The sequence below is a fragment of the Pseudomonas sp. BIC9C genome, from assembly GCF_034541995.1.
Classification (GTDB): Bacteria; Pseudomonadota; Gammaproteobacteria; order Pseudomonadales; family Pseudomonadaceae; genus Aquipseudomonas; species Aquipseudomonas fluorescens_CC.
Genome location: NZ_JAWDGM010000007.1, coordinates 115,343 through 172,262 on the forward strand (window position 1 = coordinate 115,343; position 56,920 = coordinate 172,262).

General features: G+C 59.9%; 53 protein-coding genes and 2 pseudogenes (2 of these 55 cut by a window edge). 30 read left to right on the forward strand and 25 right to left on the reverse strand.

Annotated elements, in window-relative coordinates:
- Positions 1-109, reverse strand: a pseudogene (locus tag RS887_RS26385) (ATP-dependent DNA helicase RecQ) (it extends 1,825 nt beyond the left edge of the window).
- 268 nt (positions 110-377) lie between these two features.
- Here RS887_RS26385 and RS887_RS26390 point away from each other — a divergent pair.
- From RS887_RS26390 to RS887_RS26410, 5 genes are all read left to right on the forward strand, one after another.
- Positions 378-1,442 (forward strand): S8 family peptidase, encoded by a 1,065-nt coding sequence (locus tag RS887_RS26390; protein ID WP_322617873.1) that lies wholly within the window; start codon positions 378-380, stop codon positions 1,440-1,442.
- 250 nt (positions 1,443-1,692) lie between these two features.
- Positions 1,693-2,052, forward strand: coding sequence for a hypothetical protein (locus RS887_RS26395; RefSeq protein ID WP_322617686.1), 360 nt, complete (start codon positions 1,693-1,695; stop codon positions 2,050-2,052).
- A 339-nt stretch (positions 2,053-2,391) separates the two neighbouring features.
- Positions 2,392-2,688 carry a hypothetical protein gene (locus tag RS887_RS26400; protein WP_322617687.1) on the forward strand — a complete coding sequence of 99 codons (297 nt, stop codon included), beginning with the start codon at positions 2,392-2,394 and terminating at the stop codon, positions 2,686-2,688.
- Between the two features lie 158 nt (positions 2,689-2,846).
- Positions 2,847-3,290 (forward strand): hypothetical protein, encoded by a 444-nt coding sequence (locus RS887_RS26405; protein ID WP_322617688.1) that lies wholly within the window; start codon positions 2,847-2,849, stop codon positions 3,288-3,290.
- Positions 3,290-3,562 carry a type II toxin-antitoxin system RelE/ParE family toxin gene (locus tag RS887_RS26410; protein ID WP_322617689.1) on the forward strand — a complete coding sequence of 91 codons (273 nt, stop codon included), beginning with the start codon at positions 3,290-3,292 and terminating at the stop codon, positions 3,560-3,562. The genes RS887_RS26405 and RS887_RS26410 overlap by 1 nt, the downstream gene beginning before the upstream one ends.
- Before the next feature lie 110 nt (positions 3,563-3,672).
- On the opposite strand, the gene RS887_RS26415 is transcribed toward RS887_RS26410, so the two are convergent.
- From RS887_RS26415 to RS887_RS26425, 3 genes are all read right to left on the reverse strand, one after another.
- Positions 3,673-5,214: a phosphoenolpyruvate carboxykinase gene (locus RS887_RS26415; RefSeq protein ID WP_111286652.1), complete on the reverse strand. Its 1,542-nt coding sequence runs from the start codon at positions 5,212-5,214 to the stop codon at positions 3,673-3,675.
- Positions 5,215-5,394: 180 nt separating this feature from the next.
- Positions 5,395-6,297, reverse strand: coding sequence for an Hsp33 family molecular chaperone HslO (gene hslO / locus RS887_RS26420; protein ID WP_322617690.1), 903 nt, complete (start codon positions 6,295-6,297; stop codon positions 5,395-5,397).
- Positions 6,298-6,514: 217 nt separating this feature from the next.
- The gene (locus RS887_RS26425) at positions 6,515-6,919 is read right to left on the reverse strand and encodes an RNA-binding S4 domain-containing protein (protein ID WP_322617691.1); all 405 of its coding nucleotides are present in this window, start codon (positions 6,917-6,919) and stop codon (positions 6,515-6,517) included.
- Between the two features lie 233 nt (positions 6,920-7,152).
- On the opposite strand from RS887_RS26425, the gene RS887_RS26430 reads away from it, so the two are divergent.
- On the forward strand, positions 7,153-7,614 hold the full coding sequence (locus tag RS887_RS26430) for an ATP-dependent zinc protease (protein ID WP_322617874.1): 462 nt from the start codon (positions 7,153-7,155) through the stop codon (positions 7,612-7,614).
- The gene (gene rimK, locus RS887_RS26435; protein WP_007972871.1) at positions 7,611-8,516 is read left to right on the forward strand and encodes a 30S ribosomal protein S6--L-glutamate ligase; all 906 of its coding nucleotides are present in this window, start codon (positions 7,611-7,613) and stop codon (positions 8,514-8,516) included. Before RS887_RS26430 ends, rimK begins: the two co-directional genes overlap by 4 nt.
- Before the next feature lie 127 nt (positions 8,517-8,643).
- Here the strand turns inward: rimK and RS887_RS26440 are convergent, their stop codons facing one another.
- On the reverse strand, positions 8,644-9,957 hold the full coding sequence (locus RS887_RS26440; RefSeq protein WP_111286644.1) for an ATP-binding protein: 1,314 nt from the start codon (positions 9,955-9,957) through the stop codon (positions 8,644-8,646).
- Between the two features lie 115 nt (positions 9,958-10,072).
- Positions 10,073-10,813: a two-component system response regulator OmpR gene (gene ompR / locus RS887_RS26445; protein WP_007972873.1), complete on the reverse strand. Its 741-nt coding sequence runs from the start codon at positions 10,811-10,813 to the stop codon at positions 10,073-10,075.
- A 361-nt stretch (positions 10,814-11,174) separates the two neighbouring features.
- On the opposite strand from ompR, the gene RS887_RS26450 reads away from it, so the two are divergent.
- From RS887_RS26450 to tauD, 7 genes are all read left to right on the forward strand, one after another.
- A complete protein-coding gene (locus RS887_RS26450) occupies positions 11,175-13,499 on the forward strand; it encodes a Tex family protein (protein WP_322617692.1) in 2,325 nt (774 codons plus the stop codon).
- Positions 13,499-13,882, forward strand: coding sequence for a PaaI family thioesterase (locus RS887_RS26455; RefSeq protein WP_218495341.1), 384 nt, complete (start codon positions 13,499-13,501; stop codon positions 13,880-13,882). The genes RS887_RS26450 and RS887_RS26455 overlap by 1 nt, the downstream gene beginning before the upstream one ends.
- Positions 13,883-14,144: 262 nt before the next feature.
- Entirely contained in the window at positions 14,145-15,728 is a 1,584-nt protein-coding gene (gene gshA / locus RS887_RS26460) for a glutamate--cysteine ligase (protein ID WP_322617693.1), read from the forward strand.
- 241 nt (positions 15,729-15,969) lie between these two features.
- A complete protein-coding gene (gene tauA / locus RS887_RS26465; protein ID WP_322617694.1) occupies positions 15,970-16,947 on the forward strand; it encodes a taurine ABC transporter substrate-binding protein in 978 nt (325 codons plus the stop codon).
- A 16-nt stretch (positions 16,948-16,963) separates the two neighbouring features.
- Positions 16,964-17,758: a taurine ABC transporter ATP-binding subunit gene (gene tauB / locus RS887_RS26470; RefSeq protein WP_322617695.1), complete on the forward strand. Its 795-nt coding sequence runs from the start codon at positions 16,964-16,966 to the stop codon at positions 17,756-17,758.
- Entirely contained in the window at positions 17,755-18,588 is an 834-nt protein-coding gene (gene tauC, locus RS887_RS26475) for a taurine ABC transporter permease TauC (protein ID WP_322617696.1), read from the forward strand. Before tauB ends, tauC begins: the two co-directional genes overlap by 4 nt.
- A gap of 137 nt (positions 18,589-18,725) precedes the next feature.
- Positions 18,726-19,568 carry a taurine dioxygenase gene (gene tauD, locus RS887_RS26480; protein WP_322617697.1) on the forward strand — a complete coding sequence of 281 codons (843 nt, stop codon included), beginning with the start codon at positions 18,726-18,728 and terminating at the stop codon, positions 19,566-19,568.
- 136 nt (positions 19,569-19,704) lie between these two features.
- On the opposite strand, the gene mgrA is transcribed toward tauD, so the two are convergent.
- A complete protein-coding gene (gene mgrA / locus RS887_RS26485; RefSeq protein WP_322617698.1) occupies positions 19,705-20,742 on the reverse strand; it encodes an L-glyceraldehyde 3-phosphate reductase in 1,038 nt (345 codons plus the stop codon).
- A gap of 237 nt (positions 20,743-20,979) precedes the next feature.
- Between mgrA and RS887_RS26490 the strand changes: the two genes are divergently transcribed.
- Positions 20,980-21,240 carry a hypothetical protein gene (locus RS887_RS26490; protein WP_322617699.1) on the forward strand — a complete coding sequence of 87 codons (261 nt, stop codon included), beginning with the start codon at positions 20,980-20,982 and terminating at the stop codon, positions 21,238-21,240.
- A gap of 24 nt (positions 21,241-21,264) precedes the next feature.
- Here the strand turns inward: RS887_RS26490 and betT are convergent, their stop codons facing one another.
- Positions 21,265-23,226 (reverse strand): choline transporter BetT, encoded by a 1,962-nt coding sequence (betT, locus tag RS887_RS26495; protein ID WP_322617875.1) that lies wholly within the window; start codon positions 23,224-23,226, stop codon positions 21,265-21,267.
- 356 nt (positions 23,227-23,582) lie between these two features.
- Positions 23,583-24,509, reverse strand: a complete 927-nt coding sequence (gene epsC, locus RS887_RS26500) for a serine O-acetyltransferase EpsC (RefSeq protein WP_057399186.1) — start codon at positions 24,507-24,509, stop codon at positions 23,583-23,585.
- Between the two features lie 190 nt (positions 24,510-24,699).
- Between epsC and RS887_RS26505 the strand changes: the two are divergent.
- The 12 genes and pseudogenes from RS887_RS26505 (at position 24,700) to RS887_RS26560 (ending at position 37,022) form a co-directional block, all read left to right on the forward strand.
- Positions 24,700-25,691, forward strand: a pseudogene (locus RS887_RS26505) (D-cysteine desulfhydrase).
- Positions 25,692-25,988: 297 nt separating this feature from the next.
- Positions 25,989-26,789 (forward strand): cystine ABC transporter substrate-binding protein, encoded by an 801-nt coding sequence (gene tcyJ, locus RS887_RS26510; RefSeq protein ID WP_008019080.1) that lies wholly within the window; start codon positions 25,989-25,991, stop codon positions 26,787-26,789.
- Entirely contained in the window at positions 26,789-27,454 is a 666-nt protein-coding gene (tcyL, locus tag RS887_RS26515; RefSeq protein ID WP_007972897.1) for a cystine ABC transporter permease, read from the forward strand. The genes tcyJ and tcyL overlap by 1 nt, the downstream gene beginning before the upstream one ends.
- A 4-nt stretch (positions 27,455-27,458) precedes the next feature.
- A complete protein-coding gene (tcyN, locus tag RS887_RS26520) occupies positions 27,459-28,214 on the forward strand; it encodes an L-cystine ABC transporter ATP-binding protein TcyN (protein ID WP_322617700.1) in 756 nt (251 codons plus the stop codon).
- 482 nt (positions 28,215-28,696) lie between these two features.
- On the forward strand, positions 28,697-29,461 hold the full coding sequence (locus RS887_RS26525) for a hypothetical protein (RefSeq protein ID WP_322617701.1): 765 nt from the start codon (positions 28,697-28,699) through the stop codon (positions 29,459-29,461).
- A gap of 231 nt (positions 29,462-29,692) precedes the next feature.
- The gene (locus RS887_RS26530) at positions 29,693-30,925 is read left to right on the forward strand and encodes an SfnB family sulfur acquisition oxidoreductase (RefSeq protein WP_322617702.1); all 1,233 of its coding nucleotides are present in this window, start codon (positions 29,693-29,695) and stop codon (positions 30,923-30,925) included.
- 23 nt (positions 30,926-30,948) lie between these two features.
- Complete coding sequence (locus RS887_RS26535) at positions 30,949-32,142, forward strand: SfnB family sulfur acquisition oxidoreductase (protein WP_322617703.1); 1,194 nt, start codon at positions 30,949-30,951, stop codon at positions 32,140-32,142.
- Positions 32,143-33,495, forward strand: coding sequence for an LLM class flavin-dependent oxidoreductase (locus RS887_RS26540; RefSeq protein WP_322617704.1), 1,353 nt, complete (start codon positions 32,143-32,145; stop codon positions 33,493-33,495). It abuts the gene before it with no gap.
- Positions 33,496-33,614: 119 nt separating this feature from the next.
- The gene (locus RS887_RS26545; RefSeq protein ID WP_322617705.1) at positions 33,615-34,424 is read left to right on the forward strand and encodes a MetQ/NlpA family ABC transporter substrate-binding protein; all 810 of its coding nucleotides are present in this window, start codon (positions 33,615-33,617) and stop codon (positions 34,422-34,424) included.
- Positions 34,425-34,426: 2 nt separating this feature from the next.
- Positions 34,427-35,548, forward strand: a complete 1,122-nt coding sequence (locus tag RS887_RS26550) for a methionine ABC transporter ATP-binding protein (protein ID WP_322617706.1) — start codon at positions 34,427-34,429, stop codon at positions 35,546-35,548.
- Entirely contained in the window at positions 35,538-36,182 is a 645-nt protein-coding gene (locus RS887_RS26555; RefSeq protein WP_057712488.1) for a methionine ABC transporter permease, read from the forward strand. Before RS887_RS26550 ends, RS887_RS26555 begins: the two co-directional genes overlap by 11 nt.
- Before the next feature lie 210 nt (positions 36,183-36,392).
- Positions 36,393-37,022, forward strand: a complete 630-nt coding sequence (locus RS887_RS26560; protein ID WP_322617707.1) for a class I SAM-dependent methyltransferase — start codon at positions 36,393-36,395, stop codon at positions 37,020-37,022.
- Positions 37,023-37,136: 114 nt separating this feature from the next.
- Here RS887_RS26560 and RS887_RS26565 read toward each other — a convergent pair whose 3' ends face one another.
- From RS887_RS26565 to RS887_RS26575, 3 genes are read right to left on the reverse strand one after another with little or no spacing between them, the layout of a single operon-like run.
- Entirely contained in the window at positions 37,137-40,187 is a 3,051-nt protein-coding gene (locus RS887_RS26565; RefSeq protein WP_322617708.1) for an efflux RND transporter permease subunit, read from the reverse strand.
- Positions 40,184-41,248 (reverse strand): efflux RND transporter periplasmic adaptor subunit, encoded by a 1,065-nt coding sequence (locus RS887_RS26570; protein WP_322617709.1) that lies wholly within the window; start codon positions 41,246-41,248, stop codon positions 40,184-40,186. Before RS887_RS26570 ends, RS887_RS26565 begins: the two co-directional genes overlap by 4 nt.
- A complete protein-coding gene (locus tag RS887_RS26575; protein ID WP_322617710.1) occupies positions 41,245-42,348 on the reverse strand; it encodes an efflux RND transporter periplasmic adaptor subunit in 1,104 nt (367 codons plus the stop codon). The genes RS887_RS26570 and RS887_RS26575 overlap by 4 nt, the downstream gene beginning before the upstream one ends.
- A 175-nt stretch (positions 42,349-42,523) precedes the next feature.
- Between RS887_RS26575 and RS887_RS26580 the strand changes: the two genes are divergently transcribed.
- A complete protein-coding gene (locus RS887_RS26580; protein WP_322617711.1) occupies positions 42,524-43,720 on the forward strand; it encodes an AAA family ATPase in 1,197 nt (398 codons plus the stop codon).
- 173 nt (positions 43,721-43,893) lie between these two features.
- On the opposite strand, the gene RS887_RS26585 is transcribed toward RS887_RS26580, so the two are convergent.
- The 4 genes from RS887_RS26585 to RS887_RS26600 form a co-directional block, all read right to left on the reverse strand.
- The gene (locus RS887_RS26585; protein WP_007983099.1) at positions 43,894-44,676 is read right to left on the reverse strand and encodes a MetQ/NlpA family ABC transporter substrate-binding protein; all 783 of its coding nucleotides are present in this window, start codon (positions 44,674-44,676) and stop codon (positions 43,894-43,896) included.
- 273 nt (positions 44,677-44,949) lie between these two features.
- The gene (locus tag RS887_RS26590; protein WP_322617712.1) at positions 44,950-45,873 is read right to left on the reverse strand and encodes a sigma 54-interacting transcriptional regulator; all 924 of its coding nucleotides are present in this window, start codon (positions 45,871-45,873) and stop codon (positions 44,950-44,952) included.
- Positions 45,874-45,928: 55 nt separating this feature from the next.
- The gene (locus tag RS887_RS26595) at positions 45,929-46,510 is read right to left on the reverse strand and encodes an alpha/beta hydrolase (protein WP_322617713.1); all 582 of its coding nucleotides are present in this window, start codon (positions 46,508-46,510) and stop codon (positions 45,929-45,931) included.
- Positions 46,511-47,004: 494 nt separating this feature from the next.
- Positions 47,005-48,078 carry a fatty acid desaturase gene (locus tag RS887_RS26600; protein WP_322617714.1) on the reverse strand — a complete coding sequence of 358 codons (1,074 nt, stop codon included), beginning with the start codon at positions 48,076-48,078 and terminating at the stop codon, positions 47,005-47,007.
- A 100-nt stretch (positions 48,079-48,178) separates the two neighbouring features.
- Between RS887_RS26600 and RS887_RS26605 the strand changes: the two genes are divergently transcribed.
- The gene (locus RS887_RS26605) at positions 48,179-49,183 is read left to right on the forward strand and encodes an AraC family transcriptional regulator (protein WP_322617715.1); all 1,005 of its coding nucleotides are present in this window, start codon (positions 48,179-48,181) and stop codon (positions 49,181-49,183) included.
- Here the strand turns inward: RS887_RS26605 and RS887_RS26610 are convergent, their stop codons facing one another.
- The 3 genes from RS887_RS26610 to RS887_RS26620 all read right to left on the reverse strand — a co-directional run bounded on the left by RS887_RS26610 (position 49,184) and on the right by RS887_RS26620 (position 51,459).
- Positions 49,184-50,416, reverse strand: coding sequence for a type II toxin-antitoxin system HipA family toxin (locus tag RS887_RS26610; RefSeq protein ID WP_322617716.1), 1,233 nt, complete (start codon positions 50,414-50,416; stop codon positions 49,184-49,186).
- Positions 50,409-50,657 (reverse strand): helix-turn-helix transcriptional regulator, encoded by a 249-nt coding sequence (locus RS887_RS26615; RefSeq protein WP_322617717.1) that lies wholly within the window; start codon positions 50,655-50,657, stop codon positions 50,409-50,411. The genes RS887_RS26610 and RS887_RS26615 overlap by 8 nt, the downstream gene beginning before the upstream one ends.
- A 115-nt stretch (positions 50,658-50,772) precedes the next feature.
- On the reverse strand, positions 50,773-51,459 hold the full coding sequence (locus RS887_RS26620; RefSeq protein WP_322617718.1) for a Crp/Fnr family transcriptional regulator: 687 nt from the start codon (positions 51,457-51,459) through the stop codon (positions 50,773-50,775).
- An 83-nt stretch (positions 51,460-51,542) separates the two neighbouring features.
- On the opposite strand from RS887_RS26620, the gene RS887_RS26625 reads away from it, so the two are divergent.
- Positions 51,543-52,067 carry a DUF962 domain-containing protein gene (locus RS887_RS26625; protein ID WP_322617719.1) on the forward strand — a complete coding sequence of 175 codons (525 nt, stop codon included), beginning with the start codon at positions 51,543-51,545 and terminating at the stop codon, positions 52,065-52,067.
- A gap of 89 nt (positions 52,068-52,156) precedes the next feature.
- On the opposite strand, the gene RS887_RS26630 is transcribed toward RS887_RS26625, so the two are convergent.
- The 6 genes from RS887_RS26630 to dibA all read right to left on the reverse strand — a co-directional run.
- Positions 52,157-53,146 (reverse strand): sulfate/molybdate ABC transporter ATP-binding protein, encoded by a 990-nt coding sequence (locus RS887_RS26630; RefSeq protein WP_008019108.1) that lies wholly within the window; start codon positions 53,144-53,146, stop codon positions 52,157-52,159.
- 3 nt (positions 53,147-53,149) lie between these two features.
- The gene (gene cysW, locus RS887_RS26635; RefSeq protein WP_322617720.1) at positions 53,150-54,019 is read right to left on the reverse strand and encodes a sulfate ABC transporter permease subunit CysW; all 870 of its coding nucleotides are present in this window, start codon (positions 54,017-54,019) and stop codon (positions 53,150-53,152) included.
- Between the two features lie 12 nt (positions 54,020-54,031).
- Positions 54,032-54,850 carry a sulfate ABC transporter permease subunit CysT gene (cysT, locus tag RS887_RS26640; protein WP_008019110.1) on the reverse strand — a complete coding sequence of 273 codons (819 nt, stop codon included), beginning with the start codon at positions 54,848-54,850 and terminating at the stop codon, positions 54,032-54,034.
- A gap of 172 nt (positions 54,851-55,022) precedes the next feature.
- A complete protein-coding gene (locus RS887_RS26645) occupies positions 55,023-56,036 on the reverse strand; it encodes a sulfate ABC transporter substrate-binding protein (protein ID WP_322617721.1) in 1,014 nt (337 codons plus the stop codon).
- Between the two features lie 73 nt (positions 56,037-56,109).
- Positions 56,110-56,292, reverse strand: coding sequence for a sulfur starvation response protein OscA (gene oscA / locus RS887_RS26650; RefSeq protein ID WP_007975618.1), 183 nt, complete (start codon positions 56,290-56,292; stop codon positions 56,110-56,112).
- 281 nt (positions 56,293-56,573) lie between these two features.
- Positions 56,574-56,920, reverse strand: the final stretch of a protein-coding gene (gene dibA, locus RS887_RS26655) for a phosphodiesterase DibA (RefSeq protein ID WP_322617722.1). 1,573 nt of this gene lie beyond the right edge of the window; 347 of the gene's 1,920 nt are visible here — the last part of the coding sequence; its start codon lies off the right edge, out of view — the gene reads right to left on this strand; the stop codon is at positions 56,574-56,576.

The window sequence follows — 56,920 nt, forward strand, 5'->3', positions numbered from 1 at the left end:
TGGGAAAAATCGCCGCCGCCGAACGCCCGGCCAACACGGCACTGACCGCCACCTCCTGACCGGGTCGAAACTGTGGATAACCGAAAACCTGTTCCAGGGTGTTGTGCATAAGCTGTCACTCCGTTGACCGCCGCAGTGCTAAAAGCCTGGCCGGCGATCACAGCGAGTCAAGAAAAGGTCGGGGGCATAAACGATACGGGATGATACAGCCTCAACGCGCCCCGCTGACGCCACAGGTTGAAACACACAGAGCACTTTGCCATCTGACGCCCCGTCTCCCCCCGCAGGTATGGTTCACCCCCACACCCGTAACGCTGCGCGAAGTCTTCATGACAACAGGAGGCCCGATGTGCGCGGCCCCTGCCGAAGGATCGACAATGTTTCGACGAACTTTTTTTCCATTTGCTCTTTTGCTGCCAGTGCCGCTGCTGCTCAGTGGATGTCTGACCGTGCCCGAAAAGCCCGCAATCAAACCGGACACATTCGAAACAGCCGAGTATCACGCTCAAAAAGGGTTGGCGGTCATTCAGGCATCACGCCTGTACGCACGTGGCGGCACCGGCCAAGGCGTACCCGTCGCATTGATTGACTCAGGCCTGAACGCCGAACTGCCAGCGTTTCAAGGCAGGGTCCGCGACCCCGGTTTTGACTATGTCGAGAATCGTCCCGGCACCCATGACCGCGTTGGCCACGGCACTCAAATGGCCGGCATTCTGGCCGCCAACAAAGACGACCAGGGTATGCACGGCGTTGCGTTCAACGCTCAACTGATCCCCTTCCGTTTCGGTGACGACAACGAACCCTTCTTCTTCGACAGTGAAATTTCCCGCTCCTGGCAAGCCGGATTCGATCGTGGTGCGCGCATATTCAACAACTCGTGGGCCAATGCCATTCCAGCAACGGAAATCACCGAAGCGCGTTACAACCAGGTCATGCCCGAGTCGCTGGCGAGCGCTCGAAAACTGGTTCAGCAAGGCGCGGTATTTGTGTTTCCGACCGGTAATGAACTCAAACGAGAGCCTCTGGCAGAGCCGGGTTTACCCCTTGCCATCCCTGAGTTGGAAAAGGGCTGGATCGCCGTCGTTGCATTGAAAAACAATGGCAGTGCCATCAATGGCAAATCCAACTACTGTGGTGTCGCAGCGGCCTGGTGCATCGCCGTTCCCGGTGGGGACTCAGGCGCAGGCCAGGGATTGCTGACCACTGGCAAGGACGGCACATACGTCCAGACTGCCGGGACGTCCCCCGCCGCCGCATTGGTCAGTGGCGCATTGGCGGCAGTCCAGAGCCTGTATCCCGAAATGAGTGCACAGCAAGTGCGCGACCACTTGCTTGAAACCGCAAACCGAACCGGTCTCTATGCCAACAGTGAAGCCTACGGTCGAGGATTACTCGACCTTGATGCGGCGTCGCGACGTCCCCCCGCAGCTGCGGTCGATTGAATCCAGCCCACCAAGCACCCTACATATTTTTCTGCACAGCTTTGTAGGAATCATTTCCTGTAGAAGCATTCTTCGATGAAACCAGGGGGTGTGTAGGAGCATTCCCCCCCAAGGCAGTAAACGCCCTACAAAACCTGTCCATTGCGACTGTATTGCTCTGCTTCGCCACACTCTTCATAGTTTTGGCGCGGCTGAAAATACTGTGGCGGCCTGCCGGAGTGACCTCCGATCTCTTACAGGACCGACATCAATGCCCTCGCTAAAGACATCTACCGAACGCTATCAGCCGCTTAAATCCAGCTACAGCGAAACCCCGGTGCTGGTCATCGATACCGAAGCCGACCCCTACGAGATCCTCGACGCCGCCGGACAACGCATCCGCGCCGCCAGCGACCTGCTCGAAACCCTTTACTGCACATGTTTCAACCAGGCCGAAGCGAGCGACATCCCCAAGATCGTCAGCGCCCTGTACCTGCTGACCCAGGACGGCAACGACCTGCTCGACATCGCCCGGCAGCGCTTGCCGAAACTCACCGGTGGAAAAACACCACCATCCCTTGTGGGAGCGAGTCTGCTCGCGAAGAACGATAACGCGGTGCGGTGTGGATAAGCCCATCAGCAACGACCCGTCAAAGCTTCGGCAAGGCCCTACAAATCAAGACACCTTGTCGGCTATCGATGAACAGTCCCCCAGTCCTGTAGTCCGGACTGTCGCTGCCAAATCAGCGGCTCGGGCCTGGTCACCCGAATGTAATACGCATTACCCTCCGTTGCATGCTGCTGGCACCTCTAGTGTCTGCACGCTATATGGTGGCTGTGTTTGGGACACCTTCGAGCGTGCCGGGAATGCGTATGAATCCTCACCGGTTGACCAACCCGAACACAACCGCCTCCCATCGCTTGGTCACGATGGTGGCGGCATCAATTGATGCATTTGAGGATAAATACAATGAATTCATGGAATCCGCTTACTGATCGCTACCGCCCACTCCTCACCAACCTCACCGATTCCCCGCCCCTGATCATCGACACAGAAGCCAACCCGCAAGACATCCTCGAAGCCGCCCTGCAGCGCATACGGGCCTCCAGCGAACTCCTCAAAACCTTGCACTGCCAATGTTTCAAGCACGGCGACCTCGAAGACATCCCGCATATCACTCACGCCCTCTACCTGCTGACCCAGGACGGCTGCGACCTGCTCAAAGTCGCCCAGCAACGCATGCTCAACTGGAAAGCCCCGGTCTGAAACGCACTCACAGGCAGGCATCGCTCAGATCAAGGCTGCCTGCCTGATCAAAACCCATCAATGTTGTATTTTCGCCTTTCGGCAATAGGAGCTGAATCTTGCAAACTATTATTGATTGCGTAGCATGTGAGCCATTGTTCACTAATGGACTCGCTCTCATGACAGCCGAAACTATCGATCACAGCACCCTCACACGATTGGTTGAGAAAGGCTCGGTAAACAGCGCACATATCGTCGCGAATCCGGGAGGGTGGTCGATTCAAATCCCGTACGGGAACAAAGAATGCTCCCTGACTGCACAACGTAGCCGACAGGTACGTCTATTCAAACGACTTGAAACGTTGGTGACTTATCTGCAAGACGTAGGAATTACCACCTTCGATGTGGACTCATCGAACTATGATCCACTCCAGATCAAAACCTACACTCGCCCCGATCGTTCCGAGGCGATGAAACAGGCACACGAAGCCGCCGCATACGAGGAATGGTTCAAGGCGCAGGTGCAAATTGGTCTGGATGATTCAAGACCGACCGTGACCGACGAAGAGGCTCGCAAAATTTTCGCCGCAAAGCGTGATGCCATACGTCAGCGAGCGCGCTGATGAAGTTAGTCTGGCGTCAGACAGCGCTTGATGACAGAAGTAAAATCATGGACCACATCCTTCTAGACAATCCTGAAGCAGCTATTGCCCTCGACGAAATTTTCGAATTGAAGGCGGAGAATGCTCGATTACGTCCGACCCTATACAGAAAAGGCAAGGTCCCAGGGACGCGGGAAATCGTTGCAACCGCTAACTACGTCATGATCTATCTGATCGCACAGGAGGCGGTTGAAATGGTGAGAGTGATTCATGCCAGACAGAGATGGCCCTGACACTGATTTGGCAATCCCCATGAGCGAATTAACCTTTTTCAGGACGAGACAACGCGCACAAAAAAGCCGCCCCGAGGGGCGGCTTCTTCTTCGCTAGCTCAATCCAGCACTTACAACTTTGGACCGGCTGCCTTGATCGCGTCGCTCACTTCGAACTTCTTGAAGTTCTCGATGAACAGGCCGGCCAGTGCTTTGGCGGCTTCGTCGTAGGCGGCTTTGTCGGCCCAGGTGTTGCGTGGGTTCAGCAGGCCAGTCTCAACGCCCGGTACGGCCACTGGCACGTCGAGGTTGATGGTGTCCAGGTGCTCGGTCTCGGTACCGATCAGCGCGCCGCTCTGGATCGCTGCGATCACTGCACGGGTGGTCGGGATGTTGAAGCGTTTGCCGACACCGTAGCCACCGCCGGTCCAGCCGGTGTTGACCAGGTAAACCTTGGAGCCGAAGCCGCGGATGCGCTTGATCAGCAGCTCAGCGTATTCGCCGGCCGGACGCGGGAAGAACGGTGCGCCGAAGCAGGTGGAGAAGGTCGACTTGATGCCGCTGCCCGAACCCATTTCGGTCGAACCGACCAGAGCGGTGTAACCGGACAGGAAGTGATAAGCCGCTTGTTCTTCGTTGAGGATCGACACTGGCGGCAGAACGCCGGTCAGGTCGCAGGTCAGGAAGATCACAGCGTTCGGCTCGCCACCGAGGTTCTTCTCGGAACGCTTGGCAACGTGCTCCAGCGGGTACGCGGCGCGGCTGTTCTGGGTCAGGCTGACATCAGCGTAGTCGGCGTGCTTGGCGTCGTCGATAACGACGTTTTCCAGGACCGCGCCGTGCTTGATGGCTTTCCAGATAACCGGCTCGTTCTTCTCGGACAGGTCGATGCACTTGGCATAGCAACCGCCTTCGATGTTGAACACCACACCCTCGCCCCAGCCGTGTTCGTCGTCACCGATCAGGTAACGGCTTTCGTCGGCGGACAGGGTGGTCTTGCCAGTGCCGGACAGACCGAAGAACAGGGTCACGTCGCCTTCTTCGCCGATGTTGGCGGCGCAGTGCATTGGCAGCACGTCAGCGGCCGGCAGCAGGAAGTTCTGCACCGAGAACATGGCTTTCTTCATTTCACCGGCGTAACGCATGCCGGCGATCAGCACTTTCTTCTGTGCGAAGTTGATGATCACGCAACCGTCGGAGTTGGTGCCGTCACGCTCTGGAACGCATTCGAAGTTGGCAACGTTCAGGACCTGCCACTCTTCACGACCCGCCGGGTTGTACTGAGCCGGGTTGATGAAAAGGCAACGGCCGAACAGGTTCTGCCAGGCGGTCTGGGTGGTCATCTTCACGGCCAGGTAGTGCTCGGAAGCCGCACCTACATGCACGTGGGAAACGAAATGCTCTTGCGCGTTGTTGAATGCCTCAACGCGAGCCCACAGGGCGTCGAACTTGTCGGCCGGGAACTTGCGGTTGATCGGGCCCCAGGCGATAGCGGCCTGGGTGCTTGGCTCTTCAACGATGAAACGATCGACTGGCGAACGGCCGGTACGGTGACCGGTACGAACAACCAGTGCGCCGGTATCGGCAAGCTCGCCTTCACCGCGGTTGAGGGCTTCTTTAACCAGATCATCAACACTCAGATCGGTGTACACGGCGTTATTGGCTTGCGTCATGAGGTTCCCCGTCGGCCAGTGGCCGAGTGCTCCAAACGTTTTTGTAGTAGAAAGTCGTGCACTACTACCGCGAAAAAAGTGGCCCGGATTATGCCAGAAAAGCCCAAAAAGAGTAGGCCCCTCCTGTCGTAACGGCGTTAATCCGGCGGCAGCCAGTGAATTTACCTGCGCTGAACCGTTTTAGTGACGGGTATCTGACGGCGTCTCGACACCCGCGCCGGCGAACAATTGGGTGACATCGGCGGCATCGAACAGGTAGCGCTGGTTACAGAACTGGCAGTCGATCTCGATGTTGCCACCGTGTTCCACGACCAGTTTCTGCGCGTCGTCCTTACCCAGACTGACCAGTGCATTGGCCGAACGCTCACGCGAGCAGCTGCAGCGAAAGCGCAGTTTTTGCACATCGAACAGTCGCACCTGCTCTTCGTGATAGAGGCGATGAAGCACGGTTTCGTTGTCCAGGCCCAGCAGTTCATCAGCGGTCAAGGTAGTGGCCAGAGCGGTGAGGTGCTGCCAGCTGGCGGCGCGCTCTTCTTCGTCTTTCAGGCGGTCGGCAGGCAGTTGCTGCAGCAACAGGCCACGGGCGCGACGGCCATCGGCGCAGAGCTTGATGCGCGTACCGATCTGCTGCGACATGACGAAATAGTTGGTGAAACAGTCGGACAACGTTTCACCGTCAAGATCGACCACGCCCTGGTAACGCTGGCCCTGTCTCGGGTCGATGGTCAGCGTCAACGAGCCATCCGGCATCAAATCGGCCAGGGTTGCATCGGGAGCGATACGCTCCGCTTCGTAACGGGCCAGGCCACGGATGTCGCGCTCGCTGGAGCACTCGATCATCAGCAGCGGGATCGGGCCTTCGGAGCGGGCTTGCAGAATCAGCAAGCCATCGAACTTCAACGTGCCGACCAGCAGCGACGCGGCCGCCATCAGCTCGCCGAGCAGCTGCGCAACCGGCTCCGGATAGGCGTGCTTGGCCAGGACTTCAGCGTAACTGAGCTCCAGCGAAACCATCTCGCCACGGGTGTCGCTGTCATCGAAGATGAAGCGTTGGGTGAAGTCGTTATCCGGTAAGTCGGTCATAAGTCTGGTATCTGAAGTGGTGACAATAATGGTTACAGAATTCGACGCTACGCCTTGGCTATAGCGTATTGCTGCCTGGTTATGGCTTACAGGCCGGTGGCTGTGTGCGCTTTACGACAAATGGCACATGCACGATAGGCCAATTACCTCATATGGCTACGCGCAGGTGCAATTACAAGTCTTGTCCTGACTGATGTGATCGACGGCCCCAGGCCAATCATTCGTTGCTGTCACCACGAAACTTGAACAGATCCCGTCGCTGTTTCTTGCTCGGCTTGCCATCGGTGCTCACGCCCAGGGCACCCGCCTTTCTTTGCGCCGCGGCCTCTTCGCGCTTGGCGATGCTGGCCTGCGTCTCGGCATACAAGGTCTGCGCCTCCGGTGCGCCGCGGCGAACGATCGACAACGCCTGGACCACCACCGTGCGCTCATCGAAACCGGTGCGAATCAAAAACTCATCGCCGACCCGTGGCTCTTTACCCGGTTTGCAGCGCTCGCCCCGGCAATGCACCTTGCCGCTTTCAATCGCCGCCTTGGCCAAGGCGCGGGTTTTGTAGAAGCGAGCAGCCCACAACCATTTATCGAGGCGGACTTTGTCGTCCTCTTCGTTTTTTTGTGCCATGGAATTTCCTCATTCTGAAATATTGGTGAACTGTACTACCGTTTCTGTCGTACCAAGAATTACGTCGTCCCGGATTACAATGCTGACATTCCATAACCTCCCGGGGCGCTGGAAATCCGGGCCGTAGATATCTGTCGCCTTTTAACCATTATTCTGCGTGAATACCGCGAATCTGGCCGCCTGCGGCCACCGCGGTTTCTACCGGTTGAGCAATTTTGAAGACATTTGACCATTTGACCGTTGTCGGTCTGCGCGAGTGGGTGGCGCTCCCGGATTTGGGAGTCGCCGGCCTGCGGGCAAAAATCGACACCGGTGCCAGCACCTCCAGCCTGCACGCCACCGACATCGAGACGTTCGAACGCGATGGCGAGCCGTGGGTGCGCTTCACGGCGCACCTGGGCACCGTGGTGCAGTTGCGTCATCGCCGCTGCGAGGCACCGCTGGTGACGAGAAAAACCATTAAAAGCTCTAACGGTCACGCGCAGGTGCGATATGTGATCAGCACCACCCTGGCCCTCGGTGATCGGGTCTGGCGGGTCGAGTTCACCCTCGCCTGCCGCAAGTCCATGCGTTATCGCCTGCTACTCGGTTCCAAAGCCCTGATCGACGGCCAGTTGGTGGTCAATCCGGGCATTAAATATGTACAAGACAAGCCGGTGTTCCCGGTATCTACCTTCTCCACAGGTGTTGCATGAAGATCGCTGTGCTGTCGCGGAACCCGCGTCTGTATTCCACCCGCCGCCTGGTTGAAGCCGGTACTGAACGCGGCCATGAAATGGTGGTGGTCGATACCCTGCGCGCCTACATGAACATCGCCAGCCACAAGCCGCAGATCCACTACCGCGGCAAGCCGCTGGAGGGTTTCGATGCGGTGATCCCACGGATCGGTGCGTCCGTGACCTTTTATGGCTGCGCAGTGCTGCGCCAGTTCGAGATGATGGGGGTATTTCCGCTCAACGAATCGGTGGCCATTGCCCGTTCACGGGACAAGCTGCGTTCGCTGCAATTGCTGTCCCGTCGCGGGATCGGTTTGCCGGTGACCGGGTTTGCCCACTCCCCCGATGACATTCCCGACCTGATCGAAATGGTCAACGGCGCGCCGTTGGTGATCAAGGTACTGGAGGGTACCCAAGGCATCGGCGTGGTGCTGTGCGAAACCGCCACGGCCGCAGAATCGGTGATCGAGGCGTTCATGGGCCTCAAGCAGAACATCATGGTTCAGGAGTACATCAAGGAAGCCGGTGGTGCGGACATTCGCTGCTTCGTCGTCGGTGACAAGGTGATTGCAGCGATGAAACGCCAGGCCAAGCCCGGCGAGTTTCGCTCCAACCTGCATCGCGGCGGCAGCGCGAGCCTGATCAAGATCACACCCGAAGAGCGCATGACAGCATTGCGTGCGGCAAAGGTCATGGGGTTGGCGGTGGCCGGGGTGGATATCCTGCGCTCCAATCACGGGCCGCTGGTGATGGAAGTGAATTCCTCGCCGGGGCTTGAAGGGATTGAGACCACCACCGGGAAGAATGTCGCGGGGATCATCATTGAGCATTTGGAGAAAAATGGCGGGCCGAATATGACCCGGACCAAAGGCAAAGGTTAACCCGAATGATTGCAGCGGCAGGGATGCCGCCTTCGCGAGCAGGCTCGCTCCCACACAATGATGCAAAACCCTGTGGGAGCGAGCCTGCTCGCGAAGAGGTCATTGGCCGCACCGAAGATCTACAGCGCTAGACAGCATCTCGAGGCAGCATCAACCCCAACGGCAATCGCACCCGCGCTTCCAGCCCTCCGCCCGAGCGGTTACGCAGTTCAACGTTGCCGCCATGCATCGAAGCAATCCGCTTCACGATTGCCAATCCCAACCCGGTGCCTTTGCCACCCCGGGCGCGATCGCCGCGGGTGAACGGGTTGAAGATCGCCTCCAGTTCCGACGGATCGATACCGGCACCACGGTCCATGACACTCAGCACCACATACGGCGCGCTGGTGTCCCCGGATACATACGCCGCCACCTCCACACCGCTGCCGGCATGATGCAGCGCGTTGCCGATCAGGTTGTTCAGCAGTCGTTTCATCGACACACGACGCAACGGAAACGGCTGAATCGGCTCCAGGCGCAGCCGCACCTTCTCTTCATTCTGGTTGTAGGGCGCAGCGACTTCGCGGACCAGGTCGCTCAGGTCGACCTCTTCCACCGACTCGTCGCGTCCATCGCGAATGAACGCCAGGAACTGATCGAGAATCGCATCCATGTCTTCGATGTCACGCACCATGTCGTCGGTCAGATCGGTGCGATCACCCATCAACTCCAGGGACAGGCGCAAGCGGGTCAACGGCGTGCGCAAATCATGGGAGACACCGGCCAGCATCAGCTCACGCTCGCGACCGGCCTGTTCGACATCTTCGGCCATCTGGTTGAAGGCGCGGTAAACCTCGGTCATCTCACTCGGCGTATCGCTGATTGGCAGACGCACGCTGCGACCCTGGCCGAGTTGCCTTGCGGCATACACCAGACGCTTCAAAGGTTGATTGAGCTGGCTGACGAAGATCCAGGCCGAAGCGGTGGAAAGCAGACCGATAGCGAGGAACCAGCCCAGCACGTTCCAGATTTTCTGGCCGCGCAACGGATGAGGATAAAGCGGTACTTTCAGCCAGCCATCGCCCAGGCTTGGTGCCCGAACCCACAGCGCCGGCGGCGAATGCATACGCAGCCGGACTTCAGTGTCGGCCCCCAGCTCCGCCTGCATCTGCCGCTGGTAGATCTCGCTGTAAGGCCAGTGTTGTTCACCTTCCGGCACGCCGGCACCCACCACCCGGATCAGGGTCGCGGCCTCGGCGATCTTGCCGCGGTTTTCTTCATCGGCAGCCCAATAGGCGCGCAGCGTCAGGGCGACACCGTGGCTGTACTGGCGGTCCACCAGCACATCTTCGTTCATCAGCAGATAAACCAGGGTCAGCGCCTTGGAGAAGAGTACGACGATCAGCACCAGCCAAAGGGTGCGGGAGAAGAAGCTCTGGGGGAACCAAACGGGGGTTTTCATGGATAACCGTTACATACTTGCAGGAGCGAGCGATGCTCGCATATTGCAGATCACGAGTCTGCGGGCGTGATCAATTGATCCCTTGCCCGCTGGACCCGCTCCTGCAAATCGCCAATCACTTGGTGGCGGTACCATCCGGAACAAACACGTAACCCACACCCCAGACAGTCTGGATGTAACGCGGTTTGGAGGGATCGGGTTCGATCATCCGGCGCAGACGGGAAATCTGCACATCAATGGAGCGCTCCAGGGCATCCCACTCGCGGCCACGGGCCAGGTTCATCAACTTGTCGCGGGTCAGCGGTTGACGTGCGTTCATCACTAGGGCCTTGAGCACTGCGAATTCACCGGTGGTGAGCATGTGCACTTCTTCGCCGCGCTTGAGCTCGCGGGTGGCCAGGGACAATTCGTAGTCACCGAAGGTCACGCTTTCGTCTTCGCTGCCCGGGGCACCCGGCACCGGCGCCGACTGGCGACGCAATACCGCCTTGACGCGAGCCATCAGCTCATCCGGGTTGAACGGTTTGGCCAGGTAATCGTCGGCGCCCAGCTCCAGGCCCTTGATGCGGCTCAGCTCGTCGCCCTTGGCAGTGAGCATGATGATCGGAATCTGGTTGTTCGCGTTGCGCAGGCGGCGGCAAGCGGTCAGGCCGTCTTCGCCGGGCAACATCAGGTCAAGGACGACCAGGTTGAACACTTCGCGCGCCAGCAGGCGATCCATTTGCTCGGTGTTCGGTACGGCGCGGGCGCGATAGCCCTTGCTGACGAAAAAACGTTCCAGCAGGCTGCTCAGCCCCGGATCGTCGTCAACGATAAGAATTTTTTCGCCTTCAGCAGTTTGTGCAGTGCTGCTCATTGGATGCTCCTTTGATCTCGGCGCGCATTATGGCGTAGCTGCCGTTATACGCACCGTGTGCATTGTTAGCAGATTTTTCCTTCAGCGCCAGAAAACCGGCCATTGCACTGGCAACCCGCGATGCCCCCGAATGCCATAACGCTGGTTATAATGCGCGGCCTTTTGTGTCAGGCAACGTCAGACAGGTACTACAGACGGACGCGATTTATTTTCATCGCGTCAGCAGTAATTGTTCGATTTCACGGGTCAACGCAATGCCTGTTGACCCAGGCAGCGGCGCTGGCCAGGCCGCTCAACCAGACTCGCGAAGGCCCTGTTTAGGCGCCTGCGAGCCTGCTTTCACAATTTGTCAGGTGGTTTTATGGACAGCATCAACAGCCGCATCGCCGAGGAACTCGGTGTACGCCCACAACAGGTCGAAGCGGCCGTCGCGCTACTCGATGAAGGCTCTACCGTTCCCTTCATCGCCCGTTACCGGAAAGAAGTGACCGGCAGCCTCGACGATACGCAATTGCGTCATCTGGAAGAGCGCCTGCGCTACCTGCGAGAACTCGACGAACGGCGTATCAGCATCCTTGCCAGCATCGAAGAGCAAGGCAAGCTGACACCGCAACTGGAACGCGACATCAAGCTCGCCGACACCAAGACCCGTCTCGAAGACTTGTACCTGCCGTACAAGCAGAAACGCCGCACCAAGGGCCAGATCGCCCTGGAAGCCGGCCTCGGCGAACTGGCCGACGGCCTGTTCAACGACCCGTCCCTGAGCCCGGAAGCCGAAGCCGCACGTTTCATCGACGCGGAAAAAGGCGTGGCCGATGTGAAAGCTGCCCTCGAAGGCGCCAAATACATCCTCATGGAGCGCTTCGCCGAAGACGCAGGCCTCTTGGACAAGCTGCGCAACTACCTCAAGCAGGAAGCCACCCTCAGTGCCCGCGTGATTGCCGGCAAGGAAGAGGAAGGCGCCAAGTTCCGCGACTACTTCGAACACGACGAACCGCTCAAAAGCATGCCGTCGCACCGCGCGCTGGCGATTTTCCGTGGCCGCAACGAAGGCATCCTCAGCTCCGCGCTGAAAGTCGGCGATGAACTGCCGGGCACCATGCACCCGTGCGAAGGCATGATCGGCCAGCAATTCGGCATCCAGAACCAGAACCGCGCCGCCGACAAATGGCTGGGCGAAGTGGTGCGCTGGACCTGGAAGGTCAAGCTCTACACCCACCTGGAGACCGATCTGCTAGGCGAGCTGCGCGATGGCGCGGAAACCGAAGCGATCAACGTCTTCGCCCACAACCTGCACGACCTGCTGCTGTCGGCCCCGGCCGGCCCGCGCGCCACCCTGGGCCTCGACCCGGGCCTGCGCACCGGTTGCAAGGTGGCCGTGGTCGACTCCACCGGCAAGTTGCTGGATCACGCCACGGTTTACCCGCACGTGCCGCACAACAAGTGGGACCAGACCCTCGCGATTCTCGCCGCCCTGTGCGCCAAGCACTCGGTGGACCTGATCGCCATCGGCAACGGTACCGCCAGCCGTGAGACCGACAAGCTGGCCGCCGAGCTGATCAAAAAATATCCAGCGATGAAGATGACCAAGGTCATGGTTTCCGAGGCCGGCGCATCGGTTTATTCGGCATCGGAACTGGCTTCAAAGGAATTCCCGGACCTCGACGTGTCGATCCGTGGCGCGGTGTCGATTGCCCGTCGCCTGCAAGACCCGTTGGCCGAGCTGGTGAAGATCGATCCGAAATCCATCGGTGTCGGCCAGTACCAGCACGATGTGTCGCAGCTGAAACTGGCCCGTGGCCTGGATGCGGTGGTCGAGGATTGCGTGAACGCCGTTGGCGTCGATGTGAACACCGCTTCCGTGGCACTGCTGGCGCGGATCTCCGGCCTCAACGCAACCCTGGCGCAGAACATCGTCAGCCACCGCGATGAGCACGGTGCGTTCAAAACCCGTGCCGCGCTGAAGAAAGTCCCGCGCCTGGGCGAAAAAACCTTCGAGCAGGCGGCCGGATTCCTGCGCGTGATGAACGGCGACAATCCCCTGGACGCCTCCGCGGTGCACCCGGAAGCCTATCCGCTCGTGCAGCGTATCGCCGCCGAGACTGATCGCGATATTCGTTCGCTGATTGGCGACAGTGGTTTCCTCAAGCGTCTGGACCCGAAAAAATTTACCGACGAAACCTTCGGTTTGCCAACTGTCACCGACATCCTTCAGGAACTGGATAAGCCAGGCCGCGACCCGCGTCCCGAGTTCAAGACCGCCGAGTTCCAGGAAGGTGTCGAAGATCTCAAGGACCTTGAACTGGGCATGATCCTCGAAGGTGTGGTGACCAACGTGACCAACTTCGGTGCCTTCGTCGATATCGGCGTGCATCAGGACGGTTTGGTGCATATCTCCGCACTTTCGGAGAAGTTCATCAAGGATCCTCGCGAAGCGGTGAAGGCCGGCGACGTGGTGAAAGTGAAGGTCATGGAAGTCGATATCCCGCGCAAACGCGTAGGCCTGTCGATGCGCATGAGCGACACCCCGGGCGAGAAAGTCGACGGCGCTCGCGGCGCGCGTCCGGGGTCGGCGCCACGCCAATCCCAGAACACTGCACCGCGCAAGGAAACCACGGCAGCAGCACCGGGCAACAATGCCATGGCTTCACTGTTCGCCAATGCCAAGCAGTTGAAGAAACGCTGATGGACATTCCCGCCGGGCTGACCGAAAGCGCGTTTTTCAAGCTGCTGGGCTGCCGCTTGCACAGTCTGGAAACCGGGGTGGCGCAAGTCGCCCTAGGGCTGGAACCCGAGTTGCGCAATCGCGGCGGCAAGCTGCACGGCGGGGCCTTGTTCAGCCTGGTGGACATTGCCATGGGGCTGGCCTGTTCCAGCACCCACGGCTTTGACCAACAGAGCGCGACCATCGAGTGCAAGATCAACTACATCCGCGCCGTCTCAGACGGCGAGGTGATGTGCACGGCGCGGGTGATCCACCCGGGTCGCCGCACATTGGTGGTCGAAGCCGATGTGATGCAGGGCGACAAACTGGTCGCAAAAGCACAAGGCACGTTCGCTGTCCTGTAGCTAGTCGTCATCGATTTGAGTTAATTTCGACGCTGTAACCACAGCGTCGGAATTTCCTGTGGGAGCGAGCCTGCTCGCGAAGAGGGACTGTCAGCCGACCAGGTTGTCGTCTGACCTACCGCCTTCGCGAGCAGGCTCGCTCCTACAGAGGGATTACGCTGATCAGTCAAAAACCAGGCGAAAACGCCAGTTTTAACTTCACCCTTGTAGACCGTCTTGCCCACCCCCATATTGGGGCGACTGACGCGTGAAGGAATCCAACTTGAGCGAACTTCTCAACCGCCGCCTGGCCCTGCTCGGCGAGCGCGCTAACCTCTCTCTGCTCGAACAGTGCCTTCACGGCATCGAACGTGAATGCCTGCGCGTGACCGGCGAGGGTCGCCTGGCGCAAACGCCGCACCCGGAAGCATTGGGTTCCGCGCTGACCAATGAACAGATCACCACCGACTATTCCGAGTCGCTGCTGGAGTTCATCACTCCGGCCCTGCCCGACCCGGCGGACACGCTGGCGAGCCTGGACAGCATTCACCGTTTTGCCTACAGCAAGCTCGGCAACGAGTATCTGTGGAGCCCGTCGATGCCGTGCCCGTTGCCGGCCGAGGAAGACATCCCGATCGCCTACTACGGCGCGTCCAATATCGGGCAGCTCAAGTACGTGTACCGCAAGGGTCTGGCCCTGCGTTACGGCAAGACCATGCAATGCATTGCTGGTATCCACTACAACTTTTCCCTGCCGGAAAAGCTCTGGCCGCGGCTCAGGCAGGCCGAAGGCTTTGTCGGCACCGACCGCGATTTTCAGTCGTCGTCCTATATCGCGCTGATCCGTAACTTCCGCCGCTACAGCTGGCTGCTGATGTACCTGTTCGGCGCCTCGCCGGCACTGGACGCCGGCTTCCTGCGCGGTCGCTCGCATCAGTTGGAGCAACTGGATCCGAGCACCCTGTACTTGCCGTACGCCACCAGCCTGCGCATGAGTGACCTGGGTTACCAGAGCAACGCCCAGGCCGGCCTGACGCCGTGCTACAACGATCTGAACAGCTACACCGACAGCCTGCGCAAAGCGGTGGCCACGCCGTATGCACCATACGTCGAAGTCGGCACCCACCAGGATGGCGAGTGGGTACAGCTCAACACCAACATCCTGCAGATCGAAAACGAGTACTACTCCAACATCCGCCCGAAACGCGTGACCTACACCGGCGAGCGTCCTATCCAGGCGCTGATGGCCCGGGGTATCCAGTATGTTGAAGTGCGCTGCCTGGACATCAACCCGTTCCTGCCGATGGGCATCGACCTTACCGAGTCACGCTTCCTCGATGCGTTCCTGTTGTACTGCGCGCTCAACGACAGCCCGCTGCTGACCAGCACCAGTTGCAGCAACGCGACTTCGAACTTCCTCAGCGTGGTCAAGGAAGGTCGTCGTCCGGGCCTGCAACTGCAACGGGACGGCCATCCGGTTGACCTGAAGGAATGGGCCGGTGAGTTGCTGGAGAAAATCGCTCCATTGGCCGCGATACTCGACCAGAGCCATGGCGGCGATGCCCACAGCAAGGCACTGGATGCCCAGATGGCCAAGGTCCAGGACCCGTCCCTGACGCCGTCGGCACAGGTATTGGCGGCCATGGCCGAACACAAGGAGAGCTTTGCCCAGTTCTCCCTGCGCCAGAGCCAGGCCCATGCCGAGTTCTTCCGCAGCGAGCCGTTGGCGCCTGAGGAACAAGCACGGTTCGAAGAACTGGCACGTTCATCGCTGGTTCAACAGGTTGAGCTGGAGCAGAACGAAGTCGGTGATTTCGATGTGTTTGTCGGGGCGTATCAAGCAAGCATTCTGGCGATCAGCAACTGACCGTCAAACACAGGCCCCTGTGGGAGCGGGCTTGCTCGCGAATGCAGAGTGTCAGGCGACTTTACTGCGACTGACACACCGCTTTCGCGAGCAAGCCCGCTCCCACAGAAGCATGATCCGCTGACCTCCACAGATTGTTCCCCTCATAAGCTAATTCGAAAAAGTTATTTATTTTCGAATTTTTAGATCATTTAGTCTCTTTCTCACGCCGACACTCGGTCGCCTGACAAGGAGCTTTCTGATGAAACTGACTTTCCCTCTACGCTTGCTGGCGGCCGCTTCCCTGGCGACAGCGAGTTTGTTTGCCCATGCGGCCGACGTCACCGTCGCCTACCAGACCACCGTTGACCCGGCGAAAGTCGCCCAGGCCGATGGCGCCTACGAAAAGGCCACCAAGGCCGATATCAGCTGGCGCAAATTCGACAATGGTGCCGATATCATCGCCGCCATCGCCTCCGGTGACGTGCAGATCGGCTACCTCGGTTCCAGCCCTCTGACCGCCGCCATCACCCGCAAAGTCCCGGTGGAAACCTTCCTCATCGCCACCCAGATCGGCGCCGCCGAAGCCCTGGTGGCTCGCGACGGTTCCGGAATCAAGACCCCGCAAGACCTGATTGGCAAGAAGATCGCCGTGCCGTTCGTGTCCACCGGCCACTACAGCCTGCTCGCCGCGCTGAAACACTGGAATATCGATCCTTCGAAAGTCACCGTACTCAACCTGGCTCCGCCAGCGATCATTGCCGCCTGGAAACGCGGTGACATCGACGCCACCTATGTCTGGGATCCGGCCCTTGGCGTGGCCAAGGAAAACGGCAAGGTACTGATCACCTCTGGCGAGCTGGCCAAATTCGGCGCACCGACCTTCGATGCCTGGATCGTGCGCAAGGACTTCGCCGAGAAACACCCGGAAATCGTCACCGTGTTCGCCAAAGTGACCCTGGACGCCTACGCCGATTACCGCAAAGACCCGCAAGCCTGGCTCGCCAACCAGGGCAACATCGACAAGCTGGTAAAACTGTCTGGAGCCAAGGCCAGCGACATTCCGCTGCTGCTGCAAGGCAACGTCTACCCGCTGGCGGCTGACCAGGTGATCACCCTCGGCGCGCCGACCAGCAAAGCCATCACCGACACCGCCACGTTCCTCAAGGAACAAGGCAAGGTCGAGGCGGTACTGCCGGACTACGCGCCGTACGTCAGTGCCAAGTTCATCACCCACTGATCGGGAGTTCATTGCGATGGCTTTGCTACAGCTGGAGCGCATCAGCGCACAGTACCCCGGCAGCCTGGAACCGGTGCTGGCGGATATCTCCCTGAGCCTGGGGCCTCGGCAACTGCTGGTCGCCCTCGGCCCGTCCGGCAGTGGCAAGACTTCACTGTTGAACCTGATTGCCGGTTTCGTCGAACCCAGCGCCGGGCGCATCACCCTCGACGGCGTGCCCGTCAAAGGCCCAGGTGCCGAGCGCGGCGTGGTGTTCCAGGACGACGCGCTGCTGCCGTGGCAAGACGTGCTGGCCAACGTCGGGTTCGGCCTTGAGCTGGCTGGCCTCGCCCGGGACAAGCGCGAGGCCCGCGCCCGGGAAATGCTCGCCCTGGTCGATCTTTCCGGTTTTGAACAGCGCCGCATCTGGCAGCTTTCCGGCGGCCAGAAGCAGCGCGTCGGCCTGGCCCGCGCCCTCGCCGCCGACCCGCGCGTGCTGCTCATGGACGAGCCTTTCGGCGCCCTCGACGCGTTCACCCGCGAACAGATGCAGGAGCTGTTGCTGCAAGTCTGGCAACGCACCGCCAAACCGGTGTTCCTGATTACCCACGACATCGAAGAAGCCGTGTTCCTCGCCACCGACCTGATTCTGTTGGCGCCGAACCCGGGACAAATCGTTGAGCACCTGAGTCTCGACTTCGGCCAACGTTATGCCGCCGGTGAGTCGGCACGGGCGATCAAGTCCGACCCGCGCTTTATCGAAACCCGCGAACACGTACTCGCCAAAGTGTTCTCCCAACGCAGCGCCGCCCAGCGGCAGGAGCGCGCATGAGCAGTTACGAAATTCCCGTCGCAGCGATAAAGCCAGGCACTCCCGTGACTGCGGCACGACGCAGCTTGAGCACTCGCTGGATCAGTGTGCTGACACTGGTCGCTCTGATTGTTTTTTGGTGGGCCGTAACGGCAACCGGTTTGATCGAGCCGCTGTTCCTGCCGCCACCTTCCGCCGTATTGCAAAAAGGCTGGCTGCTGGCGACCTCGGGTTATATGGATTCAACCCTGTGGCAGCACCTCGGCGCGAGCCTGGGCCGCATCGGCCTGGGCCTCGGCTTTGCGATTCTCACCGCCGTACCGGTGGGCATCGCCATCGGCGCCAACCGTATCGCCCGAGGTGTACTCGATCCGCTGATCGAGTTCTATCGACCGATTCCACCGCTGGCCTACCTGCCACTGATCGTGATCTGGTGCGGCATCGGGGAGTTGTCGAAAGTGCTGCTGATCTACCTGGCAATCTTCGCCCCGATCGCCATTGCGACCGCGACCGGCGTGCGTACGGTCGACCCGGCAAAATTGCGCGCCGCGCAGTCCTTGGGCGCGACGCGGGCGCAGTTGATTCGCCACGTCATTTTGCCGAGTGCCTTGCCGGACATTCTGACCGGTGTGCGCATTGGCCTCGGCGTAGGCTGGTCGACGCTGGTCGCCGCCGAGCTGATCGCCGCCACCAGCGGTTTGGGCTTCATGGTGCAGTCGGCCGCACAGTTCCTGGTCACCGATGTGGTGGTACTGGGGATACTGGTAATCGCACTGATCGCCTTCGCCATGGAGATGGGCCTGCGTGCCCTGCAACGCAAACTGGTGCCATGGCATGGCCAGGCTCACTGATGACTGAACAACCCCCTGTAGGAGCGAGCTTGCTCGCGATAGCAATCGACAGGCAACACCTCTGTGATTGATTCACCACCATCGCGAGCAAGCTCGCTCCTACAAGAAAGCTCGACCCCGAATTTAAGAGAACCACCATGAGCCACCTGTCCATCGTCCCCCTCAGCTCCGCCCTCGGTGCGCAAATCAGCGGCATCGACATCAGTCAGCCGCTGAACGTTGAACAGCGCGATAGCATCGAGCAGGCACTGCTCAAGCATCAAGTGCTGTTCTTTCGCGACCAGCCGATCACGCCACAGCAACAGGCGCGATTCGCCGCGAATTTTGGCGATCTGCACATTCACCCGATCTACCCCAATGTGCCGGAACAACCGGAAGTATTGATCCTCGACACCGCCGTCACTGATGTTCGCGATAACGCGATCTGGCACACCGACGTGACCTTCCTGCCGACCCCGGCCCTGGGCGCGGTGCTCAGCGCCAAGCTGCTGCCGGAGTTTGGCGGCGACACGCTGTGGGCCAGCGGTATTGCGGCGTATGAAGCCCTGTCGGCGCCGATGAAAACCTTGCTCGAAGGGCTGACCGCCACCCACGACTTCACCCGTTCATTCCCGCTGGAGCGCTATGGCAACACGCCCGAGGCGCTGGCCCAATGGGAAGAAGCACGACGCAAGAATCCGCCGCTGTCACACCCGGTGATCCGCACGCACCCGGTCAGCGGGCGCCGCTCGCTGTTCGTCAATGAAGGCTTCACCTCGAAGATCAACGAACTGTCGGAAACCGAAAGCGAGGCGATTCTGAAGTTCCTGTTTGCCCACACCACGCGACCTGAATTCACCATTCGCTGGCGCTGGCAGCAGGATGACATTGCGTTCTGGGATAACCGCGTGACCCAGCATTACGCGGTGGATGATTACCGGCCGGCGCGGCGGGTGATGCAGCGGGCGACGGTGTTGGGGGATGTGCCTTTCTTTCGCTGACCCCTGAAATCTTTGCTGTCAGGACTGGCCTCTTCGCGAGCAAGCCCGCTCCCACATTTGGAATGCGTTCCAATGTGGGAGCGGGCTTGCTCGCGAAAGCAATCTGAAAGGCGCAAAAGAACCCAGCGCCTGACACTTACTCAGCTGTCGAAGGCTTCTCCCAAAGATTGATCCCGCCCTCCTGGGCAAACCGGTCAATCTCCGCCAGTTCCTGCGCACTGAAGCTCAGGTTCTTCAACGCCCCGACGTTCTCGATGATCTGCTCCGGCCGGCTCGCGCCGATCAATGCCGAAGTGACCCGCGGATCGCGCAGGGTCCAGGCCAGCGCCAGCTGCGCCAGACTCTGGCCACGACGCCGGGCGATTTCGTTGAGTGCCCGCACCTGGGCGATGTTGGCCTCGGACAAGTGCGACGCCTGCAACGATCCACCACCCGGACGATTGACCCGCGCATCCTTCGGCACGCCGTTGAGGTACTTGTCGGTCAGCAATCCCTGCGCCAGCGGCGTGAAGGCGATCACGCCCGTGCCGAGCTCGTCAGTGGTGTCCAGCAAGTCTTTTTCAACCCAGCGATTGAGCAGGTTGTAGGCCGGTTGGTGGATCAACAACGGGACTTTCCATTCCTTGAGCAACGCGGCCATTTCACGGGTTTTCACCCCGGAATAGGACGAGATGCCGATGTACAGCGCCTTGCCCTGTTGTACCGCTGTCGCGAGTGCGCTGGCGGTTTCTTCCAGCGGCGTGTCTGGATCGAAGCGGTGGGAATAAAAGATGTCGACGTAGTCCACGCCCAGGCGTTGCAGGCTCTGGTCAAGGCTGGCCAGCACGTACTTGCGCGAACCGCCGCCCTGACCGTAAGGCCCCGGCCACATGTCCCAACCGGCCTTGCTGGAGATGATCAGTTCGTCACGGTACTGCTTGAAGTCTTCGCGCAGTAAACGGCCGAAGTTGATCTCGGCGCTGCCATAGGGCGGGCCGTAGTTGTTGGCCAGGTCGAAATGGTTGATGCCCAGGTCGAATGCCGTGCGCAGCAACGCGCGCTGGGTATCGATCGGCGTGCTGTCGCCGAAGTTGTGCCACAGGCCCAGGGACAGCGCCGGCAGCACCAGCCCACTACGGCCCACGCGGCGGTAAGGGATGGAGTCGTAGCGATTTTCGGCAGCGGTGTAAGTCATCGAATCCTCTCTTGTCTGTCTTGAATCTGGTATCGACTGCTTCGCCAGTCGCCCAGCATACGCCCAGACAAACGCCAAAAAACCTGAGACTCGATGAATTGCTGAAACGTTTCATATATTTTTGATCGGCCCGGAAAAATCTGCTGATCAACAGCGCACTTGCGCAATCTGGCTCGGCAGGAACAAAGTCGTCAAAGCAACGAAGAGGCGATACCTATCGCAAGGATGGAGCAAGCCATGCACACCACGATCATCATCACCTTCGGTCTGGTCCTGCTCGCGATGATGCTGTTCATCGGCGAAAAACTCGGCTTCAGCCGTCAGACACTCACCTACAGCTTCGTGATCCTGTGGCTGGCGTTGACAGTGATCAACGGCGCCATCGGTGTGGTGCACGCCGGACAGTCGTTGAGTACGGAACTGGGGATCGGCACGATGGTGTTCAGCATTCCGGTGGCGGCACTGGTGTTGTTCATGGTGCTGAGCGCCGAGAACTGAAAAGCCCCGGCGCCCTGCCCGCGATCAACGCACCAGATGCAGGAACTGCATGTGCCGTTCGTACTGGTCGAGGATGTCGTTGATGATCTGTTCCTTGGTGTAACCCACCAGATCGTAGTCTTGGCTGCCCTCGCTCAAATGCACTTCGGCCCGGTAGTAACGGCGATTGTTGAGCTGCTTGGAACCCATGCCGCCGCGGGCAAACGACGGCGTGAAGTAGCCGCGCATCTGCACTTGATAAACGAACGGATGCTGATCGCCATGACCGATTTCCAGGCTGACGCTGTCATTGGCCGGACCCGGGTGCGTCGCTACGTGCAAACCCTTTTCGATGAACACGGCCGACACTTCTTCAATTGCCGGGCGCACCGTCGTATCGAGGAAGCGATAGACCTCATCCCGCGAAGGGAAATGCACGGCCTGGCTCAAACGCTGACGCCAGCCGCCCTTGCCGCGACGGGATCCCGAGACCGGTGCCAGCGAATGCATCTGGGCAATCCGCTTCTGCGATTCCAGATAAAACGCCTTGTGCAGCCCCCACATCATCAACAGCAAGATCAACGAGAACGGCAGCGAAGTCAGGACCACCGCCGACTTCAACGCATCGATGCTGCCCGAGAACAGTAGTGCACTCGTCACCAGCGCAGTCATTGCGCCCCAGAACACTCGCAGCCATTTCGGCCCGTCTTCGTCGGGATTGCCACCTTTGGCGGACAGCGTCGACAGCACCACGGTGCCGGAGTCGGCGGAGGTGACGAAGAACACGAAGCTGATGAACACCGTCACCGCGATGACGGTTTTGCTCCACGGGTAGGTTTCCAGCAGCAGGTAGAGCGTCATCGACGGGTTGTCGATGGCCGACATGCCAAGCGCGCTCATGCCGTGGTTGAGCACTTGGTCGATGGCGCTGTTACCGAAAATCGACATCCACGCCAGGGTGAAGCCGAGCGGAATCAGCAGCACACCGAAGACGAATTCGCGGATGGTCCGGCCACGGGAAATGCGCGCGATGAATAGGCCCACGAACGGTGACCAGGCAATCCACCAGGCCCAGTAGAACACGGTCCAGCCCCCCAGCCAGTCGCTGGGTTTGTCGTAGGCGTAAAGGTCGAAACTCTTCATCGGCAAGGCGCCGAGGTAATCGCCGAGGTTCTGGATCAGGGTGTTGAGCAAGTGCTGCGTGGGGCCGGCGAACAACACGAACAGCAACAGCGCACAGGCCAGCAGCATGTTGATGTCGGACATGACCCGCATGCCCTTGTCGACGCCGGATACGGCAACGATGATCGCCGCCCCCATCATCAAGGTGATCAGGCCGACCTGAATCCATTGGGTATGGGCGATGCCGAACAGGTAGTCCAGGCCCGAGTTGAGGTGCAACACGCCGAAGCCCATGTCGGCACCGAGGCCGAACACCGTGGCGATGATGCCGAAGCCATCCACTGCATAGCCGATGGGGCCATTGATGCGCTTGCCGATCAGCGGATACAGCGCCGAACGCAGGGCCAGTGGCAGGTTATGCCGGTAGGCAAAGTAGGCCAGCGCCATGCCGACAAAAGCGAACACGCCCCAGCCATGCAGGCCCCAGTGCAGAAACAGAATCTGCATCGCCTGGCGCGCCGCATCCGCCGTACCCGCCTCGCCTTGCGGCGGTTGCAGCATGTGGGTCAGGGGCTCGGACACACAGAAGAAAAACAGGGTGATGCTGATCCCCGCGGCGAACAGCATGCCGGCCCAGGACAGATAACTGAATTCGGGTTCGTCGTGGTCGGCACCGAGCTTGATCTTGCCGTAGCCGGACAAGGCGGTGACCACCACGAAGACCAGATACAGGGTCATCGCCAGCAGGTAATACCAGCCGACCGTGTTGGCCGCCCAGTTTTGCGCCGCCAGCAACCAGGCACCGGCCTGCTCGGGCATGGCGATGACAACGACACCAAACAACAGAATGAAACTTGCCGAGAACCAGAACACCGGCGGATTCATGCGGATCAGACCGCCTGGAGGGATGGACGATGCACTCATGTACGGTGCACCTCGAAGGGTAAAAACGTGGCTGTGGAAATCGGACTCAGCAAAGGCAAGCCTCCTGTTGTGAGCGGGCAGCGAACCGCCGGTTTAACTTGAATGAACGTTCAAGTTAAACATGGATAGGGGGCTAAGGACTAATCGCAGGGCTGGGCGGTACTGGTTGTACGCTAGCTCAAGGAGGAAATATGGGGGGATTTAAAAAGCTTCGCGAGCAGGCTCGCTCCCACATTGGATTTGTGACCGACGCACATACCCTGAGGGAGCGAGCCTGCTCGCGAAGAGGCCAGGCCAGTCAGAGGAGATTCAAAGGCCTACTTCTGCGCCCCATCATCATGCTGCAGATTCGCCTGGGTCAGGTTGCTGCCCGCCGGCACGCTGCGGGTCAGCCAGACATTGCCGCCGATGGTCGAGCCCTGACCGATGGTGATCCGCCCCAGAATCGTCGCCCCGGCATAAATCACCACGTCATCCTCGACAATCGGATGCCGCGGCTGGCCCTTCTGCAACTGACCGTCTTCGTCGGCCGGGAAGCGCTTGGCACCCAAAGTCACCGCCTGATAAATCCGCACGCGCTCGCCGATGATTGCGGTTTCGCCGATCACCACGCCAGTACCGTGGTCGATGAAGAAACTGCGGCCGATCTGCGCGCCGGGGTGAATGTCGATGCCGGTGGCCGAGTGGGCGATTTCCGCACTGATCCGCGCCAGCAACGGCAGCCCGGCACGGTACAAATGGTGGGCCAGGCGGTGGTGAATCACCGCCAGAATCCCCGGGTAGCACAACAGCACTTCATCGACACTGCGTGCCGCCGGGTCGCCGTGATAGGCCGCCAGTACGTCGGTGTCCAACAGGCTGCGCAAGCCCGGCAAGGCGAGGGCGAAGTCCTGAATGATCTGGATGGTCTTGGCTTCGACTTCGGTATCGGCCTGGGCACTGTGACGCGCGGCGTAGCGCAATTCGAGTCGCGCCTGGGCCAACAGCGCATTCAACGCCACATCCAGCGTGTGACCGACGTAGAAATCTTCGCTCTCTTCGCGCAGGTCAACCGGCCCCAGGCGCATCGGGAACAGCGCACCGCACAAGGCTTCGAGAATCTCTGCCATGGCCGCCCGGGAGGGCAGTTCGCGACCGCCCTGCTCGCCGCTGGCCCGGCCGTTTTGTGCACGCCACTGTTCACGCGCCGTGCGCAGCTGGCTGACGATGGTCTGCAATTGCCAATGGCTGGAACGCTCACTCACAGTAAAAACTCCTCACGGGCGACCGGACTGTCTGGCCGCACTGACGGCAATTACTTTACGGCAAGGGTCGCAAGGCAAATTAAGAACCAATAGTGCTGTGCTCAGTTCGATTGGCTATAAGCGATTGGCGGTTGCCCAGGCTTTGGGGCGTGCCTATAGTCCTGAGATCTTCAACGGCCAGTACGGACCCATGATCAAACAACAGCTCGCCCGCTTTAACCGCCTCGACCTGCTCGGTCAACCCACCGCCCTGGAAAAGCTCGAACGCCTGTCGACCTGGCTGGGTCGCGACGTGTACGTCAAGCGCGATGACCTGACGCCGCTGGCGATGGGCGGCAACAAGCTGCGCAAACTCGAATACCTGGCCGCCGATGCGCTGGCCCAGGGTGCCGACACCTTGATCACCGCCGGCGCGCTGCAATCGAACCACGTGCGCCAGACAGCCGCCATTGCCGCCAAGCTGGGTTTGGGCTGCGTAGCCCTTCTGGAAAACCCCCTCGGCACCGATGACAGCAATTACACCGGCAATGGCAACCGCCTGCTGCTCGATTTGTTCGATGCCAAGGTCGAACTGGTGGAAAACCTCGATAACGCCGACGAACAACTGCAAGCCCTGGCCGGCCGGCTGCGCAGCAACGGCAAGAAGCCGTACCTGGTGCCGATCGGTGGTTCCAATGCGCTGGGTGCTCTGGGTTACGTGCGTGCGGGGCTGGAACTGGCCGAACAAATCAAGGACACCGGCCTGACCTTCGCCGCCGTGGTCCTGGCCTCGGGTAGCGCCGGTACCCACAGCGGCCTGGCACTGGCCTTGAGTGAAGTGCTGCCGGATCTGCCAGTAATCGGCGTGACGGTCTCGCGCAGCGATGAAGATCAACGGCCCAAGGTTCAAGGCCTGGCCGAGCGCACCGCCGAGTTGCTGGGCGTGAACCTGCCGGAGGCCTTCAAGGTCGAGTGTGGGATGAGTATTTCGCCCCGCGTTACGGCGAGCCAAATGCCGGAACACTGGCGGCGGTGAAGCTGCTGGCGGGTCAGGAAGGCTTGCTGCTGGACCCGGTCTACACTGGCAAGGCCATGGCGGGCTTGCTGGACGGGATCGGGCGTCAGCGTTTCGATGAGGGCCCGATTATCTTCCTGCACACCGGTGGGGCACCGGCGTTGTTTGCGTACAAGGATTTTCTGTAAGCGTTCCAGAAGATCGAAAGATCGCAGCCTTCGGCAGCTCCTACATTGAGCGGCGTGCACCTGTAGGAGCTGCCGGAGGCTGCGATCTTTTCTCACAACCACCACATATTCATTTAGCGCATAACAAATAGAATATTTATTATTTTCCTATCTAACGACGTCATCTTATAGTCACGCCGCAGGCGAATTTGCAGCGAGACGCATAAGCTGCATTAGGGCAGGATATCGCAGTCGTCAAAATCCCGAATTTGCCAACTTTCCTTAAGCGTCTTCCATAAGAAAACACAGGGGCTTGTCATGAATTTTTCCGCACTACGTCGCAATCTGCTGGTGGGCTCGCTGGGCCTGGCACTGAGCGCCGGCCTGATTGGCCATGCCGTTGCCGGTGAGCAACTGCAAAAAATCAAAGACGCCGGCGTGATCAACGTTGGCCTGGAAGGCACTTACCCACCGTTCAGTTTCGTCGACGCCGACGGCAAACTGGCCGGCTTTGAAGTCGAGTTCTCCGAAGCCCTGGCCAAAGAGCTGGGCGTGAAGGTCAAGCTGCAGCCGACCAAATGGGATGGCATCCTCGCCGCCCTGGAGTCCAAGCGCCTGGATGCGGTAATCAACCAGGTGACCATCTCCGAAGAGCGCAAGAAAAAGTATGACTTCTCCGAGCCGTACACCGTTTCCGGGATTCAGGCGCTGGTGCTGACGAAGAAGGCCGCCGAGCTGAACATCAAGTCCGCCGCTGACCTGTCTGGCAAGAAAGTCGGCGTAGGCCTGGGCACCAACTACGAGCAGTGGGTGAAAGAAAATGTGCCTAAGGCTGACATCCGCACCTACGAAGATGATCCGACCAAGTTCCAGGACCTGCGTGTCGGCCGCATCGACGCCATTCTGATCGACCGCCTGGCCGCGCTGGAATACGCCAAGAAAGCCAAGGACACCACCGCCGCCGGTGATGCGTTCTCCCGTCAGGAAGCCGGTATTGCCCTGCGCAAAGGCGAGCCTGAGCTGCTGGCAGCTGTGAACAAAGCCATCGACAAGCTGCGCGCCGACGGTACGCTGAAAAAGCTTTCGGAAAAATACTTCAGCGCTGACGTCACTCAATAATGGAAGAAGCTTTTCAACTCGCACTGGACTCCGTGCCCTTTCTGCTCAAGGGCGCGTACTACACAGTGATCTTGAGCCTGGGCGGGATGTTTTTCGGCCTGGTGATGGGGTTCGGCCTGGCGCTGATGCGCCTGTCGCGCTTCAAACTGGTGAGCTGGATCGCCCGCATCTACGTGTCGTTCTTTCGCGGCACGCCCTTGCTGGTGCAACTGTTCGTGATCTATTACGGCTTGCCACAATTGGGTCTGGAACTTGATCCGCTGCCGGCGGCCCTGATCGGCTTCTCGCTGAACATGGCCGCCTATGCCTGTGAAATCCTGCGTGCCGCGATCAGCTCCATCGAGCGCGGCCAGTGGGAAGCCGCTGCCAGCATCGGCATGACCCGTGCGCAAACCCTGCGCCGGGCCATCCTGCCGCAGGCAATGCGCACCGCATTGCCGCCGCTGGGCAACAGCTTCATTTCGCTGGTCAAGGACACGGCGCTGGCCGCTACCATCCAGGTGCCGGAGCTGTTCCGCCAGGCGCAACTGATCACCGCCCGTACCTTCGAAATCTTCACCATGTATCTTGCCGCCGCACTGATCTACTGGGTCCTGGCCACGGTGCTGTCGCACCTGCAGAACCAGTTGGAAGCGCGGGTCAATCGGCACGACCAGGAGTCCTGACCCGATGATTGTCGTGGAAAAACTGACAAAGCAGTTCAAGGGTCAAGTCGTGCTCAACGGCATCGATCTTGAGGTCAAGGAAGGCGAGGTGGTGGCAATCATCGGCCCAAGCGGTTCGGGCAAGACCACCTTCCTGCGTTGCCTGAATTTTCTGGAAGAACCCACCAGCGGCCGGATCAAGGTCGGTGATATCGAGATCGATACCAGCCGTTCCCTGAACCAGCAGCAGAGCCTGGTGCGGCGCTTGCGCCAGCACGTAGGTTTCGTGTTCCAGAACTTCAACCTGTTCCCCCATCGCACCGCCCTGGAAAACGTCATCGAAGGCCCGATCGTGGTGAAAAAGACCCCGCGCGCCGACGCCGTTACCCTGGGTAAAAAGCTCCTGGCCAAGGTCGGTCTGGCGGGCAAGGAAGACGCCTACCCGCGTCGCCTCTCCGGTGGCCAGCAACAGCGCGTGGCGATTGCCAGGGCGCTGGCGATGGAGCCCGAAGTGATCCTGTTCGATGAGCCGACCTCGGCCCTCGACCCGGAGTTGGTGGGCGAGGTGTTGGCGACCATCCGCGGGCTGGCCGAAGAGAAACGCACCATGGTGATCGTCACCCACGAAATGGGTTTTGCCCGGGACGTGGCCAACCGGGTGGTGTTTTTCGACAAGGGCGTGATCGTCGAGCAAGGCGAAGCGAAGGCGTTGTTTGCCAACCCGAAAGAAGAGCGAACCAAACAGTTCCTGAGCAAGTTCCTGAATAACGCTCACAACTAACAACCCTGCGCAACAACGGTAAACTTCCATGGATGGAAGTGCCCCCTCGAAATACACCTCATTAATACCAAACTAAACCCTTCTATTCGACACACATATCCTGTACGCGCACGCGGTACATATATATGCATGACAACAATTAAACAGTGCTAATCCAATCAGGTTTTCCATAGCAGGGTTGTGCCAACGACCTGTACAAAACCGCCTATATCTCGCCACTTTCAGCAGATGAATTCGACACACCGACATGGTTTACTTACTTGAGAGCGTAGGAACTTTCTGAATAGCAGCACACACCATTCATAACTAACAAATCTTATTGACACCTGATCTTCCTGGCTCTTATCTAGTCTCCTGCCAGCAACACTCATCACGCTTGAATCATTATTTCAATTCGAAGTAATGAATGGCTTTCTCGCTTCGATTTTTAGTTTTTTGAAATTCCAGAAACGGACTTCGTTGCAAGACTTCAAGGAGACTTCATGAAAAGCACCTCGAACAAATCCGGGCTTGCGGCCCCGACCCTGGCGCAATCCAACAAGACCGGCATCAACGTCACTTGCGCGGCGCACCTGCTGATCAATGTGGCACCCTACCCCGCCATGGACGCAGGTGACCTGATCGAACTGTTCTGGGACAACTGCTACGTGGCCTCCCGCGTGCTGACCGCCAGCGATGTCGGCCAACCGGTGCAGTTAAGGGTGCCTGAAAGTTTTGTCGCCAACGGTACTTCGCGCATTCACTACCGGGTCATGCAAGTTGGCCGGGACCCGGCGATATCGGCCAGCCGCAACGTTCAGATCAAACTCGACTGCCCGGGCGGCCAACCCTCCGCGCTGTGCGGCGATGAAAACCAATGCCTGGCACCGGTGAACATTCCCGAGGCGATTCGCCGTCAAGGGGTCAATCCGAGTCAGGTCAAACGCGGTGTTCCCTTGACCATCGAGCCGTACCTGAACATGGCCGTCGACGACGAAATCACCCTGCGCTGGGGCGATGTGCGCATGGACCTGCCACGACTTAAGTCCGCCGATGTGGGCCAGCCAATCCAGGTCTGGATACCGCCGGCCATCATCCTCGAAGCCGGCGAAGATCTGCGGCTGGAAGTGACCTACTGCATTCTCGACAGGGTGGGCAACAACTCGCGCTGGGCACCGCCCCGCACGCTGAAGATCGGTTGCGCCAATCCCTATCTGAAAATCCCCCCGAAAAAAGTGCTCAAGGCCGCCGAATCCCGCAAGCAATGAATACAGGGGTCGCTCGCAGCAGCAGGTTCATCCTTCTATCTATATTCCTAAAAGTTAGTTCATAAAATATTTATACACGTTTAGGGTATATAAACCGGACCACCGGACATTCTTGTTTTCATGCGCTGCCACAAGCGGCGCCTCCATGAGATGTGAGGTAGGTATGGTCCGGAACACAATCACCCCAGTGCAGATCGCCAGGGCATTGCGTGCAGCCAAGGAGCGGCACTGATGTCCAGTCTGGCAGATGCAATCGTCCAGAGTGACCTGGACGTCCCCCCCCTGTTGTTGCCCGCACAAGTCTTGCGCAACGATGCCCAAGCCATCAAAGCAGCCCACGAACTGGCGCAACTCGCCCGCCTGCAAGCGGCCAAACGTGACCAGCAGCGCAAGCTCCCATGGTCTGAAATCGAACAGTTCACCCGCAGCGGCCTGGGCAGCATTTCCATCCCCCGCGAGTACGGTGGCCCGCAGGTTTCGTTCGTCACCCTGGCCGAGGTCTTCGCGATCATTTCCGCCGCCGACCCGGCGCTTGGGCAAATCCCGCAAAACCAGTTCGGCATTCTTAACCTGATCCTCGGCAGTGCCACCGAATCGCAGAAACAACAACTGTTCAAAAGCGTCCTTGATGGCTGGCGCATTGGCAATGCCGGGCCGGAACGCGGCACCAGAAACACCCTGGAACTGAAGGCACGCCTCACCGCCGACGGCGTCCTCAACGGCCAGAAGTTCTATTCCACCGGTGCCCTGTTCGCCCATTGGGTCGCGGTCAAGGCATTGAATGACGATGGCAAACAAGTGTTGGCGTTCGTCCGTCGGGGCACGCCGGGATTGCGCATCGTCGACGACTGGTCCGGCTTTGGTCAGCGCACCACCGCCAGCGGCACGATTTTGCTCAACAACGTGCGAGTCGACTCCGAACTGGTTGTGGATAACTGGAAGATCAACGACACGCCGAACATTCAGGGCGCCGTCTCCCAACTGATTCAAGCGGCCATCGATGCCGGTATCGCCCGAGGCGCCATCGACGACGCCATCGACTTCGTGAAAACCCGCGCCCGGCCATGGATCGACGCCAAGGTCGAGCGGGCCGGCGATGACCTGTACGTGATCGCCGATATCGGTAAGTTGAAAATCGAATTGCACGCCGCCGAAGCGCTGCTGCGTAAGGCCGGACAGGTACTTGATCAGGTCAGCGCCACGCCGCTCACCGCCGAGTCCGCCGCCCGCGCCTCGATTGCCGTGGCCGAAGCCAAGGTGCTGACCACCGAAATTTCGTTGCTGGCCAGTGAAAAGCTGTTCGAACTGGCCGGCAGCCGCGCGACCCTCGCCGAATTCAACCTCGACCGCCACTGGCGCAATGCCCGGGTGCACACCCTGCACGATCCGGTGCGCTGGAAGTATCACGCCATCGGCGCCTATCGCCTCAACGGCACGCTGCCTAATCGGCATTCCTGGATCTGACGACCAGACATCTGGAGAACAACATGACAAATTCTCAGCACGTCGCGGTCATCACCAGCGATGAACAAGCCCTGATCATTGCCAGCGACCTGGCCGAAGACTTCAAACGCGACAGCGCCCTGCGCGACCGCGAGCGCCGCTTGCCACACCCGGAGCTGGAAGTATTTTCCCGCTCGGGCCTGTGGGGCATCAGCGTGCCGAAAGAATACGGCGGTGCCGGAGTTTCCAACGTCACCCTGGCCAAGGTAATCGCATTGATTGCCCAGGCCGACGGCTCGCTTGGGCAAATCCCGCAAAACCATTTTTATGCCCTCGAAGTGCTGCGGGTGAACGGCAACCACGAGCAGAAAAAACGTCTTTATGCCGAAGTACTGGCCGGCCAGCGCTTCGGCAATGCATTGGCCGAACTCGGCACCAAAACCGCACATGATCGCGTCACAAGCCTGACTCGCGACGCCAGCGGCTATCGCATCAATGGTCGCAAGTTCTACGCCACCGGCGCGATTTACGCCCAGCGCATTCCCACCTCGGTGGTGGATGAAAACGGCGTGCAGCAACTGGCGTTCGTCCCGCGAAACAGCAAGGGCCTGAGCGTGATCGACGACTGGAGCGGCTTCGGTCAGCGCACCACCGGCAGTGGCTCAGTGGTATTTGAAGATGTGTTTGTTGCCGCTGAAGATGTGATTCCCTTTCAAAGCGCCTTCGAGCGCCCTACCCCGGTCGGCCCGCTGGCGCAGATTCTCCATGCCGCCATCGACACCGGCATCGCCCGCGCCGCGTATGAAGATGCGCTGCACTTCGTGCGCACGAAAACCCGGCCGTGGATCGACGCCACCCACGAAAAAGCCACCGACGATCCGCTGACCCTCAAGAGCTTCGGCCACCTGAGCATTCGCCTGCACGCCGCCGAGGCGCTGCTGGAGCGTGCGGGTGAATACCTCGACAAGGCCCAGGCCGACACGCAGGCCGAGACCGTCGCGGCCGCGTCGATTGCCGTGGCCGAAGCCCGCGCCCTGAGCACCGAAATCTCCCTGGCCGCCGGCAGCACGCTGTTCGAACTGGCCGGCAGCCAGGCGACCTTGATCGAACACAGCCTCGACCGCCACTGGCGCAACGCCCGGGTGCACACCCTGCACGATCCGGTGCGCTGGAAGTATCACGCCGTGGGTAATTACTACCTCAACGATGAAAACCCGCCACTGCGGGGGACCATCTGAATGGCTAAAAAGAAAATCCTGCTCAACGCGTTCAACATGAACTGCATCGGGCACATCAACCATGGCCTGTGGACCAATCCACGGGACACATCAACCCGATACAACACGATCGAATACTGGACCGAACTGGCGCAACTGCTGGAGCGCGGGCTGTTCGACGGCCTGTTCATCGCAGACATCGTCGGGGTCTACGACGTCTACCAGAACTCGGTGGACGTGCCGCTCAAAGAGTCGATCCAACTGCCGGTCAACGACCCGCTGCTACTGGTATCGGCCATGGCCGCGGTGACGAAAAACCTCGGTTTCGGCCTGACCGCCAACCTCACCTACGAAGCGCCATATCTGTTCGCCCGCCGCCTCTCTACGCTGGATCACCTGAGCCGTGGGCGTGTCGGCTGGAACATCGTCACCGGCTATCTCGACAGCGCCGCCAAGGCCATGGGTCTGAGCGAACAGGCCGAGCATGACCGTCGCTACGACCAGGCCGACGAGTACCTGGAGGTGCTCTACAAACTCTGGGAAGGCAGCTGGGAAAACGGCGCGGTGCTGAACGACCGGCAGCAGCGGATCTACGCGCAGCCTGAGAAGGTGCACAAGGTCGAGCACAAGGGCGAGTTCTATCAGGTCGAGGGTTATCACCTCTGTGAGCCCTCGCCGCAGCGCACGCCGGTACTGTTCCAGGCCGGCAGCTCGGATCGTGGCTTGCTGTTCGCAGGACGCCATGCCGAGTGCGTGTTCATCAGCGGCCAGACCAAGGCGTCGACCAAGGCGCAGGTGGACAAGGTGCGCGCCAGCGCCGTCGGTGCCGGACGCAACCCCGAGGACATCAAGGTGTTCATGGGCCTGAATGTGATCGTCGGCGCCACCGAAGACCTGGCCTGGGCCAAGCACGCCGAATACCTGAGCTACGCCAGTGCCGAAGCCGGCGTGGCGCATTTTTCGGCGTCCACCGGGATTGATTTTTCTCAGTATGAAATCGACGAACCGATCCAGTACGTGAAGAGCAACGCGATCCAGTCCGCCACTAAACACCTGCAAAACAATGACTGGACCCGGCGCAAGTTGCTCGAACAACACGCCCTCGGCGGTCGTTACATCACCGTAGTGGGCTCCCCGGAACAGGTGGCCGACGAGCTGGAGTCGTGGATCGCCGAAACCGGGCTGGATGGCTTCAACCTGACCCGTATCGTCACGCCGGAAAGCTATGAGGATTTCATTGAGCTGGTGATTCCCGAGTTGCAACGACGGGGATCGTACAAGACGGCGTACGACAACGGCACCTTGCGCGAAAAGCTGTTTCAGCGGGAAGCGCAATTGCCTGAGCAACATACCGGTTCGGCTTACCGCCGCTAAAAGCTTCGCGAGCAAGCCCGCTCCCACAAGGGAATGCATTCCAAATGTGGGAGCGGGCTTGCTCGCGAAGAGGCCCGACCAAACACCACAAATTCTATGCACTGACTGGAAAACTCATCATGAAAAAGCACTACCTCTCTCACCCAGTCAAAGCACTGGCCCTGGCCCTCGGCCTGTTCAGCTCGGTGACGTTCGCCGCCGACGCGCCGCTGAAAATCGGCACCACCGCCGCCTTCGCCATTCCCCTGGAAGCGGCCGTCGAAGAGGCCTCCAGACAAGGCCTGAAAGTCGAGCTGGTTGAATTCACCGACTGGATCGCGCCGAACGTCAGCCTCGCCGCCGGCGACATCGACGTGAACTACTTCCAGCACATCCCGTTCCTGGAAAACGCCAAGGCCGCTTCGGGTTTCGACCTGGTGCCATTCGCACCGGGGATCATCAACAACATCGGCCTCTATTCGAAAGAATACAAAAGCTTCGACGAACTGCCGCAAGGCGCCAGCGTGGCCATCGCCAACGACCCGATCAACAGCGGCCGTGGCTTGCAACTGCTGGCCAAGGCCGGGCTGATCACCCTCAAGCCCGGCGTCGGCTACAAGGCCACCGAAGAAGACATCATCGCCAACCCGAAGCACATCAAGATCCTCCAGGTCGAAGCCGTGCAACTGGTACGTGCCTATGACGATGCCGATCTGGTGCAGGGCTACCCGGCCTACATTCGCTTGTCGAAAACCTTCGATGCGGGCTCCGCGCTGCTGTTCGACGGCCTTGATCACAAGGAGTACGTGATTCAGTTCGTGATCCAGCCCAAGAGCAAAACCGACCCGCGCCTGATCAAGTTCGTCGACATCTACCAGCACTCGCCCGCTGTGCGCGCCGCGTTGGATAAAGCTCACGGCAAGCTCTATCAAGCCGGCTGGGAAAGCTGAGCATGACGGCCGCCATCCAACGGCGACTGGAGATTCCAGAGCCGCAAAGTGCCGAACGCACTGAGCTGCATCCCGAGCTGAACCATGCCCACGTCCGCTTCATCGGCCTGGGCAAAACCTACAATGGCCAGCAAGGGCCGGTGGCCGCCCTGCACGGCATCGACCTGGCGATCCAGCGCGGCGAAGTGTTCGGCATCATCGGCCGCAGCGGCGCCGGCAAGTCGTCCCTGATCCGTACCATCAATCGCCTGGAACAACCGAGCAGCGGTCGGTTGCTTATCGATCAGGTGGACATCGGCGAGTTTGACGAAGACCGCCTGGTGGCGCTGCGTCGGCGCATCGGCATGATCTTCCAGCACTTCAATCTGATGTCGGCCAAGACCGTTTGGCAGAACGTCGAGCTACCGCTGAAAGTCGCTGGTGTGCCCAAGGAACAACGCGAACAGAAAGTCCGTGAACTGCTGGAACTGGTCGGCTTGCAGGCCAAACACAAGGCTTACCCGGCGCAGTTGTCCGGCGGGCAGAAACAGCGCGTGGGCATTGCCCGGGCGCTGGTGCATGACCCGCAAATCCTGTTGTGCGACGAAGCCACCTCGGCACTCGACCCGGAGACCACGCAATCGATCCTCGGCCTGCTGCGCGAGATCAATCGGCGCCTGGGCCTGACCATCGTTTTGATCACCCACGAGATGGCGGTGATCCGCGAGATCTGTGATCGGGTGGTCGTGCTCGAACACGGCCGCATCGTCGAGCAAGGTCCGGTGTGGGAAGTCTTCGGCAATCCGCAACATGAGGTCAGCAAGACATTGCTGACGCCGCTGCAACACGCGTTGCCGCAAGAGCTGCAAAGTCGTTTGCAGCCGCAGCGAAACGCCTCTGACGCAGCCGTGGTCCTGCGCTTGCAGTTCACCGGCAGCCAACGCGACGAACCGGACCTGGCGGCATTGTTCAGTGCCCTCGGTGGCCGAGTGCGCTTGCTGCAAGGCGGCGTGGAAAGGATTCAGGGGCATGCACTTGGGCAACTGCTGCTCGCGGTGACGGGGTCACCCCTTGGTGCCGAAGAATTGCGTCAGCGCGCCGGCCAATGGGCGCAACAGGTGGAGGTACTGGGTTATGTGGTTTGATCGCTTGCTGCAGGGCTTTATCGACACGTTCCTGATGGTCGGCGTGTCGTCGTTGATCGCACTGTTGGCGGGCATTCCGCTGGCGGTAATCCTGGTCACCAGTTCCAAGGGCGGCATCTACGAAGCCCCGGCGCTGAACCGCGCGTTGGGCGCATTCGTGAATTTGTTCCGCTCGGTTCCTTTCCTGATCCTGATGGTCGCATTGATTCCGTTCACCCGGCTCATCGTCGGCACCACTTACGGCGTATGGGCCGCTGTGGTGCCGCTGACCATCGCGGCTACGCCTTTCTTTGCGCGTATTGCCGAGGTCAGCTTGCGCGAGGTCGACCACGGTTTGGTCGAAGCGGCGCAAGCCATGGGCTGCCGGCGCTGGCACATCGTCTGGCATGTGTTGCTGCCAGAAGCGCTGCCCGGGATTGTCGGCGGGTTCACCATTACCCTGGTGACCATGATCAACTCGTCGGCCATGGCCGGGGCGATTGGTGCGGGTGGGTTGGGGGACATTGCGTATCGGTATGGGTATCAGCGCTTTGATAGCCAGATCATGCTGACGGTGATTGTGCTGCTGGTGGCGTTGGTGGCGGTGATTCAGTTAGGTGGAGATCGGTTGGCGCGGGGGTTGAATAAACGCTAACTCTGTAGGAGCGAGCCTGCTCGCGATGGAGGTCAACGATAACGCGGGAAACCTGGCTCCCCACGGCGCCCTCAGGTTTTTCGCGAGCAAGCTCGCTCTACACTTGACCGTGGATATCTGTGGGAGCGGACTTGCTCGCGAATGGCTGCGAAGCAACCCTCAACCTGATGGCGTATATTCGGCAATATCCCAATTGCCTGCGCAGCCGACATGAAACAGACGCCTATCGATCTTGAGCAGATCACCTCCACCACTCTCGGCCACTACAACGCGGTGGCCGAAAGCTTCCGTGAAGGGACTCGCGATCACGATGTCAGCCAGAACATCGATGCGCTGTTGCGGCACATTCAGGGCGAGGCGCCGTTCGACATTCTCGATTTTGGCTGTGGGCCGGGCCGGGATTTGCAGACCTTCACCCGTATGGGCCACAAGGCAGTTGGCCTCGACGGTTCGGAAAAACTCGCGCAGTTGGCCCGTGAAGACAGCGGTTGTGAGGTCTGGCAACAGGATTTCCTGAAGCTCGATCTGCCGGCCGAACGCTTCGACGGGATCTTTGCCAATGCGGCGCTGTTTCATGTGCCGCGACAGGAATTGCCACGGGTGTTGAAGCAGCTGCGGGGAACGCTGAAACCGGGTGGCGTGTTGTTCAGTTCCAATCCCCGTGGCGAGAATCAGGAAGGCTGGAACGGGCCGCGTTATGGGTCTTATCACGACCTTCGGGCGTGGCAGCAATTGTTGATCGAGGCGGGGTTTGTCGAGCTTGAACATTACTACCGGCCGGCAGGGCTGCCGCGGGAGCAGCAGCCTTGGTTGGCGAGTGTCTGGCGTAAATCTGCGTAGCCAGTTCGGCCGCCATCGCGAGCAAGCTCGCTCCCACAGGGAACCAAGTTTTCCTGAACGACTCGGTCAACTGTGGGAGCGAGCTTGCTCGCGATGAGCGCGCAGCGCTCGCCTTTATGCAGTCTCTTTCTTCGGCTCGCGAATCTTGTACCAGGCCACATACAGCGCCGGCAGAAACAGCAGCGTCAGCAAGGTGGCGATGACGATCCCGCCGATCATGGCGTAGGCCATCGGCCCCCAGAACACTTCCCGGGCAATCGGGATCATCCCCATGCTCGCCGCCGCCGCGGTCAGCAGAATCGGCCGACGTCGATGCTCGGTGGCCTGCACCACCGCATCCCACGGCGCATAGCCCTTCTGCTCGTACTCCTCGATCTGGGTCACCAGGATCACCGAGTTACGGATGATGATACCGATCAGTGCCAGAATCCCGAGGATCGCCACGAAGCCCATAGGCGTCCCTGTAGGCACCAGCGCAAGTACCACGCCGATCAGCCCCAGCGGCGCGACGCTGGCCACCAGGAACAGCTTCTGCACGCTGTGCAGCTGGATCATCAGGAAGGTCGCCATCAAAAACAGCATCAGCGGCACAACCTTGGCAATCGGTCCCTGGGCCTTGCCGCTTTCCTCCACCGTACCACCGGTGGCGACCTTGTAGCCCGCCGGCAATTTGGCAGCGAAATCGTCGATGGACGGCTTGAGGATTCTCACCAGGTCCGTCGGCTGGATCTCGTCGCGTATCGCCGCCTTGATGGTGATGGTCGGCAGGCGATCGCGACGCCACACCAGCGGCTGCTCCAGTTCGTAGCGCACCGTGGCGAACGCCAGCAACGGAATCGACGTGCCGCCAGGTGTGACGATTTGCAGGTTCTGCAGGGTTTCCGGCGTTCCGCGCTCGGAATCCACCGCACGCCCGACCACGTTGATCAGATAGATGTCGTCGTCGACCTGGGTCACCGACTGGCCGCTGACGATGCCGTTCATCAGGTTGGCCACATCCTCGGAAGACAGCCCCAACTGCCGCGCCTTGTCCTGGGCGATGTCGATGCGCAGGACTTTGCCCGGCTCGTTCCAGTCGTAGATGATCTCGCCAACGTGCGGGTTCTTGTCCAGCTCGGTGGCCAGGTCGATGGCATGTCGGCGCACCTGATCGATGTCTTTGCCGCTGACCCGGTACTGGATCGGACGCCCTACCGGTGGGCCCATTTCCAGCGCCTGGACATAACTGCCGATGCCGACGAAGTCGTTGCGCAAGCGCTCGCGAAGCTTCTGCATCATGGCCTCGCGGGTATGGCCTTTGCTGACGATCACCAACTGCGCGTAGAACGGGTTCTGCAGTTGCTGGTCCAGTGGCAGATAGAAGCGGATGGCGCCCTGACCGACGTAAGTGCTCCAGCGCACGATGTCCGGATCGTCCTTGAGCGTGGCCTCGAGTCGGTCGACAGCCCGGCGGGTTTCGTCGAGCGAGGCGTTTTGCGGCAGGTTCAGATCCACCAGGATTTCCGGTCGATCCGAAGACGGGAAGAACTGATTCTGCACGTAGCGCATGCCAAACACCGCCAGTGCAAAGCACAGTACGGTGATGCCAATGGCCCACCAGCGATTGCGCATGCACCACAGCAGCCCGCCGTTGAACGCTTTGCCGATACGCCCGGGTTCGCCTTCATGGGGTTTCACGTTGGTGCTGAGAATGTGCACGCCGATCACCGGCGCAAACAGAACCGCCACCACCCATGACACCAGCATCGCACAGGCAATCACCGCAAACAGGGTGTAGGTGTACTCGCCGGCGGAGCTGGCGTTCAAGCCGATCGGCACGAAGCCCGCCACCGTGACCAGCGTACCGGTGAGCATCGGGAACGCGGTGGAGGTGTAGGCGAAGGTCGCCGCCTGCTCCTTGGTCTCGCCCAATTCCAGGCGTGTGACCATCATCTCCACGGTGATCATCGCATCGTCCACCAGCAGGCCGAGGGCGATGATCAGTGCACCGAGGGAAATCCGCTGCATGGTGATGCCGCTGTATTCCATGAACACGAACACCATCGCCAGCACCAGCGGGATCGAGCACGCCACCACCAGCCCGGCGCGCACGCCCAGGCTGACGAAGCTGACCAGCAGCACGATCACCACCGCCTCGAACAACGCGCTGGTAAAGCCGCCGACGGCCTCCTCCACCACCACGGCCTGATCGGAGACGTTGTAGATGCCGACGCCGACCGGCAGGTCTGCGGTCAACTGGTCGATACGGGTGTGCAAGGCCTTGCCGAACGCCTGGACGTTGCCACCCTTCTGCATGGCAATCGCCAGGCCGATGGCCGGCTTGCCATTGAAGCGGAATTCCGGTGAGGCCGGATCGACGTAGCCACGGCTGATTTCGGCGATGTCGGCCAATCGATAGAAGCGGTCGTTGAGCTTGAGGTTGACCTCGGCCAGATCTTTTTCCGAAGCGAACTGTCCCGAAGTCCGCACCGAAATCCGCTCCGGTCCGGCCTCGATGACACCTGCCGGGGTCACGGCGTTCTGGGTTTGCAGGCTCTGCACCACCTGACGCTGATCAATGCCCAGCGCGGCGAGTTTGCGCGTGGAGAAATTCAGGTACAGCACTTCGTCCTGCTGACCGACCATCTCGATCTTGCCCAGCCCCGGCACGCCGCGAATTTCCATGCGGGCCTGTTCCACGTAGTCGCGCAATTGACGCATGGTCAGGCCGTCGGCAGTAAAGGCGTAGATCGACCCGAAGACGTCACCGAACTCGTCGTTGAACGAAGGCCCCTGTATGCCTTGTGGGAACTGGTATTTGATGTCGTTGATCTTCTTGCGCACCTGATACCAGATTTCCGGGATGTCCTTGGCACTGGTGGTGTCGCGCAGGTACACGTACACCGTGGACTCACCGGGGCGCGTGTAGCTTTTCACATAGTCGAGGGAGTCGAGTTCTTCGAGTTTTTTCTCGATCCGGTCAGTGATCTGCTCGAGGGTTTCCTCCTGGGTCGCCCCCGGCCATTTGCTCTGGATCACCATGGTCTTGATGGTGAACGAAGGGTCTTCTTCACGCCCAAGGTTGAAGTACGAGAACACACCCATCAGCAACGCGACGAACATCAGATACCAGATGAACGACTGGTGCTTGAGGGCCCATTCCGAGAGGTTGAAAGGCCCTTTCATTGACTGTCCTCGTCGATTTTCACTGGTTGCCCCGGTTTGAGGCTGTTGACACCGGCACTGACCACTCGCTCGCCGTTCTTCACGCCGCCAGCCAGCACTACGGTGCTGCCGGTGCGGCTAATCACGGTGATGTCACGGGGCGAGACGGTTTTGCTCTGCGCATCAATCACCCAGATGCGCGGCTTGCCATCGACCTCCTGCAGTGCGGTGACAGGCAACTCGATGCGCGGCTTGATCGCCGAGCTCAAGGTGACGCTGATTGCCGTACCCAGGCGAAAGCCGACTGGCGTTTCGGCCAGGGTCAGGCGGGCGCGACGGGTGCGTGTCGCGCTTTGAGCCTGAGGTTCGATTTCGCGGATGACAGCCGTGGTATTGATGCTCGGATCAAGTTGCGCAGCGACCAGGAACACCACATCTTTGGGCAGTTGATCGACCAGGGTATCGGGCAGGTCGATCACCGCTTCCTTGATGTCCGGTTGCGCCAGGGTCACCACTGGCTGACCGGCCGTGACCACTTGTCCGGCCTCGGCGCTCCACGCGGTGACCACGGCTTTGTGATCGGCGCGCAACTCGGTGTAGCCCAGTTGGTCCTTGCTCTGGCTGACAGCTGCCCGGGCCTGATCGAGGGAGGCCTGGGTGGTTTTCAGGTCGGTGTTGGCCGCGTCGAGTTGCGCTTGCGCGCCAACCCCGCGGTCAAACAAGGCTTTCTGACGCTGGGCAGTGGCCGTAGCGTTGATCAGCTGCGCCTGGATTTTCGACAGATCGCCCTGAGCCGAACGCAATTGGTTCTGCTGATCTGAAGGATCGAGGGTAGCCAGCAACGTACCCTTCTCGACCTCGGTGCCGACATCGACGTTACGGTTGGCGATTCGCCCTCCCACGCGGAACCCGGTATTGCTTTCATAACGTGCCTGGATACTGCCGGCGAAGCGGCCCAGATCCTCTTCGTTCAAGGTCTGAACCTTGATCGACAGCACCGGCCGTACCGGTGCCGGAGGCGGTTCGTTTTTGGAACAGGCGCTCAGCACCAGCCCGATAGACAACGCCCATAAAGGCTTCATGGCTTGGCTCCCCAGGTCAGATCCTTGTAAGTGTTCTCGGCAATCTCGACTTCCATGTCCGGGTGCAACAGTTGCCCGCCCGCGACGATGACTTTGTCCCCTTCCTTCAACCCGTCGCTGATGATGACCTTGCCAGTCAGGTAGCGGCCGACAGTCACCGAGTGCAACTGGGCCTTGCCCTTGTCGTCGACAATCCAGACCGCAGGTTTACTGATGTTCTTGGTCAGCGCCGACCACGGCAGCTCGATGGCCGCCTTGCCCGAGCCCCTGGCCGTGGCACTTACCACCGAGCCCAATTGCATGCCGTCGGGCAGTCTGTCGAGACCGACCTTGACCTGCACGGTGCCCGATTGCGCCGACACCGACGGGGTGACTTCACGTACGGTGCCAGTGGTTTTGATGGCGGGGTTGTCGACCAGACTCAGGACAATGGTTTGATCCTTCGGTTTCTGGGCCAGCAACGATTCATAGACGTTGAACACGGCATCCCGGTCGCCGTCCCGGGCCAGGCTGAAGACCGGCATCGTCGCCTGCACCACCTGGCCGACTTCCGCCTGGCGTGCGGTAATGATCCCCGGCGCATCGGCGATCAGCGCCGTATAGCTCAACTGATCTCTGGCATTGGCCAACTGCGCCTGGGCAGCGCTCAAGGCGCTCTGACTGCTGTTCAAGGCAGCCTGGGCCGAGTCATATTCGCTCTGGCTGGTGTAGCCCTTGGGCAAGAGTTTTTGCTGACGCACGAACGCCGCCGCACTCTGCTTCACCCGCGCCTGTTCGGCGAGCACTTGCGCCTGGGCAGAGTCGACACTGGCCTGTAGATCCTTGGGGTCGAGCCGGGCGAGCACTTGCTTGGCGGTCACCCGATCACCGACGTCAACCGAGCGCTGGATGATCTTGCCGCCCACCCGGAAAGACAACTCTGTCTGTACCCGTGCCTGGATATCGCCGGTGAGGGTGACCGAGGCCGCGTAATCCGTTGGCTTGACGACTTGTACGAACACCCGTGGCAGGTATTCCTGCACGGGTTTTTTCTCCTCACACGCCGTTAGCAGGATGACGACACTCAAGGCCATTACTACTTTCAGTCCGGGAACCGCCATGCAAACTCCTTGGCCTTTTTTATGGACAACTCGACAGAGAGCTTAGAACAGGATTTCAACCTTGCACGGGCGTCTCATGAAGAAAAAATTCGCACCGCTTTACCCCTGAAACACTTGCCATAGACGCCTGCGCATGCCTGACAATGAGTCCCGGTCGACCCCCTCAGGAACCCACATGCTCAACACACTCGCGGTGGCCAATTACCGCTCGATCAACAAACTGGTGATCCCGCTGGGCCGACTGAATCTGATCACCGGGCCCAACGGCAGCGGCAAATCCAACCTGTACCGTGCGCTGCGCCTGCTGGCAGAAACCGCCCACGGCGGTGTGGTCAACGCCCTGGCCCGTGAAGGCGGGCTGGACTCAACCTTCTGGGCCGGCCCGGAAACCCTCTCCCGGCGCATGCGCACCGGCGAAGTCGCCATCGAACCCAGCGTGCGCCAAGGCGTCAAACGCCTGCGCCTGGGGTTTGCGGGAGAGGATTTCGGTTACTCGATCAGCCTCGGCCTGCCCGACTCCAATGGCCATTTCATGCTGCCCGGGCGCAGCTCGCCGATACCGTCTTACTTCAGCCTCGACCCGCAGATCAAACGGGAATGCCTGTGGGCAGGCGCGTTCTATCGCCCGGCCAGTCTGCTGGTCGATCGTGACGGCCCGATGATCCGTGCCCGCGCTGATCGTCGCTGGGACGTGTTGGCGCAACATACGCCGACGTTCGACAGCCTGTTCGATCAGGTCGGCAGCCTGCGCAGCTCCCCGGAAGTGCTGGAGATGCGCGAGTTCATCCGCCGCTGGCGCTTTTACGATCACTTTCGCAGCGATGCCGACGCGCCGGCCCGTCAACCGCAACTGGGCACCCGCACGCCGGTGCTGCATCACGACGGGCGCGATCTGGCGGCGGCCTTGCAGACGATCATCGAAATAGGTGATCCCGAGGCGTTGCGGGCTGCGATCAGCGACGCGTTTCCCGGTGCACGACTGCACATCGAACCCTTGCCGGGTGGGCGCTTCGCCATCGAGTTCTTTCAGGAAGGTTTGTTGCGGCCACTGTCGGCCGCCGAGTTGTCGGACGGAACCTTGCGTTACCTGCTGTTGGTCGCGGCGCTGCTGACGCCACGGCCGCCGACGCTGATGGTGCTGAACGAGCCGGAAACCAGCCTGCATCCTGACCTGCTGCCGGCACTGGCGCGCTTGATCATCCGCGCCTCCGGGCAGTGCCAGGTGTGGGTGGTGTCCCATGCCCGACGCTTGATTTCGGCCTTGCAGCAGGACCCCGACTGCAACTGCATCGTGCTGGAGAAAAATCTTGGCCAGACCGCCATTGTCGGCCAACGCATGCTGGATGAGCCCGCATGGTATTGGCCGGATTGAACGACGCGTGATTTGCCGGGAGATGGAAGACGTCTGTTTTCCCTGGCGTGCCGACTGATACTCCCTCTTCGCGAGCAGGCTCGCTCCCACACGCAATGTGCACACGCAAAAAAAACGCCGACGCTATTGCTAGCCGTCGGCGTTTGAAACCTTGAAGGGGTTTACTTCGCGAATCAGAACGCCGGCAGTACCGCGCCGCTGTACTTCTTCTCGATGAAGGCTTTCACTTCCGGGCTGGTCAGGGCTTTGGCCAGTTTCTGGATGGCAACGCTGTCCTTGTTGTCCGGACGGGCCACCAGGAAATTCACGTAAGGCGAATCGGCGCCTTCGATCACCAGAGCGTCTTTAGCCGGGTTCAGACCCGCTTCCAGCGCGTAGTTGGTGTTGATCATGTCCAGGTCGACCTGATCCAGCACGCGCGGCAGCATGGCCGATTCAAGCTCCTTGAACTTGAAGTTGTGAGGGTTCTTGGCGATGTCTTTCGGCGTGGCCAGGGCGTTTTTCGGGTCTTTGAGTTCGATCAGCCCAGCCTTCTGCAGCAGGATCAGGGCACGGCCGCTATTGCTGCCTTCGTTCGGGATGGCGATGGTCGCGCCGTCCTTCAACTCAGCCAGGGTTTTGACTTTCTTCGAGTAGCCGCCGAAAGGTTCGACGTGCACACCGATCACGGTTTCCAGGTGAGTGCCTTTGCCTTCGTTGAAGCTCTTGAGGTACGGCAGGGTCTGGAAGTAGTTGGCGTCCAGACGCTTCTGGTCGACCTGCACGTTCGGCTGAACGTAGTCGGTGAAGACTTTGATTTCCAGGTCCACGCCTTCTTTGGCGAGGGTAGGCTTGATCAGCTCGAGAATCTCGGCGTGTGGAATCGGGGTTGCCGCAACCACCAGTTTCTCGCCAGCCTGGGCCAGGCCCGCAGTCAGGGCAGCCGCCAGTGCGGTGAACAACAGAACCTTTTTCATGCAGTGTCCTTATCGAAAATCGCAGTCGCTTGTGGCGACGGCTTGAAAACGAGAGTGCCAGTGAAGTGCTATCGCTGGCGTGAAGCGGACAATACCGGGATTTTTTATTCCCGAACAATAACGTTTATTCAGCTTCATATTCCATTTTGTTCATACAGCTCTAGCCCGCACCTTACCCTGTAGGAGCGAGCCTGCTCGCGATGATCGCCAGGACAACGGAGGCATTCAGGAAACCCGCGTCATCGTTGACGACCATCGCGAGCAGGCTCGCTCCTACAGGAGGCCGGTGCCTTTAAGTATTTGTTTCAAGGCGTCTTTTTCGGCAGCGGAACCATTGCCAAGAATCTGCTTGAGCTGCCGTTCGATCTGTCCCAGACCTTCATCAGGCAAATTCAAATGCTCCGGCAAAATCTCGTCGCCGGTACTCACCAACAGCGCAAAGTGGATGACGTTTTCCAGTTCCCGGGTATTGCCCGGCCAGCGGTGGCGTTCCAGCACGCGTTGCGCCGCTTCGCTGATCAGCGGCACTGGCAAGTCGAGGCGCTGGCTGTAGATCCCGAGGAAGTATTCGGCCAGCGGCGGGATGTCACCCGTACGCTCGCGCAGTGCCGGCAGTTCGAGTGGGCCTTCGCTGAGGTAGTGATAGAGCCGCTCATGAAATTTTCCGGCAGCAACCGCCTGGGCCAGATCGATGCTGGTGGCCGCCACCAGACGCACATCCACCGGGCTCGGCTGATGAGCACCGACGCGAGTGACTTCGTGGTTCTCCAGGGCGGCGAGCAGTTTGATCTGGATCGGCAGAGGCAGGTCGCCGATTTCGTCCAGGTACAACGTGCCGCCGTTGGCCGAGCCGAACCAGCCGGCACGACTGCTCGCCGAACCGCTGTAACTGCCAGCGGCATAGCCAAACAACTCGGCGTCGGCGTAGGTCGGGCTGATGGCACCGCAGTTGACCGACACGAATAACCCGCCGCGATCACTGGCGCGGTGGATATGGCGGGCCAGCAATTCCTTGCCGGTACCGGTTTCGCCACGGATCAGCACTGACACTGAACGTGTGGCCAGTTGCTCAAGGTCTTCGCGTAATTGCCGTGAACGCGGATCGACAAACACCAGCGCCTTGGCGCGGATGCTCAGGGGACTTTTTTCGGCATCGGGAAAGGTCAGCAGTGGCTGACCGAAGGTTTCAAAGCTCATGGCAGACTCCCGCCCAAAACCGCCGGGAGACGGGGGCGTTAAATAAAGAAAGTGTTCAAGCGCGGCGCAGGGCGTGGTGTTCCATGCGGTTTTGCAGGCGATAGAGATAGGCAAAACCCTGCTCCCAGCGCTGGTGACCGGACTTCACGTTGATATGCCCCGCCCCCGCCATAATCCCTGCCTCCGCGCCCCAGTTGCGCGCCAGTTGCAGGGCTCGCGGCGCACTGACGGCGCTGTCGTTGTCAGAGCTGACGACCTGGCTCGGGAATGGCAGCAGGTCCGTCGGGATCGGCGCGAAGTTGCGCAAGGCCGGCGCGCAAGCCGGGCGTTCGACGTCCGCCGGTGCGACCAGCAAGGCACCGCGCACCTGACGCAAAAACTGCACAGGCGCGGTGGCCGCCCAATGAGCAACGGTGATGCAACCCAGGCTGTGGGCAATCAGGATGACCGGCGTGCTGTCGGCGGCAATCGCCTCGGCCAGCGCCGCGACCCAGTCTTCACGGCGTGGTGTCAGCCAGTCGGCCTGCTCCACCCGCGCGCTGTTCGGCAGGCTGTTCTGCCAGTGGCTTTGCCAATGATCTTCTGGCGATCCTTGCCAGCCCGGCACAATCAGGTAGCGAATTGATTCGTTGCGCATGGGGAAGCTCTCCTGTGTGTCTGTTCCCGGTCGAGTATAGGGAGACGAGATATATTCGTTAAGGAATAAGAAGATATTTATTAAGACCTTAATCGAATATCAAATTTTGACCTGTAGGAGCTGGCTTGCCAGCGAAGGCGTTTTTTTGGTCAGTAGAGATGTTGCCTGACCAACCGCTTTCGCTGGCAAGCCAGCTCCTACGGTTTTGTGTTTGCCGGAAATAAAAAAAGGGCCGCACCCTGCCAAGGAGACGGCCCCGGAAACTCAAAACCTGCTAGCGCGAGTCAACATCACTGAGGAGCGATGATTGGCTGAAATGGTTATCCAATAAAGGAATATTTAATTCAGTTGCTAGACCTGAATCGCATAAATCAATCAGCGATACAGTGACCGCCAAGCCTCCCTGCTTGCCTCATAACCTATCGCCTCTTTGGGTCAGATTGATGACTAGGTTTTCACCGCCCCGTGCACTTTTGAGTTTCCTGTCACCTCTATCAAGCCTGAGCGGCACGGGTCTCTTGAGGTTGTACCGCTACTTCGCGCTCAAACCGGTTGGCCCGCGCAAACGTACCGAAATCATTGAACCGCACGCCCATCTCGCGCATCACCTTGTGCCCCACCGGCACGGTGAGCTGCCGGATGTAGAACGGTTCCTTCACCACAAAGTGATGGATCCCGTGGCTGCTGCCGAAGTTGAAGCAGAACGCCTGCAACGGCCACAGCCACCGTGCGTTCAGCACCTGGCATTGCTGCATCACGTTCCCCGGCTCGATGTCACCGTAGTAGTGCATGTTCGAGCTGATGAAATGCAGGCAGAACGTGCGCAACACGTTCGGGCCGATGATCACGACTGCCGCGATGTCGATCACCTGCATCACCGACAACGTCGTCGCCGACCAATCAATTGATGCGCCCATCAGATGCGCAACACCATTCGCTGCATGGAAACAGAGAAACACGTACCACGCGCCCCAATGCATCAACGCCAGCGGCGCGTAGACCTTCAACGTGCGGTAAATGATGCTGTACTTCATGGCCCAGGTCTTGGCCCGCAGCATGCGGATGAACGACGACATGATGTTGTCGCCGATCATCAGGAACCGTGCGAAACCCCATGGCTCGCCATTGGTGATGGCGCGTTCCTCCATGTCGGCTTCGGAGCCGGAGACCTTGTGGTGGTTGAGGTGCAGGTGACGGCGGATCCATGGGTTGATGGTGCTCGGCCGCGCCAGCCACACCAGGCCCATCATCAGGTTGTGCGGCACCTTCTGCTTGCGAAAGTACATGCTGTGGATCAGGTCGTGTTCCAGCTCATGGGTCAGCGAGGCGAAAAACGCGTTGAGCAGCAGGCATGCCCACCAGGCCATGTTCCCGGTCAGGTAGAGCGCGGCCGAACCGATCATACCGGCCAGGGCGAAGGCCAGAATGCCTGCGCCGAGGGCGTCCTGATGCTTGAGAATCGGGTACTGCTTGCGCAATTCGACGCCTCTGGCCAATACCACCTCACGGATATGGGCTGATCGTTGGGCTGCATTCAGTCGTTGGGGGCTTGCAGAAGTACGGTCCATGCTTCCATCCTCTGGTTATTGATGATTGCATCGTGCCTTGCGTACCCTCGCAACGCGGTAGCCGAGAACGCCAACCTGTTGACCGGAAGCGCCAATCAGCATGACCGAACCGACCTCACTCGCCAGCTGGACCCGTGCCCTGCGCAAGCAACTCGATGCCCTGGGCATCGACAGCACCGCGCTGTGTCATCAAGCCGGGCTCGATCCACAGTTGATGGACGACCCGAACGCCCGATACCCGCTGTCAGGCACCACACAGCTGTGGGCGTTGGCGGTACAGGTCAGCGGCGACCCGGCGATTGGCTTGCGGGTTTCGCGCTTCGTCAGCCCGACCACCTTCCATGCGCTGGGTTATGCGCTGGTGGCCAGCGGCAGTTTGCGGGAGGTGTTCGAGCGCATCGTGCGTTATCACCAGGTGGTCAGCGACGCCCTGGAACTGGAACTGACCCGCGCTGAGGATCGCTACCGTTTCCGTCTGAAAATCCCGTCCGGCAACCCGGCCCCGGCCTTCGAAGCCATCGATGCGTTCATGGCGATCTACGTGCGCACCTGCCGCAATCGCCTGGGCCGCGAATACGCGCCACTGGCGACCTACCTGCGCCGCCCGGAGCCGGCAGACTCGCACCAATGGCATAAAGTCTTTCGCTCGCCCGTGCACTTCAGCGCCGAAGAGGACCGACTGGAATTCGCCCTCGTCGACTTCGACAGCCACCTGGATGACGCCAACCCGGAACTGGCCGAACACAATGAAACCGTGCTCAAGCGAACCCTGGCGCAACTCAAGCCGCTGACGTGGGAGCGCAAGGTCCGCGACGCCATCGAAGAACAACTGCCCGAAGGCGAACCCAGCGCCGAGCACATCGCCAAGGCCCTGCACCTGAGCCTGCGCAGCCTGCAACGGCACCTGGCGGATGAAGGCTGCCGGTTCGATACGCTGCTCAACGAAAGCCGCGAGAACCTCGCGCTGCTGCACCTGCGTGACCCGCAGGTCTCGCTGAGCGAAATCAGTTATCTGCTCGGGTTTGCCGACACCAGCAGCTTCAGTCGCGCGTTCAAACGCTGGACGGGGATGACACCGGGGCAATTTCGGGATGGGTTACGGTGATCAGCCTTTGACCAGGCTGCGTGCCATACCCTCGTTCCACTGCTCCAGCATTGCCTCTCCAACCTCGGCAAAGGCACTGTTTACCTTTATGTGTTGGCCCATCTCGCCCATCGCCATTGCCATTCCATGGATGACTTGTTGCAGCAATTCGTTGCAGCGTCCCTCGGTCAAATTGCAGGCGGAGCGACCAAACCGCATCAGCATTTTGTACTTGGGCCACGCCTTCGATCCGCCCAATAGCAACGCCATGCTATCGGTCTTGATGTAGACCGACGTGGTGATGATGTCGTAAGCAGGTGCCAGACTGATTGGCGCATCGACACCACAGTCTTCGTACAGAACACCGAAGTTTTTCAGATGAGCGTCACCATTCTTCAAACCCGATGAAAGCGCGACATTTTTGAAAAACGACTCAAGTGCCTGATTGAGCAAAGGCGGAGAAACAAAGGCCTTGATCTGCTTGGCCGCACCTTCGTATGAACCGTCGTATTTGGCTTTTGATGGCCAGGCATTGAGCACGCAGAAGTCCTCGAATCCCAAGTAACCTTTTTCATTCAGGTCGAAGCGTTCAACGATCAAAAACTTGCCGTGCTCACTGAGTTCAAACTTCGGCACCTCAAGACCCGAATGCAACGCGGCCCGCATGCAGAAGTATTCATTGGCAGCGAGCTCCGGGTATTGCTCTGGACGAAAGGCTTTGACCAGATGTGTGGCCCCCCGATGGGACAGCCGATCGATGGTTGACGCGCTGTCACGCACCAATACCTTCGGCTGTACACCGGAAACGCCTGAATACTGGCCATAGGTCTGCAAGAGGTCTTCGAACAGACCTTGCGCACCATCATGTACAAGAAGGTCCGCCAGGCTGGTTTCAGGTGGCTGGTCGGCCGGACCCTGGGCCTTTGAAATGCCGACTCTTCCGAGCTGGTGCGGGCCGACGATGGCAAGCATCGAAAAATCGTCAAACCCTCGGACGGCCTTGCTGAAGCGCCGAGTCAATTCATCGCGCAGGGCTCCCTCTGGCAAATTCATTTCAAAAACCGGTGGAACGCCCGACTCCCACGCGTAACTCTCCAGCCGCACCGGCATGGTCAACGAGACGGCGTTTTGTTCTGACGCGTTTTCGGCGTAGGCAAATACGGTATCAACAGGAGACTGACCACGGCCAAGGACTCCCACCGCACTGTTGGAAACGCTGATAGCCAGTCGATCCTTTTCCTGCGGCTCATCCATGGAAATCCACCTTTTTGAGGGTGTCCAGCGTCGGCCGCTTCGACTGTCGCGGCACGGCAGTCAGCTCATAACCGAAGCCATTGAGGATCGCCTCGACCTTGCGCAGACCAATTTCGGAGAGGGTGTTGTTTTCGATACCGGAGATCGTCGCCCGGCTCATTCCATACTGCTGTGCCAATGCGTGCTGGGAGAGCTTTCTTTCCTTGCGTAACGTTCGGATCAGTTTGCCAAGGTTTTCCATTTCATCACCATGCATCATATACAGTGCATAATTTATCAAATTAATGATTATGCATTGTATTTAGTGCATATCATGAGTGAAGTCCAGCTACATTTGCTGACGCCCATTTCAATCATCAAACCATCGCCAACACCCGCAACCGCTCGGCATCGAGGATTTCAATTTCGCCGTAACTCAGCCCGATAATCCCTTGCCCCTGCAACTCCTTGAGAATCTGGTTGGTGGTCTGGCGCGACAGCGACAACATTGAAGCAAGCTGCTCCTGGGGCAACTGCAGGACGCGGCGCGCAGGGACGGTCTCGCCATAGCCTTCGGCGATCATCAACAAGCGGTGCGCCAGCCGTGCCGGGGCCGGTAACAGGCTCAATTGTTCAAGGTTGATGAAAGTCATGCGCAATTTCTGGCTCATCAGCAACGCCAGTTGCCGCCAATGCTGCGGATGCTCGTCGAGCAGCGCCAGCAAAGTGTTCTGGGGAATGTGCAGCAGCGTGCACTGGCCCACGCCGTACGCATCGTGGGTGCGTGGCTGGCCATCGAACAGGCAGATTTCACCAAACCAGTGCGGCGGCTCTACCAGGCTCAGCAACGCTTCCTTGCCCTGCTCGCTCACGGCACCGACGCGCACCGCGCCTTCAAGTACCGCATACAGGCCACAGGGCGGATCGCCACGCTTGAACAGCCGCTGGCCCGCAGACAAGCGCCGCCCCCTGGCCACCGACAGCAGACTATCCTGTAGGGAAACAGGCAAATGACTGAACCACTGACCGCTCATCAGGCGTGGACGCCAAACCTGCATATCCATGAAAACTCCTAGAGATTGTCGCCTGGCTGACAGAGCGAGAAGTGACCCCGGGGCATGATCAATCACCCCACAGGAGAACAACAATGAAAAGCCTCGTCGACCATCTCAGTCAATACGCCGCCTACCACCGTGACCCGCGCAACATTGCCTCGCACTTTATCGGTATTCCGCTGATCGTGGTCGCCGTCGCGGTGTTGCTGTCTCGGCCGGGATGGTCGCTGGGCGGTGTGTGGCTGTCACCCGCGGTGCTCGTATCGCTGGCATCGGCGTGGTTTTACCTGCGCCTGGAGTTGCGCCTGGGCGTGTTGATGACCGTGCTGCTCGGGCTGAGTGTCTGGGCTGGTCATGCGCTGGCACAGCAAAGCACGCTGGTGTGGCTGGGCAGCGGCGTGGCGATGTTCGTGATCGGTTGGGCGATCCAGTTTGTCGGCCATCACTACGAAGGGCGCAAACCGGCATTTGTCGATGACGTGACCGGGCTGATTGTCGGGCCGCTGTTTGTGGTGGCCGAGTTGGCATTCATGCTGGGAATGCGGCATGAGCTGAAAGAGCAGATCGAGGCGCGGGCGGGTGGGGTGCGGGTCAATCCGAAGCGCGCTGCTGTCTAGATTGCCATCGCGAGCAGGCTCGCTCCCACACTGATTTGCGTCGATCACAAATCCACTGCGGGAGCGAGCCTGCTCGCAAAGCTGTTGCTTTAGATGTTGGCGAGCTTCTGCCAAACCTTCGGCTTGAAGAACAGCGTCTCGCCCTTCGCCAACCCGATCAGGCTGTCGTGATCCTTGACCACTTCGGCCTCGATCAGGTCGCTCTGCCCTTCGACCTTCAGCGTCACCCGCGTGGTCGCGCCCAACGGACGGATATCCCGCACCTCGGCCGCGTGGTGGTCTTCCAGTTCATGGCGCGACAGCGACACCTCGTGCGGGCGGAACAGCACGTGGTTGTCTTCGCCCAGGTGCAGTCGGTTCGAATCACCGAGGAAGTGATAGACGAAATCGCTGGCCGGGTTTTCGTAGACGTCGCCCGGTGAGCCGATCTGCTCGATCACACCCTTGTTCATCACCACGATACGGTCGGCGACTTCCATCGCTTCTTCCTGATCGTGGGTGACGAACACCGAGGTCAGGTTGATATCTTCGTGCAACCGCGCCAGCCAGCGGCGCAGTTCCTTGCGAACCTTGGCGTCGAGGGCGCCGAAAGGTTCGTCGAGCAGCAGCACTTTCGGCTCCACCGCCAGGGCGCGGGCCAGTGCAATGCGCTGACGCTGACCGCCGGAGAGTTGTTCCGGGTAGCGATCCGACAGCCAGTCCAGCTGCACCATGTTCAGCAGTTCGTGGACTTTGGTTGCGATCTGGCTTTCGCTCGGGCGCTGGTTTTTCGGTTTCATGCGCAGGCCGAACGCGACGTTGTCGAACACCGTCATGTGGCGGAACAAGGCGTAGTGCTGGAACACGAAACCGACGTTGCGATCCCGCACGTCATGGCCGGAAACGTCTTCACCGTGGAACACGATGTTGCCCTGATCCGGGGTTTCCAGGCCGGCGATGATCCGCAACAACGTGGTCTTGCCGCAGCCCGACGGACCGAGCAACGCGACGAGCTCGCCGCTCTGGATGTCCAGGCTAATGTTGTCCAGCGCCTTGAACGCGTGGAAGTTCTTGCTGACGTTACGCACTTCGATCGACATGAATTATTCCTCCGCGGCGCTGGCGCGCAGGCGGTTAATACGGTTTTCGCTCCACTGCTTGAGCAGCAGGATGAAGAGCGCCAGGATCAGCAACAGGCTCGCCACGGCGAACGCGGCCACGTGGTTATATTCGTTGTAGAGGATCTCCACGTGCAGCGGCAGGGTGTTGGTCACCCCGCGAATGTGCCCGGAAACCACCGACACCGCACCGAACTCCCCCATGGCCCGCGCGGTACACAACACCACGCCGTAGATCAGGCCCCATTTGATGTTGGGCACGGTGACGTGCCAGAACATCTGCCAGCCGTTGGCACCGAGCAGGCGTGCCGCCTCCTCTTCCTGAGTGCCTTGTTCCTGCATCAGCGGGATCAGTTCGCGGGCCACGAACGGCACGGTAACGAAAATCGTCGCCAATACGATGCCCGGCAGGGCGAAGACGATCTGGATGTCGTGATCCTGCAACCACGGGCCGAACAGACCCTGGGCGCCGAACATCAGCACGTAGACCAGACCGGCGATCACCGGGGATACCGAGAACGGCAGGTCGATCAGCGTCACCAGCATGCTCTTGCCGCGGAACGAGTACTTGCTCACGCACCAGGCGGCGCTGACGCCGAACACCAGGTTCAGCGGCACCGAAATCAGTACGGCGATGACAGTGAGTTTCAATGCCGACAGCGCGTCCGGCTCAAAGATCGCGGTGAAAAACGCTCCGAGGCCGAGCTTCAGGCCCTGGGACACCACGAGAAACAGCGGCAGCAGCAGGAACAGGGCAAAAATCAGCCAGCCAAGGCCGATCAGGACTCGTCGCGAGGTTGCACTGCCACGGCGGGCAGCGTTCGAGGACGCGGCAGCAATAGACGATTGGGACATGGGTGCGCCTCCTTATGGGGTTTCGATGCGCCGCTGCAACAAGTTGATCAGCAGCAACAGGACGAAGGAAACCACCAGCATCAGTACACCAATGGACGTCGCGCCGGTGTAATCGTATTGGTCGAGTTTGACCATGATCAGCAGCGGCAAAATCTCGGTTTTCATCGGCATGTTGCCCGCGATGAAAATCACCGAACCATACTCGCCGACCCCGCGGGCAAAGGCCAACGCGAAGCCAGTCAACCAGGCGGGCAGCAGCGCGGGCAGCAGGATATGGCGAAAAACCTGCAACGGTTTCGCACCCAGGCACGCAGCCGCTTCTTCCACTTCACGGGGAATATCGGCCAATACTGGCTGTACGGTACGTACTACGAATGGAAGTGTCACAAAAGTGAGGGCAAGGGTGATGCCCAGGGGGGTGTAGGCGATCTTGAAACCCAGATCCGTTGCAAACTGACCAACCAGGCCGGTAGGGGTGTACAAGGCTGTCAGCGCAATACCGGCCACCGCCGTGGGCAATGCGAACGGCAGGTCGATCATGGCGTCGATGACTTTGCGTCCAGGGAAGGTATAGCGCACTAATACCCAGGCCAGCAGCGTGCCGATGATGCCGTTGATGATCGCGGCGCACAGGGCGGTGCCGAAACTGAGCTTCAGCGCGGCCAGCACCCGTGGCGCCGAGATGATTGCCCAGAACTGATCCCAGGTGAGTTGAGCGGCATGCACGAACATCGCCGCCAGTGGTATGAGCACAATCAGGCTGAGGTACACCAAGGTGTAGCCCAGCGTCAGCCCGAAGCCGGGTATGACGGGGGAGATACGACGCGACATAAAAGTCCTTGGTTGAAAAGCGATCCGCTAAACGCATCAATGTGGGAGCGGGCTTGCTCGCGAAGAGGCCATATCAGTCAACACTTGCGTCTCCTGACACACCGCCTTCGCGAGCAAGCCCGCTCCCACACTTACGAGCCCAGGCATCAGGCTCGTTGATGGCTATTTAATACTACTGCGCCTGGTAGATCTGGTCGAACACGCCGCCGTCATTGAAGAATTTCGGCTGCGCGGTTTTCCAGCCGCCGAAGTCCTTGTCGATGCTCACCAGCTCCAGTTTCGGGAACTGTTGGGCGTATTTGGCAGCGACATCCTTGTCCCGTGGACGGTAGAAGTTTTTCGCCGCGATTTCCTGGCCGGCCGGGCTATACAGGTGCTTGAGGTAGGCTTCGGCGATCTGCTCGTTGCCCTTTTTCTCGGCGTTCTTGTCAACCACCGCCACCGGTGGCTCGGCGAGGATCGACAGCGAAGGCACGACGATGTCGAACTTGTCGGCGCCGCCCTCTTCTTTCAACGCCAGGAAGGCTTCGTTTTCCCAGGCCAGCAATACGTCGCCCTGGCCGTTGTTGACGAAGGTGATGGTCGAACCGCGAGCGCCGGTATCCAGCACTGGCACGTGTTTGAACAGGGTTTGCACGTATTCCTTGGCCTTGGCTTCGTCACCGCCGTTGGCTTTCAGGCCATAGGCCCAGGCCGCGAGGAAGTTCCAGCGCGCACCGCCGGAGGTTTTCGGATTCGGCGTGATCACCGAGACGTCATTCTTGACCAGGTCACCCCAGTCCTTGATGCCTTTAGGGTTACCCTTGCGCACCAGGAACACGATGGTCGAGGTGTAAGGCGTGCTTGCGTCGGGCAGGCGCTTTTGCCAGTCCGCCGGCAAGGTCTTGCCGAGCTTGGCGATTTCGTCGATGTCACCGGCCAGGGCCAGGGTCACGACGTCGGCACGCAGGCCGTCGATCACCGCCCGGCCTTGCTTGCCCGAGCCGCCGTGGGATTGCTGGATCTTCACGGTGTCTCCGGCATGGTCCTTCTGCCAGAACTTGATGAATTCGGCGTTGTAGTCCTGGTACAGCTCGCGGGTCGGGTCGTACGACACGTTGAGCAGTTCGTAGTCCTTGGCTACCGCGGAACCGGCAAAAAGGGCGCTGGCCAGGGCGGCCAAAGCGAAGTGGCGAATCGACGACATGGTGAAAGCTCCTGGAATTCTTGGTTTGTTGGCTTTTTTATGGGGTATCGGAAATCGCGGTGCCTGGTTCGCCTCAGCCCGGCTTGTTGCCCGGCTGCTGCAAACGGAATTTTTCCTTGCGTTCGATCTGCACCACTTGGGCGTTGTGCACGGTGATTTCCACGGCACCAAAGCGCAGGTCGCGCAGGGCACTCTGGATTTCACGCAGAATGGTGGCTTCGTCTTGACCGTCGACGCTACGCAGGGATGCGCTCATATTGCTGCTCCTTCAACTGAGAGGTTGCCTCGCAGTGTCGGCACTGCTTGCGGCTTGAGAGCAATACTAGAGAGGTGTAGATATTCTTAAAAAGACTATTTAAGAATGTTTATATAACCAGAAGACATTATTTGGCGGGGCAAGGGTTTGCTAGAGATTGCACCTTTCAGACACACGCAAACCCCCTGTAGGAGCGAGCTTGCTCGCGATGGTGGCAGGGGCACCGCGTTCATTCAGGCAGCCCGTGTCATCGTTAACGTTCATCGCGAGCGAGCTCGCTCCTACATGATCATCGGTGCACGCAACCAACCCATCTGTCCAGCCGGCACCGGCCGCCCGAACCAATAGCCCTGCCCCAGATCACATCCCTGCTCAAGGAGGAAAGCAGCCTGCTCGACCTGCTCGATCCCTTCGGCATGTACCTGCATGCCCATGCTCTGGGCCAGTGCAATGATCACCCTTGAGATCGCCGCATCATCCTCATCCCACGGCAATCCGGCGACGAAGCCCTGATCGATTTTCAACTTTTGCACCGGCAGACGCTTGAGCCGCAGCAGCGATGAATAACCCGTGCCGAAATCGTCGATGGCCAGGCGCACACCCAACTCACGCAGGCGATGCATCTGCT

What these genes read in the sequence shown, in the direction of transcription:
- RS887_RS26390 (WP_322617873.1), top strand. Translation starts at nt 378, where the DNA reads ATGTTTCGACGAACTTTTTTTCCATTTGCTCTTTTGCTGCCAGTGCCG.
- RS887_RS26395 (WP_322617686.1), top strand. Translation starts at nt 1,693, where the DNA reads ATGCCCTCGCTAAAGACATCTACCGAACGCTATCAGCCGCTTAAATCC.
- RS887_RS26400 (WP_322617687.1), top strand. Translation starts at nt 2,392, where the DNA reads ATGAATTCATGGAATCCGCTTACTGATCGCTACCGCCCACTCCTCACC.
- RS887_RS26405 (WP_322617688.1), top strand. Translation starts at nt 2,847, where the DNA reads ATGACAGCCGAAACTATCGATCACAGCACCCTCACACGATTGGTTGAG.
- RS887_RS26410 (WP_322617689.1), top strand. Translation starts at nt 3,290, where the DNA reads ATGAAGTTAGTCTGGCGTCAGACAGCGCTTGATGACAGAAGTAAAATC.
- RS887_RS26415 (WP_111286652.1), bottom strand. Translation starts at nt 5,214, where the DNA reads ATGACGCAAGCCAATAACGCCGTGTACACCGATCTGAGTGTTGATGAT.
- hslO (WP_322617690.1), bottom strand. Translation starts at nt 6,297, where the DNA reads ATGACCGACTTACCGGATAACGACTTCACCCAACGCTTCATCTTCGAT.
- RS887_RS26425 (WP_322617691.1), bottom strand. Translation starts at nt 6,919, where the DNA reads ATGGCACAAAAAAACGAAGAGGACGACAAAGTCCGCCTCGATAAATGG.
- rimK (WP_007972871.1), top strand. Translation starts at nt 7,611, where the DNA reads ATGAAGATCGCTGTGCTGTCGCGGAACCCGCGTCTGTATTCCACCCGC.
- RS887_RS26440 (WP_111286644.1), bottom strand. Translation starts at nt 9,957, where the DNA reads ATGAAAACCCCCGTTTGGTTCCCCCAGAGCTTCTTCTCCCGCACCCTT.
- ompR (WP_007972873.1), bottom strand. Translation starts at nt 10,813, where the DNA reads ATGAGCAGCACTGCACAAACTGCTGAAGGCGAAAAAATTCTTATCGTT.
- RS887_RS26450 (WP_322617692.1), top strand. Translation starts at nt 11,175, where the DNA reads ATGGACAGCATCAACAGCCGCATCGCCGAGGAACTCGGTGTACGCCCA.
- RS887_RS26455 (WP_218495341.1), top strand. Translation starts at nt 13,499, where the DNA reads ATGGACATTCCCGCCGGGCTGACCGAAAGCGCGTTTTTCAAGCTGCTG.
- tauA (WP_322617694.1), top strand. Translation starts at nt 15,970, where the DNA reads ATGAAACTGACTTTCCCTCTACGCTTGCTGGCGGCCGCTTCCCTGGCG.
- tauB (WP_322617695.1), top strand. Translation starts at nt 16,964, where the DNA reads ATGGCTTTGCTACAGCTGGAGCGCATCAGCGCACAGTACCCCGGCAGC.
- tauC (WP_322617696.1), top strand. Translation starts at nt 17,755, where the DNA reads ATGAGCAGTTACGAAATTCCCGTCGCAGCGATAAAGCCAGGCACTCCC.
- tauD (WP_322617697.1), top strand. Translation starts at nt 18,726, where the DNA reads ATGAGCCACCTGTCCATCGTCCCCCTCAGCTCCGCCCTCGGTGCGCAA.
- mgrA (WP_322617698.1), bottom strand. Translation starts at nt 20,742, where the DNA reads ATGACTTACACCGCTGCCGAAAATCGCTACGACTCCATCCCTTACCGC.
- RS887_RS26490 (WP_322617699.1), top strand. Translation starts at nt 20,980, where the DNA reads ATGCACACCACGATCATCATCACCTTCGGTCTGGTCCTGCTCGCGATG.
- betT (WP_322617875.1), bottom strand. Translation starts at nt 23,226, where the DNA reads ATGAATCCGCCGGTGTTCTGGTTCTCGGCAAGTTTCATTCTGTTGTTT.
- tcyJ (WP_008019080.1), top strand. Translation starts at nt 25,989, where the DNA reads ATGAATTTTTCCGCACTACGTCGCAATCTGCTGGTGGGCTCGCTGGGC.
- tcyL (WP_007972897.1), top strand. Translation starts at nt 26,789, where the DNA reads ATGGAAGAAGCTTTTCAACTCGCACTGGACTCCGTGCCCTTTCTGCTC.
- tcyN (WP_322617700.1), top strand. Translation starts at nt 27,459, where the DNA reads ATGATTGTCGTGGAAAAACTGACAAAGCAGTTCAAGGGTCAAGTCGTG.
- RS887_RS26525 (WP_322617701.1), top strand. Translation starts at nt 28,697, where the DNA reads ATGAAAAGCACCTCGAACAAATCCGGGCTTGCGGCCCCGACCCTGGCG.
- RS887_RS26530 (WP_322617702.1), top strand. Translation starts at nt 29,693, where the DNA reads ATGTCCAGTCTGGCAGATGCAATCGTCCAGAGTGACCTGGACGTCCCC.
- RS887_RS26535 (WP_322617703.1), top strand. Translation starts at nt 30,949, where the DNA reads ATGACAAATTCTCAGCACGTCGCGGTCATCACCAGCGATGAACAAGCC.
- RS887_RS26540 (WP_322617704.1), top strand. Translation starts at nt 32,143, where the DNA reads ATGGCTAAAAAGAAAATCCTGCTCAACGCGTTCAACATGAACTGCATC.
- RS887_RS26545 (WP_322617705.1), top strand. Translation starts at nt 33,615, where the DNA reads ATGAAAAAGCACTACCTCTCTCACCCAGTCAAAGCACTGGCCCTGGCC.
- RS887_RS26550 (WP_322617706.1), top strand. Translation starts at nt 34,427, where the DNA reads ATGACGGCCGCCATCCAACGGCGACTGGAGATTCCAGAGCCGCAAAGT.
- RS887_RS26555 (WP_057712488.1), top strand. Translation starts at nt 35,538, where the DNA reads ATGTGGTTTGATCGCTTGCTGCAGGGCTTTATCGACACGTTCCTGATG.
- RS887_RS26560 (WP_322617707.1), top strand. Translation starts at nt 36,393, where the DNA reads ATGAAACAGACGCCTATCGATCTTGAGCAGATCACCTCCACCACTCTC.
- RS887_RS26565 (WP_322617708.1), bottom strand. Translation starts at nt 40,187, where the DNA reads ATGAAAGGGCCTTTCAACCTCTCGGAATGGGCCCTCAAGCACCAGTCG.
- RS887_RS26570 (WP_322617709.1), bottom strand. Translation starts at nt 41,248, where the DNA reads ATGAAGCCTTTATGGGCGTTGTCTATCGGGCTGGTGCTGAGCGCCTGT.
- RS887_RS26575 (WP_322617710.1), bottom strand. Translation starts at nt 42,348, where the DNA reads ATGGCGGTTCCCGGACTGAAAGTAGTAATGGCCTTGAGTGTCGTCATC.
- RS887_RS26580 (WP_322617711.1), top strand. Translation starts at nt 42,524, where the DNA reads ATGCTCAACACACTCGCGGTGGCCAATTACCGCTCGATCAACAAACTG.
- RS887_RS26585 (WP_007983099.1), bottom strand. Translation starts at nt 44,676, where the DNA reads ATGAAAAAGGTTCTGTTGTTCACCGCACTGGCGGCTGCCCTGACTGCG.
- RS887_RS26590 (WP_322617712.1), bottom strand. Translation starts at nt 45,873, where the DNA reads ATGAGCTTTGAAACCTTCGGTCAGCCACTGCTGACCTTTCCCGATGCC.
- RS887_RS26595 (WP_322617713.1), bottom strand. Translation starts at nt 46,510, where the DNA reads ATGCGCAACGAATCAATTCGCTACCTGATTGTGCCGGGCTGGCAAGGA.
- RS887_RS26600 (WP_322617714.1), bottom strand. Translation starts at nt 48,078, where the DNA reads ATGGACCGTACTTCTGCAAGCCCCCAACGACTGAATGCAGCCCAACGA.
- RS887_RS26605 (WP_322617715.1), top strand. Translation starts at nt 48,179, where the DNA reads ATGACCGAACCGACCTCACTCGCCAGCTGGACCCGTGCCCTGCGCAAG.
- RS887_RS26610 (WP_322617716.1), bottom strand. Translation starts at nt 50,416, where the DNA reads ATGGATGAGCCGCAGGAAAAGGATCGACTGGCTATCAGCGTTTCCAAC.
- RS887_RS26615 (WP_322617717.1), bottom strand. Translation starts at nt 50,657, where the DNA reads ATGGAAAACCTTGGCAAACTGATCCGAACGTTACGCAAGGAAAGAAAG.
- RS887_RS26620 (WP_322617718.1), bottom strand. Translation starts at nt 51,459, where the DNA reads ATGGATATGCAGGTTTGGCGTCCACGCCTGATGAGCGGTCAGTGGTTC.
- RS887_RS26625 (WP_322617719.1), top strand. Translation starts at nt 51,543, where the DNA reads ATGAAAAGCCTCGTCGACCATCTCAGTCAATACGCCGCCTACCACCGT.
- RS887_RS26630 (WP_008019108.1), bottom strand. Translation starts at nt 53,146, where the DNA reads ATGTCGATCGAAGTGCGTAACGTCAGCAAGAACTTCCACGCGTTCAAG.
- cysW (WP_322617720.1), bottom strand. Translation starts at nt 54,019, where the DNA reads ATGTCCCAATCGTCTATTGCTGCCGCGTCCTCGAACGCTGCCCGCCGT.
- cysT (WP_008019110.1), bottom strand. Translation starts at nt 54,850, where the DNA reads ATGTCGCGTCGTATCTCCCCCGTCATACCCGGCTTCGGGCTGACGCTG.
- RS887_RS26645 (WP_322617721.1), bottom strand. Translation starts at nt 56,036, where the DNA reads ATGTCGTCGATTCGCCACTTCGCTTTGGCCGCCCTGGCCAGCGCCCTT.
- oscA (WP_007975618.1), bottom strand. Translation starts at nt 56,292, where the DNA reads ATGAGCGCATCCCTGCGTAGCGTCGACGGTCAAGACGAAGCCACCATT.